A 57,671-nucleotide genomic window follows, 5' to 3' on the forward strand; every position below is an offset into this window, starting at 1 on the left:
AGTGCTGAAGCTATATGGCTCGGCCTTGAATGCAGTGAAGTTCAAGAAGGAAGAAATCCCTGCTGACTTGAAAGCCAAGGGCATCAAGAATCTTCTGCGCCCGGGCTGGATGGGCGGCGCCCGAATCGTCCTGACGACTTACGAGACACTTCGTGATCAGGAGTTTTCCTTGGCGCGCCAGCAGTGGTCGATCGTCGTGTGCGATGAAGCGCAGAAACTGAAGAACCCCGCGGCACTGGTAACTCAGGCGATTAAAGCCATTCCTGCGAGATTTCGAGTGGCGTGCACCGGTACGCCTGTCGAGAACACCCTGATAGATCTCTGGTGCCTCTTCGACTTCATTCAGCCAGGTTTTCTGGGCGGTTTGAACCAGTTCGGTCGCGAGTATCAGCGTCCAATCGAAGCCGCGTTGGAGCGTGATACGGTTGCCCTGGAGCGCCTTCGAGGGCTTATCGATCCGCAGACTTTGCGCCGTACCAAGCAGGATATTGCCAAGGATCTACCTGCCAAAATCGAAGACACAGCATGCCGTTCACTTAGCATGCATGTCTTGCAACGCAATCTGTACCTGTCCGAAATATCCGCGTACAGCCAGAAGCAGCAGATCGAAGAACAGCTTGATCAAAAGACTTCCGGCATGCTCGGGTTGCTGCACAAGCTCAAGCTCATTTGCGCCCATCCTTACAGCGTTCAGCCGGACAAGCGACTGCGCGACAACTCGCCGAAGCTGCAGTGGTTACTGCAGACGCTTGAGTCGATCAAAAAAGCTGGGAACGGTGACAAGGTTATCGTCTTTACCGAATTGCGTGATATTCAGCGGGAGTTGCAGCACTCAATCCAGGAACATTTCGGGTTTCGGGCGACCGTCATCAACGGCGATACCAGTACCAGCAGCCAGAGTGCCAATAGCAGACAAAAGCTGATTGACCAATTTCAGGAGCAACCCGGTTTCGCAGTCATCATTCTGTCGACGATCGCAGTCGGGTTTGGGGTGAACGTGCAGGCGGCCAACCACGTCATTCATTTCACTCGTTGCTGGAACCCGGCCAAGGAAGATCAAGCGACGGATAGAGCTTATCGGATTGGGCAGGAGAAGGATGTGCATGTGTACTACCCGACGGTTCGGGATGCGCAGATGCCGACCTTTGAAGCGACGCTGGATGAGTTGCTGAGTAAGCGGCGAGCGTTGGCGCGGGACATGTTGAGCGGGGCTTCGGATATTCAGGCTGCGGATTTTGATGCGTTGCTGAACGCACGCTGAGCCCGACTTGCTGGAAGCCAGTGCTGGGCGATATGTCAATAATGGGTACAGGTAAGTTCATGCTCAGGTTTGCAAATAGGCACAAACCAGCGAAGTGGCACTTGGCTGGCGGCATAGTGCTGGCAGCATGTGAGCGGATTACTTACCTGTGCACACGTCCAGTATTGGCGCCGAAAGCTAAGCGGCTTACTGTGCGCGGCATCCGAGTCTGCCGCCCACCCGATACCAACACCTTGAACTGGCTCGGTGTCGGGAAGAAGGCGCTAACGGCTTTGTTGTTGAGGGTAGTAGAGCGACATCCGGAGCCAAGTCCGGCAAAATACCCAGTTATAAAAGGCCTGTACAAGACGGCTGAGTTCTAGCCAGAACGCTTAATCGCCGCCGCACGGCACTGCCAACGAAAAGGATCACCGCATTATGGCAAAGCAGCCATCCGAAAAAGAAAGCAATAAGTCTGTTAAATCCTTCGAGCAATCCCTCTGGGATACGGCCGACAGGCTTCGTGGGAGTGTTGAATCCTCAGAATACAAGCACGTCGTGCTGTCGATGATTTTCCTTAAATTCATCAGCGACAAATTCGAGCAGCGCAAGCAGGAACTAATCAACGAAGGCCAGGGCGATTACGTGGGTATGGTGGAGTTTTACACCATGAAAAACGTGTTCTACCTACCGACCGAATCCCGTTGGGACTACATCGCCAAAAACGCAAAGCAGGATGATATTGCGGTCAAGATCGATACGGCGCTACATACTGTAGAGAAGAATAACAAATCCCTGCGTGGCGCTCTGCCGGATAACTACTTTTCCCGTCTAGGGCTTGATGTCAGTAAGCTCGCGGCGCTGATCGACTCCATCAACAACATTGATACCGTCACTGATAAAGAAAATGATGTTGTGGGTCGGGTGTATGAGTATTTCCTTGGCCACTTTGCTGCTACCGAGGGCAAGGGAGGAGGAGAGTTCTACACACCCAAATGCGTGGTCAATCTGATAGCCGAAATGATCGAACCCTATCAGGGCAAGATCTATGACCCATGCTGCGGTAGCGGCGGCATGTTTGTGCAGTCCGTAAAGTTTGTGGAAAACCACGAGGGCAACAAAAAAGACATCTCAATCTATGGCCAAGAGCAGACCAGCACTACCTACAAGCTGGCGAAAATGAACTTAGCCATTCGCGGCATTGCCACCAACCTGGGAGAAGTGCCCGCCGATACCTTTTTTAAGGATCAGCACCCGGATCTGAAAGCCGACTTCATCATGGCCAACCCGCCATTCAACTTGAAAGAGTGGCGTGGCCCGGACGAACTGACCGACGATCCACGCTGGGCCGGTTACGAGGTACCGCCTACCGGCAACGCCAACTACGCCTGGATACTGCATATGATCAGTAAGCTGTCCGAAAACGGCGTAGCGGGCTTTGTGCTGGCCAATGGTGCCATGAGTACCAACACAAAGGGTGAGGGCGAGATTCGCAAAAAAATTATCGAGAACGATCTTGTGGACTGCATGATCTCCTTACCGGGACAGCTGTTCTACACGACCCAGATTCCCGTCTGTCTATGGTTTCTCACCAAAAACAAAAAGGCCGCAGTCACCCCCGGCCATATTGAAAGCAACCACCGCAATCGCCAGGGCGAAACTTTGTTTATCAACGCCTGCAATATGGGCAGAATGATCGACCGCACCCACAAAGAACTCTCATCCGGTGACATCGCGGAAATAGCCCGCACCTACCACGCCTGGCGGGGTGAGGCGAAGGATGGCAACTACGAAGATGTGCCCGGCTTCTGCAAAGGTGCCACCTTGGACGACATCAAAGCCCATGACTATGTATTGACCCCCGGCCGCTATACAGGCGCCGCTGATGTAGAAGACGACGGCGAAGTTTTCGAAGAAAAAATGCGCGAGCTGAGCCAAACCCTTTATCAGCAGATGGCCGATTCGGAAAAGCTGGATGTGGCGATAAAGCGGAGCCTGGAGGAATTGGGTTATGGGGCGTGAGTGGAAAGAAGTTACTCTTGGGGAATTGTTCAACGTAAAACACGGGTTTGCGTTCAAAGGAGAACATTTCACGGATAAACCCACCAAAACCGTATGCGTCACCCCCGGAAATTTTTCAATAGGTGGAGGGTTTAAAAAACCAAAACCTAAATACTATGATGGGCCTGTGTCAGAAGAATACATTCTCCAGCCTGGTGACATTATTGTAACCATGACCGACCTAAGCAAACAGGCTGACACCTTAGGTTTGGCGGCGTCTATTCCAGATGATGGTATTGTTTGGCTGCATAATCAGCGAATAGGATTGCTTAAGTTTAAAACTACGCACGCTTGTCATCCCGAGTTTATTAATTATTTACTTCGAACCCACGGGTACCGGTCTTGGGTTGTTGGATCAGCTACAGGTACGACGGTTAAACACACATCGCCGAGTAGAATTCACTCTTATAGTTGCTTTATTCCCGCTTACGAAGAACAAAGAAGAATTGCAAATGTTCTCGGCGCCCTCGACGATAAAATTGAACTCAACCGCCAGATCAACACCACGTTGGAATCCATGACGCAGGCGCTGTTTAAAAGCTGGTTTGTGGATTTTGATCCTGTGATCGACAACGCTTTCGCCTCCGGCAACCGAATCCCCGACGAGTTGCAAGCCAAAGCTCAGCGTCGCGCAGCCCTAGGCGCCCTGCACCAGCCCCTACCAGCGGAGATTCGGCAGATCTTTCCCGCCAGCTTTGTATTTGATGAGGACATGGGCTGGCTGCCAGAGGGGTGGGGGAGTGAAAAGTTGGCTAAAGTTATCTCTCTGATAATCGATCATAGAGGTAAGACTCCAACTAAAATGGGCGGAAAGTGGAGTGATTCGGGGTATCCTGCTATCTCCGCAAAAAACGTAAAAGACGGAAAGATAATTCGAGAAGATGCAATTAAGTATGTCGACAAAGAGCTTTATAAAAAATGGATGAAGGAGCCTCTTAAAATTGGAGATGTGGCTTTAACATCAGAAGCCCCAATGGGTGAGCTATTTCTCTTCTCATCTTCTGTGGAGTATGTTTTAAGTCAACGGCTATTTGCTATTCGGGCAAATCCGGAATTTATATCTGGAAGCTATTTGTATTTTTGGTTAAATACGTCCGTGGCCAAGAGCGACATGAAAAATCGTTCTACGGGAACAACAGTGGTAGGTATTAGGCAGTCTGAGTTGCAAAAAGTTAAAGTTCTTACTCCAGGCTTGGAGGCGGTACTTGCCTTTGATAAGTACGCAGGGCCAATGCTGCAAAGCGTTGACAAAACCGAGCAAGAAATTTCTTCACTAATCAAGGTTCGGGACTCCCTTTTGCCCAAGCTCCTCTCCGGCCAAATCCAGGTCCCCGAATTCGAACAACAGCTCGCTGAGGTGATCTAGTAACATGACCAAGTTCACGGAAGATAAACTTGAACAGGCAATTATTGCCCTGCTAGAACATCAGGGCTATCCGCACCACTCTGGCGGCAGCCTGGAGCGCTACCCCACTGAGGCGTTGTTGAAGGACGACTTGCGAACTTTTCTGGCCAAACGATACGCCGGGGATGCCATTACAGCCGCTGAAATTGAAGTAGTGATTGGCCGCCTGGACAAGCTGCCAGCCGCCGACCTGTATGACAGCAACAAAGCCATTCATAAACTGGTGGCCGATGGCCTGCTGTTAAAGCGAGAGCCTTTAGTAGATCGCAAGCATCGCAGCCAGAAAGATCTGTATATTCAGCTGATCGACTATTCGGACCCACTGGAGCAGTGTATCCCTGGTGAGAACGAAGGGGATACAGTGATAGCGGAGCAGGTGCCCCCCTATCGCGACGATAATATCTACCGTCTAGTGAATCAGTTGGAGATCGAGGGTAAAGAGAAGCGCATCCCCGATGCCATACTTTATATCAATGGCTTGCCGCTGGTGGTGTTTGAGTTCAAGAGTGCCATCCGCGAAAACTCCACCATTTATGATGCCTGGAAGCAGCTGACTACTCGGTACGCCCGCGACATTCCTGAGCTGATGAAGTACAACGCACTGTGCATTATCAGTGATGGGGTGAATTCTCGCATGGGCTCACTGTTTGCCCCATATGACTTCTACTACACCTGGCGCAAGGTTACCGGCAACGAGGATATTAGTCAGGACGGCATCAATGCGCTGCATACGATGATTCAAGGCCTATTTGACAAGGCCCGTCTGCGGGAAGTAATCCGCCACTTTATCTATTTTCCGGATGTCTCGAAGGCCGGATCCAAGATTGTCTGCCGATACCCCCAGTTTTACGCCGCCAACAAGCTGTATCAGAACATTCTCAGGCATCGCAAGCCGGAAGGAGATGGCAAGGGTGGTACCTACTTTGGTGCTACCGGCTGTGGTAAGAGCTTTACCATGTTGTTTCTGACGCGCTTATTGATGAAAAGCGTGGAGTTTGCCAGCCCCACTATTGTGCTAGTTACCGATCGCACCGATCTAGACGACCAGCTTTCGGTTCAGTTTACTAACGCGAAAGGTTACGTCGGCGACAATACCGTGGTCAGTGTGGAAAACAGGGCGCACCTGCGCGAACTGCTGAAAGGTCGCAACAGCGGTGGTGTATTTCTAACCACCATCCACAAGTTCACCGAAGACACCGAACTGCTCACTGGACGCAGCAATGTGATCTGTATCAGTGACGAAGCCCACCGCAGCCAGGTCAATTTGGACCAGAAGGTGCGAGTAACTGAAAGTGGCGTCAAGCGCACCTTTGGCTTTGCCAAGTACCTGCATGACTCTTTGCCCAACGCTACCTATGTGGGATTTACTGGTACCCCCATTGACGCAACCTTGGATGTATTTGGTGAGGTGGTGGACAGCTACACCATGACCGAATCGGTGAAGGACGAGATTACCGTGCGCATCGTTTACGAAGGCCGGGCAGCCAAGGTAATTTTAGATAACGACAAGCTGAAGGAGATTGAGGGTTACTATGCCAAGTGCGAGGAGCAGGGGGCCAGTGACTACCAAGTAGAGGAGAGCAAAAAGGCCAGTGCCAAAATGAACGCTATTCTCGGTGACCCGGACCGCATTAAGGCCCTGTCCATCGATTTTGTGCATCATTACGAAAAGCGCATTGAAGAAGGCGCTACGATTAAAGGTAAGGCCATGTTCGTATGCAGCAGCCGCGAGATTGCCTACGACTTCTGGCAGCAGGTGGTGTCTTTGCGTCCTCAGTGGAACGAGGTGCTGATCGCTGAGGAAGGCGCCCACCTGAGCGAACAGGAAAGAAAAGAGCTCAAGCCGATGGAGCGGATCAAGATGATTATGACCCGCGGCAAGGATGACGAAAAAGAGCTCTACGAGATGCTGGGCACACAGGAGTATCGCAAAGAGCTGGACCGGCAATTCAAAAACGCCAAGTCAAATTTTAAGATCGCCATTGTTGTGGATATGTGGCTTACCGGCTTTGATGTGCCGTTTTTGGATAGTATCTATATCGACAAGCCCATACAGCGTCACAACTTGATCCAGACCATTTCGCGAGTAAACCGCAAATTCGAGGGCAAAGAGAAAGGACTGGTGGTGGACTACATTGGCATCAAAAAACAGATGAACCTTGCCCTTGCTCATTACAACAAAGCTGATCAGCAGAATATAGAGGAAATCGCCCAATCGGTGATTGTTGTGAAAGACCACCTCGACCTGCTTGGCAAGATGTTCTACAAGTTTGATACCAAGCCTTACTTCGATGGTGGCCCGCTTGAACAACTCACTTGCCTCAATATGGCTGCTGAGTTCGTGCAGATCACAGACAAGATCGAAAAACGGTTTATGGCACTGGTGAAGCGCCTTAAGGCTGCCTACGACATCTGCTGCGGATCAGAGTCTATCCACCAAACCGAACGGGATCTAATTCACTTCTATTTGGCGGTGCGCTCCATCGTTTTCAAACTGACCAAAGGTGACGCGCCGGACATCGCTCAGATGAACGCCCGAGTACGGGAAATGATCGCTGAGGCTCTCAAAGCTGATGGGGTAGAGGAAATCTTCAAATTGGGGGATGTCGACTCTGTAGCGATGGATATTTTCGATGATGACTACCTAGCCAAAATCGAAAAGATAAAACTTCCAAACACCAGGATTAAGCTACTGCAAAGGCTACTCGCCCAAGCCATTGATGACTTCAGAAAGATCAATAAAACGAAGGGGGTGGATTTTGCCAAAAAGTTCCGCAAGCTAGTCGATCACTACAATGAGCGTAAGGAAGATGACGTACTAGTAAGTAAGGTACTGGAGGATTTTTCCGATGAAATTATCGATCTGATCCAGGCCCTAAAAAAGGAGAAGGAGTCTTTCGCTGACTTGGGTATAGACCTGGCTGAGAAAGCTTTCTATGACATTCTCCAGCAACTTGCTGTCAAATACGACTTTAGCTATCCAGATGAAAAGCTGCTGGAGCTGGCTAAATCTGTGAAGGGCGTGGTGGACGACAAAGCTAAATATACCGACTGGAACCAGCGCGATGATATCAAAGCTGAACTGAAGGTGGACCTGATTCTGGTGCTAGCCAAATTTGGCTACCCACCGGTGGACAGGGATGAGGTGTACAAGGAGATTTTTGAGCAAGCTGAGAATTTCAAGAAGTACCTGAAGGCGGATTAATGCTGATAAACAGCAGGTTTACAACAAACAAAAGATACTGCTTGTTAATTTGGGACTAATCATAAACCTGTTGAGCCATATCCGCTGGCTCGACAGGTTTTCTCTACTGATTTTTTGTCACGCAGTCGATTTGCCTAGCCACAGAGGTTTTTGCCAGCGAAGCATCTAATGTTTTTAACGACCTATGCGCTTGATAGCCTCGGTTATCGACTTCTTCCTAAAAAAGTATCAGGTCGTGGTGGTGGCCTTGAACGATGTGTCGGAAGCCTTCCAGTTCTTCGACTCGCAGAATGCGCGGGGCAGGGATCTTAATACGCAGCTACTCCATATAGGGGTAGCTGGCCACTGTGTCGATGTTTACGCCCTTGAACAAGTCGCTGTCATCCTTGCTGAAGTAGCGTGCCGAAACCCCTTTCGACCCAGGCTGTGTGAAAACGCGCTAAATACGTCGAAAACTGAGAGTCGCGAGGCGAGCCTGTGGAATCAGCAGGCGAAAGCGCGAGTAGCCCTAGTGAAAAAGCCGAAAGACTTGCTTGAGTACGTGATCGTCCACGAAATGATTCACCTGCTTGAACCCACCCACAATGAACGCTTTATTGCGATCCTCGGGGAGCATTTTCCAACCTAGCGCGAGGCCCGCGCCGAGTTGAATGAGTTGCCGCTGGCGGCTGAGGTTTGAAAAGAGTGAGGCTGTTCAAACCCTCACAGAAGCGCTCTACAGCCGTCAGCGAAAGCACTTCCAATCCTTCTTATTTCTTGGATCTTTATAAACCGGAAAGACAGTCCACGTTTTTCGCAGAGCCAGTTATCTGTGGAAGTCGACCACCAAGGCCTTTGGTGATGGCGGCGACGGTATCGGCAGTAGCCGACGCTGAGTAATAGCGATCAATGCAAAAAAAAAGTGACTGAGAGGGGGGGCTGCCCTGGCATTAGCCAAGGGCTGGACTACCCCCGCTCCCGTAGACATTTTCCAGCCTCAAAGTGAGGCACTTTCAAAGGCTTCAGGACTGACGCCGCCCAGGTGACTGTGACGACGCGTTCGGTTGTAAAACGCCTCAATGTAATCGAATACGTCGGCACGGGCCATGTCCCGGGTTTTGTAGATCCTCTTGCGGATGCGTTCTTTTTTCAGGCTACTGAAAAAAGACTCAGCCACGGCATTGTCCCAGCAGTTTCCTCGGCGGCTCATACTCGGCTCAAGGTGGTTGGCCAGACAAAAACGTTTCCAGTCATCGCTACCATATTGGCTACCCTGGTCCGAATGCACGATGACTCTGGTTTTGGGTTTACGGCGCCATACCGCCATGAGCAGCGCGTCCAGCGCCAGCTCCTTGCCTAGCGTTGGCTTCATTGACCAGCCGACCACCTTGCGAGCGTAGAGATCCAGTACGACAGCCAGATATAGCCATCCCTGCCACGTTCGGATGTAAGTGATATCGGTCACCCAAGCCTTATTAGGGGCATCGACAGTGAAGGCCCGGTTAAGTCGATTGGGGGCAATGATCGATGGTCTGCCTTTGATTGCGCGCGGGGCTTTATAGCCTCTGAGCGCCTTGATTTTATTGGTGCGCATCAGTGCCGCGACACGGTGCTTGCCGCAACTTTCTCCAGCCTCGCGCAAGTCAGCAAACACCCGCCGTGCGCCATACACACCTCGACTGGCCGCATAGGAGTCGCGGATCAGCCCTAACAGCCGACCATTCTCTTTTTCGCGGTCAGAAACAGGCTTGTGTAGCCATTGATAGAACCCGGCACGAGCAACTTGCAAAACCCGGCACAGCGTAGTGATCGCGTATTGATGCCGATGCTCGTTCATAAAGCGGTATTTCACTCGGGTTCCCTGGCGAAGTACCGCGCTGCTTTTTTAATATGTCGCGCTCTTCTTCCAAGCGTCGCATTTGGGCTCGCAGCCGCAAAATCTCGCTTTTAGCTTCGAGCAACTCGCTGGCCTGTTTCTCGGTTTTGTCAGGCGTCACGGCTTGGACCCATTTGTAGAGGCTGTGGGTCGAAACGCCGGGGCGCTCGGCTGTTTCCGCAACGGAGTATCCGCGTTCAATGACTTGCCTGACGGCTTCTGCCTTGAATTACGGCGTGAATCGTTGGGTGCTCATAAACTTCCTCCTATGCTCAAAGCATAGGCTGGAGATGTCTACGATGCCGGGGGCAGTCCACATTCTCGGTTTCACCGTCCATCAACTCAGGGGCACCGCGTAATCGGCTCAATACAAAGTCCCGGTACTCGCGGTTTTTTTCGCAGTAGGCACGCACATGCCAGCGCATGCCTGTGTAGACCAGCGTATGCGGCGCGATGGTTCGCCCTTCAGGCTTGGGGCTGTTCAGTGAAACGTAGTCGATGTCCAGGCGCAGATGCTCCCGGCAAGCCTTGAGCAGGGGGCGAAGTATCTCAGCCTTGATCGAGCGATCAGGCACCTCCAACACTTTGGTATGGGCGTAGGCCAACGCCAGCCCCTCGACGTGAGGCGCTCGGGCATTGTTCTGGTAAAGGAGGTGCAGGTAAGCGCTGGCACTGTCGTCGATGAACAGAGGCTTGAACTGTTTGCTCGGCACGTAACCCTTGATCTGTCGATCATATGTAAGGTTTTTGGGCGCATGCTCGGTGATGTAGGTGTTGATGTCCTTGGATGCCTGCTGACGGCTGATGCCGAAGCTCTGCATCAAGTGCACCGTTGTCAGCCGGCCTTCCCACCATGCGACGGTTTCGATCAGTCGGTAGCGAAGGGCGAGGTCCCAACGGACCTGCTCGATGGTTTGCTTGCGTTTCATGTCGCCTCCATGTGAGTGAATACTTTACCTGTATAAGTCTACATTCTAGACGTGTCGCTTAACGCTACATATCGTGACTCTGGCAAGTTTGGAGTTGACGACATGAGGGACATGTTTATGGATGGTTGGGATTGGACGGCGTCGGTAGCGATGCTGATGCTGTTGATGATCCTGCTGATGCTTTTGGTGCAGTATCTGCAGACTAACAAAGCCTGGAGATTGCTCGAGCATTGGCATGCGACCACGAAGGAGCGCCAGCAGTGGCTGAGCTGGCACGCCGAAGAGAATCGCGAGTTGAAATCGGCGCTTCGGGCGGAGAAGGCTCATGTGGAGCAGTTGCAGCGCAAGGTGGAGATTCTGCAGGCTTTGCTGCCTTAGGTGTGAGGCACGAGGGCCTTGGTGCAAGGCCCCGTGATTTGGCTCCAATACGGTCGTCAGGAGTAGCCCAAGCTTGGTGATGGGCCAGGAGCCAGTGTCACTGGCTGGATTCTCCTGAGAGGTGGTGTAACTTCGCATGCAAATAGTTAGCAGAGACGATATTGGGCGCGGTGGCCCGACTCAACAATAAGGGGCATGACCGGTGGCGGTAGATCTGAAGGATAACGTAAATCTGAAGGCAGCCTGTGAGGCGGTATTGGCTCACAATCGTGAACTGCCCTGGTATCAGAGCTGGCTGAAAAAGCTGTCGGAGTTCCTTCTTAAAGTACAAGACGCTGATCAGGAAGAGTTTTGTAGTACCGAGTTTCAAGAGCAGTTGTGGGAAAGTGAAGTCATTACAAGAACGGGGATGGGCACGGTCAATGTGGCAAAGGTGATCGCCGATCCTAGCGTCGCCGAATACCTTTGGAGTATTCGTGCATCGCTTAAATCGGGGGGTGTTCAGCTTTATGATCAGGTACTCGCGGAAGGCTGGCGCGAGGTGAATCAACGTGTTGCTCCTCCTCTTGTGGGACGCAATCCGAGGCTTAAAAAGTATCGTCTTTTTGCAGCGTTGTGCCCGACTGAACTGACAACCATCGCTCATTACCCGAAGTTGCGTACTTTGGCGTCGCTGATTGGTGTAGGAAGCAAGGAGCGTGGGCTTTCGTTGCATCGGACTGTGCTTGAGCGCCTGGACGAGGCTTTGGGGGCGCAAGAACAAGGACTATCAATACCGACGCTGGAGCGCATGACTCTGCCTTGGCTGCTCTACATGAAATTCGTGAAGGAGCAGGAAACCGAGGTCACGGAAATCGCTGACCCCGTTACGGGCCAGGAACGCTTGAATCCTTTACCTGCTGAGCGCCGACGTCGCGGCATGCTCGCCATTGGTGGTGGTATCGCGACCATCAGGGCCATCATTGAGTTCGCCAAAGAGGGATGCAAGCGGGAAGACTTGGTAGAGCACATGCGCTCGATCAACCCAAGCCACGCGACTTCGAGTATCCGAACACAACTCAATTCACTGATTGCGGAATGGGGTGTTCTGCGGGCCCAAGGCGACGAAATCCATCTGACACCGCGAGGTGAGGGACTGCTGGATTCTGGCGAGCCTGATGAAGTTTCGGACTGGTTGCTGACCCGCGTTCTCGGGTTTGATCACATGCTCTATGCATTGCGCAGCGGCCCAATATCCGTCAGCGCATTGAATGACGCGTTGAGAAAGGTAAACCCCGGGTGGACCAGCGATCGAGCATTGACCAGTCTGACCTTTTGGCTGCGTGCCCTGCAATTGGTTGAAACCCGTGCAGACAAACTGCTGTACCTGACCGAGTTCGGTGAAACCTGGGCAGCGCAAATCCACTGGGAGCCCCAATCACTGACTCCAGACGCCGGAATCGTTTCAACCAGCGTGGCGGCATCCAGTGAACAATCTGCGCCGTTCGAGCGACCGTCGCTGGAAACCATCCAGCGTAGTTTTCCCGCGGATATCGTCTTTCCGATCAGCCTGGTTGCTCGGCTTGACGCCGGACTCTGGAGCCATCCGCGCCGTCACTTCGCCCTACTCACCGGTCTCAGCGGCGCCGGAAAGACTGTACTGGCTCGGGGATATGCGCTTGCTTTGCACGAGGGGCAGACCAATCCGGCTGAGGGCTTGCTTACAGTCCCCGTCCAGCCAGGCTGGCATGATCCCTCCTGCCTGCTGGGTTACGTCAATCCATTGAGTAACGAGAGCTACGTACGCACGGCATTTGTCGATTTCCTGATCAGGGCCAGTGCCGACTCCGAGCGTCCGTACACGGTCGTGCTCGACGAAATGAACCTGTCGCACCCGGAGCAATATTTGGCTCCATTGCTTTCAGCCATGGAGACAGGTGGCCACATTGACCTCCATGCTCAGGGCAATGACATCAGCGGCGTGCCTCCGACCATCGCGTACCCGAGTAACCTAGTGATCATTGGCACCGTGAATATGGATGAAACGACACATGGCCTGAGCGACAAGGTGCTCGACCGGGCGGCAGTGATCGAATTCTGGGACATCGATGTTGAAGCGTTCCCCGGCTGGAAGACCAGTGCTTTACCTGAGGCGCAAATTACCAAGGTCCGTGACACGCTCAAGGGGCTGGTCAAGGCCCTGCGCCCGGCACGTCAGCATTTCGGCTGGCGGACTGTCCACGATGTTATTGGCTACATCGAGCAGGCCAAGCGCGGCGGTGTGATTGACTTTGATGCGGCACTGGATCAAGCCATCTACGCCAAAGTCCTGCCCAAGCTGCGCGGGGAAGACACACCTCGGATTCAGGCGGCCTTCGCAGACAGCCGTACCTTGTTGCGGGATATGAAACTGGCGGATTCGGCAACTAAAGTCGGCGAGTTGCAGGATGATTTGCGCGCTCTGGGTTCCGCCCGGTTCTGGCGCTGAAACATGGCGATTATCCGATGCATTAATAAACAAGGCAGCACTTTCACGGTCAGCCCCGAAGCGTTGGTTTCGGGGTTCACGGAGAGCGGCACTTATTATTTCGAGATTGTCCCCGAGTCGCGTCTGTTCGTTGATGATGAGCCGTTGGAGCGCGTGCGCCATGAGGCATTTGACGCGTGGCGATGGGAGCCGGGTTTCTATGCGGGCAAAGTCATCGCTGAGTTGGTTGATACCAGCGGCAAAGTCGTAGCGAGCTACCACTTTGATGTGGCTCCCGATCAAAACAAGCTCGGCGAGGTTTCGTTTGCCGCGATGCTCGACGAGCTTCTCGCCTTCGATACACGTTTGCTGCTGGGCAACGAATACGCCCAGTTGGAGGTGGGTCATGAAGGTCGAACCAGCAACCCGCACCTGCAATATGCCCGGCTGAAACGTTATGGTCCGGCGTTGTTGTCGGCGTTTATCGAAGTCTTGCGCAAGCCGCTGACACAGTTGCACCGGGAGCGCACCTTACGGCCAACGCACCAATTGCGCCGTATTGATCGCCAGACCCTGCGACGTGCCTTGCAGGACCCGGCGGCGACGGCGTTGCTCCGTAATCCCGAACAGGCCAGTGCCGGCTCTGAGGGGCTGTACTTTGATGTGCCCACTGTGTTTGAAGACCTGGATAATCCGGCCAATCAGGCGTTAGCCGTTGTCCTTGGTAAAGCCCTGCGACGCAGTCGTTACGTCATTGCTGCCTTGCAAAAGATCATTGATGGGGAGGGCGACACGGGGGCTCGCTCCGCGTTGGCCCCTCGGCTTGGGCGGCGGATTGAGTTCCTCGAAGGCTTGTACAGTGACCTTCGCAGGATTCAACGCACTGAACCGTTCTGCTCCCTGCGTCAGCCTCGAATTTCCGCTGCCGGGCTTAACGCTATTTCCGCTCATCCCGCTTACGCTCGGGCTTATCGTCATGGTTGGTACGTGCTGCGTCCTGGCATTGACGGCAGTCGCGAGGGAGAGCGCTTGTGGATCAGTCCGACGTGGGAAATATACGAGCGTTGGTGCTACCTCCAGGTGGTGGCCATCATGAAGTCGATCTATCCCGACTTGCAGTGGCATGATCTTTGGCCCGACTCACGCATGGACGTCGTGCGCTGTGAAGGAAGGAGTTCCGACGTACAGGTCAATGTCTTGCTACAGGTACGCTGCCCAGCGTTCGATCAGCCAGCCAGCCACGGCTTCTCCAGCATTTCCGGGAAGCGCTACCCCGACATTGTGGTCACCGTGGAAAGCCCGGCGGGGAACTCGTTCATTGTGATGGACGCCAAGTACCGGGTTGAGCGCAGGTGGGTGCTGGAGGGCATGGTGTCTGCGCACTTGTACCGGGATTGCTTGCGCTGGAAGGGCCGCAAACCGGATTTATCGATATTGCTGGTGCCTCGCGCGGGAGGTGCTCCGTTGTTGGAGACGCTGACATACCAGGAAGCCCATGGTGTTGGCGTCGCGGTGTTGAGCGTTGAACACAATGGATTGCAAGCGGTGTTAAAACCCTTTGTGCCGGGCTGCACAGATTCAGAATCAGCGGCGCTTTCCGCCGATGGATCCTCCGGTCACGACACGTCTTGTCGCGCGGCTCCTACAGGCTCGCCTCATCAGCAGGACGAAGGGTTCACACCGTTCCGAACCGCTTTAGTCAGGCAACCATAAGGGACCGCAGCATGAAAAATCTGTTCGCTGTTATTGGCGTCATCGTCGTTATGAAAAAGGGCTACGAGTTCTTCCGTGAATACACTGAGATGAAACAGGAACTGGACAAACGCGCCGGTCATTCGGCCTGACGCAGTGCAGCGTCGACGACGCCATATGCTCTACAACTGGAAGGTTATCTCTATGCCTTGGCCGCCCCATCCCTTCACATTCACTTGCTCCCAATGTCACTGGCATAAAACAACGGTGCCACTCAGCGATGCCCTGCGTGAGGGGATCGACTGGTTTTCCAACTGCCCTTCATGCCGACACAGCGCATTGGATGTCCGGCCGGCTACCCGGCTGGAAATCTTCAAGGCCAGGCTGGCGCGACCGTTTCGCTAGAACAGGCAAGGTGCATTGATCCGCCAGGACCTCCTGGCGAATTACACCAGGCTCGCCTTGCCTTCCTCATGGCCATACGCTGCAGCCGCGCGCCGCAATGTGTCTCCCATCTGCTGGCGCAACTGCGACGGTTCCTGCACGACCAACGAATCACCCAAAGACAAAATCCACCAGTGCAGCTGCCAGGTATTGTTGACGGTCGCCTGCACCTGAAAACCATCCGACAGCGCCTCCAGCACCATGTCCGTGCTCAAGGGCGTTTCACGAATCATCCTTGCCTGGTGTTCGCTCACCCAGGCCTTGAGCCGGATCTTCTCCGGTTTGCCAAACTGCAAGGCGTCGGTGGCCAGGTAGGTTTGCAGTTCGAACGTCTCCAGCCCTTGGCACGGAGTTTCGAGTACCGTTACCGCGCGAAAGCGATGCACCGCGAACTGACGGACATCGGTATAGGGCGCAGCGGTGGCGATGAGATAGGTGATCAGCCCACGCTGGACAATCGCCAGGGGGTTGAGAGTCAGTTCACTGAGTTTGTCGGTGTGTGCCGAATAGTACTGACAATGGACTTGCTGTTCGCTGATCAGGGCGTGTTGCAGTGCTTCCAGCGTTTCTGCCTGGATTTCCGGCGCTCGAAGATTGAAATCCGGTCGAACGCTCGCCACTTTGTCGGGCCAGCGGGCAGCGGGGTTGCCGTCTTCGAGGCCTTTGAGTTTTTGCCGGGCATGTTCGAAACGCGGTTCCAGCACGCTCAACATGCTGCCCGGAAGGAGCGGGCGCACGGCATCTTCGACCAGCGCCAGACTTACGGCTTCAGTCAAGGTGATGCCCTGCAACTCGACGCTCACGCCCGGCTTCCAATACCAACCGAAGGGCGTTCCTCCATCGTTGCACTGCAACGGAAACACCAGGGACAGGTCACGCAGGTCGCGCTCGATGCTGCGGCGGCTGATGGAGTAGCCTGCGGTCGTCAGGCGGGTCAGCAGCTCACTCACTGTGATACCAGGGGCGCGTTTGGGAAGCTGTTGCAACAACTCCCATTGACGACTCAACGCGGTATGGGTCTTGGCTGATGGCAAGAGAAATCATCCTTGTAATATTGAAGCTGGCCTGTGGCTAGCGGATTTGCCGCGTTGTCTTCCTATCGGCGACAACCCGGCAACCTTTAGTCTGGTTAATGTATGAAACCGATTGGGCGCTGTTGCCCGGCAGATTTGAGTCGGCACTCGGCCAGCAACGCCCCCGCCAGCTCGTCGGCACTGGCGAATGGCTTGAAACGCCCTCGGCGCGCCACTGCCGCAAAGTCACCCGGGGTCAGATGCGCCTCACCTCGCAAGCGATTGGCTGCGCTGTGCTGTGGGTCTTTCAAGGCCAGCGCTTTCAAGTGTGCGGCAAACAACGCCTGGGCCTGGGCGGTGACCAGGTAACCGAAATGCACCTTCAGATCGAAGCGCCGCAAGGAAGCCTCGTCCAGGTCTCGGATCAGGTTGGTCGAAGCAATGAACAGCCCTTGATAGCTCTCCATTTGCGTGAGCATTTCATTGACCGCAGTCACCTCCCAGCTCTGCCGCGCCTTGCGCCGGTCCTGCAAAAAACTGTCGACTTCATCGAGTAGCAGCACTGCATCTTCCTGCTGCGCGCGCTCGAAGGCGCCCGCCAGATTCTGCTCCGTCATTCCGACATAGGGTGAAACCAGGTCGGAGACGCGCTTGACCATCAACGGCTTGCCCAACTCTTGCGCCAGCCATTGGCCAAAGGCAGTTTTACCGGTGCCTGGCGGACCGTAGAAGCACAGGCGTGCCTGGGGATGGACACGTAGTCCGTCAACCAGGCCGTCAAGAGCATGGTCTGCGTTGATCCATTGCGGAGAGTAGAAGGTGGGCAAGCTGCTACCGCCGTCATGTTGCAGCTTCTCGAGACCCTGTGCTTTCAACGTTCCGTCGACGATGCAACGGATCGTCGTGTCCAGCGTCTTGCTCGCGCGGTTTCCTACGCTGCGGCCTACTCGCACGGCTCGCTCCAGCACCGCCGGTGTCACCTGTTCATGGGCACTGAGATGCTCTATCAACTGATCACTCAACTTGCCCCCGCCACACTCACGGAGCATCTGCTTGCGCTGCGCCAAGGGCGGGTTGGGGATCTCGATCACTAGATCGAAGCGACGTATATGTGCAGCGTCGATAGCCTCAATGCTATTGCTCAACCAGAAACACGGCAGCGCATTCTCCTCCAGCATGCGATTGATCCAACCCTTCTGCGAGCGACTATGAGCGTCGGTGCTGGCGGTTTGAAAGATGTCTTCGATCTCATCCAGTACGAGCAGGGCCCGTTGCGAGCGCAGCACGCTATTGGCCGCGCGCAGGGAGCACAGACGCTGTTTTGCATGCACGGGGTCGCCATCGCTGTCCGTGCAGGCCACTTCATAAAGCGCGCTGCTCAGGCTCTTTGCGAGCAGTCGACTGAGCTGAGTCTTGCCGGTGCCTGGCGGACCATAAAGCAGAATGTTCACGCCTTGACGGCCCTGTGCCAAGGCTTTGGCCAAGTAGCGTTCGGCGATGTTCAGTGGCTGTTTGATGTGTCGGTAGTGCTCCAGGCTCAGGCTGCCTGGCGGACTCAGGCGGAAGGCATAAGCAAACAAATCCAGTGATGTGCCTTTGCTGAATCGCAGCAGGCCGGGAAGCTCCTGATTACTTACCGATAACATCGAACTCAGTGCTGTTGAGGCGCGGGAATTGCTCCCCACCTCCAGCAAGCCTGCCTGGATCAGGGGGCTATTACTCGCCAGGCAGGCCTCGACCTCGGGGAGTTGCAGGCCCAACAATACCGCGAGGACTTTCATGGCACGGTTGAATCCCACCATGCCCAACTGATCGGTAGCATCACAGAGCACCGGGTCGATATGCATCAGTATGCTGAAACCCAGTACCCGCAACTCTGTCTCTTCCAGTCCCAACAATGTCCCCAATGCCTCCAGATTGCTCCCCAGGCGATCCGGGTAGGGTGTATCCGGATTGCTTGCCTCGAAAGCGCGAGCGGCTCGACGCAGGGCCGACAAGGCCTGCGGTGGGCTGTACTCGTCTCGGTCTACCCATTTGGCCAGGCCAACCTCACGGGCCAGATCATCATCGTTGAACCCGTGTCGACTGATTAAATTCCGATGCCCCCCCAGGTCCAGCAGCAGTTGGAAACTCCACTTCAGCGAGAGTGCACAAGTGTCGGCAGCGCGGCGGCTGTCGTGGGCGAAGGGGGTGAGTCGGGTACCCATGCTGAATCTCCTGATGCTGTGGAGGAGGCAGGATGGGATGAGGGCTGGTCAGAATGCGTCGTGGTAACAGTGGTCAGTGAGTGTTCAGGCTCGACACAATCTGTCGTGCCTGACTCTTAGTCTGGAATCCACAAAATGGACCAGAGAGGGATGAGCAATGCTGAAGAACGTGCTGGCAACAGTGGGTCTAGTCGTGGTGCTCAAAAAGAGCTTTGATCTGTACCAGAAGTACAAGCAAATGGAACGAGAGAACGATATTTGGCGTAAGGCAGCCACTGGCGGGGATTGATTCCCTTTCCACTCAAGCCTGCACGACCGGATAGCATGCGTCCCCCCAGAGCGTGTCGGGATTTTCCAGCATCAGATGGATGATTAACGGCACCAACTTGCCAAGCAGCTTCCCGCAATCGCGCAATTGTGGTCGGTTGATACTGCTATCCCAGGTCGCACCGCCGTGCATGATCTGATTGCGCAAGGTGTAGATGCGATTGAACAGCACCGCGAGTACATCGGCAGTATCGCGTTGTGCCAGAGCGGACTGTGCTCTGCGTCGGCCGTCGGCGAAACGTTCGCTCCATTGTTGCTCGGTGATCTTGCCATTCTGGTGATCCCAGAAGCTCTGAAAAACGTATGGGTTATCCAGCAGCACACGGATGCTTCCGGAAAACTCGGACCATACCAGCGTCTCTATCTGCCGCTCGCGGTCTAGATCGCAAAGCTTGCGCAGAAAGGCACGGAAGGTTTCCTGTTCGGATAACCGATAGTTCTCGTCGATGTCAGTTGCGTAGGCGGCGTTGAAGGCAATCCACAGGAAAACGAAACGACCGTCGGGATCATCAGCTTGTTCGGCGCGTTGCAACCAGCTCAAGGACCGATGTACACGCAATGTCAGGTTGACGTGATGGTTGTCGCGTTCAAGTCGGTGACGCGCCTTGAGGGTTTGGTAATCCATGAGATTGACTCTTCAGGAGAGATGGAATGGGGTGTGTCATGGTTTGTGGCCATGCCATGACGCTGACGGTTGCACCTGTTTATGCTGAAGCCTTACCCCAAGCGGGACCTGTAGTAAGGCTTCCCGGTCAGATCAGGAAAACCACTGCTTCAGTGTTTCCTTCGCCTTGGTCACGTGTTCTGCCTTGATATGAGTAGCGGTCGCTGCCAACGCTGCGCACAACACGCCGATGTCGTCGGTGTAGCCCACGATTGGCGTGATGTCGGGGATGACGTCGATCGGAGAGATGAAATAGCCGAGCGCACCATAAATGGTGGTTTTTGCCCAGGTGGGCGTGTCTGAGTCGGTTGCGGCGTAGTACATCTTCAGTGCGGGTTCTAGTGCCGCCTCGCCAGCGGACTTCGCATAGTTTTTAACTTTGTCCCAGAACGAGTCGTCTGAGTAATCCTTTTCAAATGCGTTGTCTGACATGGGTTTCTCTCTACGGTCATTGGTTTTGACGAGGGTTGTGTGATCAAGATGGACGGTGAAGTGGCTTTCGCCAAACCCGCCTCTATACCTCTGTTTCGGGCACTTCCGCAGTCAGCCGGACGGCATCGCTGAAGTCCTCGAACAGACGTCGTGACTCCTTGAGCCAGCGCTCCAATGGTGCTGTATCCAGTTTGCTGTCGAGTTTGTCGATGGGGCCGAGCATTCGCTCATAAACATCCTTGCCACCGATTTCCAGGCTGTCGAGTCGTAGTCCGTTGATGGCGGTTTTTTGTGCACGCATCGCGCTGATATCTGCCTGAATGGCATCGTCATACATCGAGAAAACTTCGCGCAGTCGCCCATCGAGGTGTTCCCGCGCATCACCTTGTAGGTTGATCCGGGAGAAATACTCCAGAAGTGGCACGTCTCGATAAGCCACTTCGTTGCGCAGGGTGGAGCTGTACGCACTGATCCCGACAACCGCAATTCCCTCGGATTGCAGGATGTCCTGGACCTCATCCATGACGTACTCGATGTCGTCTTCGGACTTGAGGTCGGCCTTGGTCAGAACGACATAGACCGACCGCTGCTCGACGCCAATCTGTTGGATAAAGTCCAGGTCTGAGTCAGGCACCGTGCCGTTGGAGTCGAGGCCGATCAGCCAGATGATCGCGTCGGACTGCTGCGCAAACTGGATGGCAGTGCGTTTGTCACCCTGGCTGTGTTCGGCCGCCGTCGCCGGTGGGTTGTAGCCGGGCGTATCGATGAAGCAAATGTTGCTGAAGTAGTCAGGGTTCATCTGAACACCCACGCACATGAACGGCATCAGGCTCTTCAAGTCGAAACTGAACGAGTTGATGAAGGCATGGGAGATGCTTTTGTAGAAGTCCACATCCAGTTTGATATGGCCACCGTTCGCGGAGTACCCGCGAATCATCCGTTCATCAGTCGCCAGCACGTAGCTGGGGATAGCGGTGACTGGCTGCATACCGACCGCCAGGCGCACCTCGGGGTCACGGATGAAACTGTTGATGAACTCGGACTTGCCGCTGCTGAAGCCACCGACAATGCCGACGATGGTGCGCTCATGAACGTCTGGAAAGCCTACGAGCAAGGCCAGTTCCTGCTGGATCGACTGCAACATTGTGAGGGCCTTGGCTTCGGCGGCCAGGGACGATTCATTGTCTGCGAACACCATGTAATCGTTCGCCAACAACTCTCTGAAACGGGCCAGGCCAGCGCTTTCCCGAGGGCGAGCCGCGAGCAGCCGGGAGATGAGCTGGAAGCGCGTCCAGGTGTCCCCGTGGCGTTGATTCAACGCCTGAAATTCGTTTGCCAACTGAACGTGCTGTTGTTGTTCCTCTTCATGGATCTGTTGCAGTGTTTCGTGCTCCTTGATGCTGGCTTGCAGTTCCAGGCGAGTCTGTTCCAGTGTCTGCTCAAGGGCCTGGCGTTGCGACTCTACGGCATCGCGCTCCTGTTCCAGTCGGGCATGTTGCATCGACAGGTTGTCGAAGCGTTCGCGGGCCTGCTCCTGGTCGCGCTGATGCTGGTCGATGGCCTCTTCGAGCGACTGCTGCACGCCTTCGAGTATCTGCAGGGTGGTGGTCAGCTCGGCAGCGGTGCTGGCCTGGCGCTCGATCAGTTGTCCATGTTCCGCTGTCAGGGTTTCAAGGCGCTTCAGGGTGTTCTGGTGTTCTTGGCTCAGCGCTTCATGACGCTCATCTGCCGCCTTGAGCGCTTCGGCACAGGCTTGCAGTTCAAGGCGCGCTTGCCCGAGGTTTTGCTCGAGGACCTGGCGAGCGTCCTCAATGCTGTTCCGTTCCTGCACCAGTTGCGCATGCCGCGTCGACAAGGTGTCGAAGCGCAGCCGCGCGGTCTGCTGAGCGTGCATATGCTGAGTATTGGCCTGTTCCAGCGATTGCTGCACCCCTTGCAAGGCTTGCCGGGTGTCGGTCAGCTCGGCGGCGGTGCTGGCCTGGCGCTCGGTCAGTTGTCCATGGTCGGCAGTCAGTGCCTCAAGACGCGCCACTGTGCTCTGATATTCGCGGGTCAACGCATCGTGCTGATCATCCGCAGCCTGGAGTGTTTCGACCACACCGTCACGCAGCAGCTTGCGACGCCGAATGAACAATTGGCCGAGTTTATCCAGTTGGGTCATCAGCGCCGGAGGAAACAATTCAGTCTTCATGCCGCCTCCAGGTCCTTGGCCATGCGTTGCAGGCGGTCTAGGGTCAGAAGTGCATTGCCGACCTGTTCTTCCAGCTGTTCCATGCGCGCATGCATATCCTGGAAAAAAGCATTGCCGTAGGAGGATGGAAGCTTTTCAGTAACGTCACTCTTCAAATGACGGATCTGTTGTTTGGCCTGTCCCTTGAGGGCCTCCAGAAGATGTCGGGCATCGTCAAGAAACTTGCGTGCCTCCTCGCCCAGCAGATGACTTCCGGTACCTTTCAGCTTGCGCAAGTCGGAGCTGTTGAGCTCAAAGACGGGAAGCTCCAGACGTGCCACCAGGCCTTGGTTGGTCCGTATGATCAATGCAGCGTCCAGATCCTCGCCAAGATGACGTCTGGCGACCTTGGTCGACTCCTTGATGAGTTCTTCGCGGAATTGTTCGGTCAGCGATTTACTAGCGATTTTCAGGGTGCCTGCCAAGCCTTCGGCGAACTCCTCCAGCTCGTTGTGTACCTTGCGCCAGAACAACTTGAATACGGTGTAGTGACGGGTTTCAAGACCACCACCCCAAAGCCAGTTGGCAGTTTTTGCAGCGAAGCTGTCGCGGACTTCCTCCCTTTTCTCGGTTTTTTCGTCGATTGAAGATTCTACTGCCGTCTGGGCGGAGCCGTAGGCTTTCTCAAGTTTTTTGGAAAGAACATCATCTAACTGTGTGCGAAACTCAGCGACACATTTGTTCAGTACTCCATCGAGCTCAAATGTGCCCACTGCCATGATGCTGTCCAGCTTGCGCCTCTGAGCCTTCAGCTCCTCAACATCGGCATTGCGGACTTCCTGATATTTGGCCTGGGTAAAGTTCAGTAAGTCGGCCCGGAACGCTTCAAGCGCCGAGGATTTGGCGCGAATGAGTTCTTCTCGCCGATCTTCGATAATGCGGTCCTTCTGCACGCGGACATTGTCCAGCACCGCCCGCAGAGCGTCGGTATTGGCCAGCAAGTCGAGATTGCCGCGGCAGCGCTCGGCATGCTCTGGCGTGAAGAAGTCCGGGTAATTCGCTTGAAGGTTTTCCCACGCCTTCTGCTCGCCACTGTCCCATTCGTTTTGTTGGTCAAAACGTACCGAAAGGCTGTGGCACATGCCTGAGGTATGCAGGACCTTGCCGGCGCCTTTGTCAATTAAATTGTCGAAAGTCGCACCGATCTCCGGATGCTGGACCTTCAAGCGTTGCAGGGTATCGACCATGTGCACGCTGAGCGTCTGGGTGATCTTGTCCAGCGATCCCTGAAGCGTGGGTTGGCGCGTGTCGCTGCCATACAGCTGGTTATCGACCTGGCTGGCGATCAACACCAGTTCCTGGATACCCTCTTTCTGGGTGATCCGGCTCATCATCTCGATGTCCTGCTCACTGAGAAACTGGCCGGCAGGGCTGACGATAAAGACCACATCGCAATTCTTGAGCAGGGCTGTCGTGCGTTCCTCGCGAGACTGCACAGGGTCGTTCAAGCCTGGGGTGTCAATGATGCGCACGTTACGCAATGAGTCCAGCGGCAGGAAGATATCGACGCTTTTAGTCAACGGCATGTAGTTGCCGCCGACGCCGACATAGTCCAGCAACTTGTCGGCTAATGACAGAGCATCAGTTGCCTGCAGGCGGCCCAGACTGTCGAGGGATTTGAAATCTACATTGGAGCTGCGAATGCTCTGCCACTGGTCATGGGCAGCCGCCAGCGCATGTTCGCCTTGCAGGGCTCGCCGGGCAGTTTTCTCGACGTCGGCATGGAACTGCTCGTCTTCTACGTGTCGGCCACTGCGCTGACGACGCTGGCTTAGCGTTTCGTAGGCGTGAGACTTTTCTTCGCGAAGTCGTTGCTCGTAACGCAGGGCGTTTTGCTCGATATTTTCCCGGTCAGCCGCGCTGTAGAACTGAACCTCGGCACCAAAGGTGTCGCCATGGGTCAGGGTGGTCAGCGCAGCGGTCATCGGGGTGGCGGCCCTGGGCAGAATCGCATGACCGTCGAAGATCAGGGCGTTGAGCAATGAAGACTTGCCGGCCTTGACTCGACCCACGACGCCGATCTGCAGCAAACGATTCTCTTCGGCCAGTTTGCTGAAGGCCTTATTCAGGTCCTCGGTCCGGTCGATGGCATGCTTGCGTAGCCATTGAGCGATGTCTTTTTCCAGCTCCGGGTTGTACTTTTCCATCCATTGATGGAGGCGTTGGTTCAGATCCAGGACGTGCTGTGCGTTCATTGCTGCGACTCGTAGAGGGCTTGTTTGGCGAGTTGTTGCAGTTGTTCTCTGGCGTGGGTCAGCAGCGCGATCTGATGCTCGGCCGCCTCGGCATCGTGATTGCGGCTGGCGACCAGTTCATCAATGAGCTTCTGCTTTTCACCGATTTCGCGCTCGAACTCCACGCTGACTTGGGTTACCAGCACTTCCATCTGTTCGGCGAGCAGGACCGGCAGTCGATCCCGCAACTCGCGTTTAACCGAAGGAATGATTTCATTGGTCACTTTCTGGCGGAGTTGGTCACGCTGACGCCCCTCATTAAGGAAGGACAGAATCTGCGGAAGAAAGATGATGGCCAGTTCGATCAGTGGATTGACTACCGACGTAGTGACTGCCAGCACGGTGGCCAGGCCTTGATAGCTCACTTTGGGTAGCGGGTTTCCGTCCTTCCAGCCACTTTCTTGTTTCAGTCTTTCCAGTTCGTTTGTATTGCGCGTGGCCAGCGATTCGCTCCAGTTGCCCAGGGCCTCTCCGGTTTTTTGCAGGGTGCGGTTGATCCTGTCGGTGATCTGGTCCAGCCAGTTGGGATCACTGCTGAACTGGCCCATGCTCTTGCCAAGGTCACCCACGGCTTGCGCAAAGTCGGTGACAACGGAGCGACTGAGAATGTCCATCTGCTCCTTAATGGTGCGGGTCATCGAGCTTCGGACCACTTCGGATACGATCCGCGAAAAAGCTTCCTGATTACCCGACAGACCGGCGCTGACCAGCTCCGACTGTGCGTTATCAAGTTCACGGCCGACCGCGTTGAGGCAGCTGTCGACGGCGCGGTCCAGTTGCCTGTCGCGCAGGTCTTCAAGAATACCGTCGCGTTTGCGCTCGATCTGCCGAATGCCATTGGCCAGTTCGCTCAAGGCATATTCATTTTCGGCTTGGTTCTTTTTCAGCGAGGTTAGCGCAAGGTTGATCTGGTTAAGCAGTGAATGGGTCAGGTCCTTCAGTCGATCCTCAAACACCTGGCGAACGATTTGTTCGGGTTGCAGACGAGCAAGCACTTCGCCCAATTGGACATCACCGTCGAGTCCCACCTTGACCAGGGGACGCGTGTCGACAAAGTTGATCCGGATCTGCTCGTCGACCAGTTCCGCCACTTCCTGTACTTGCTCGTCCGAGCGCAAGTTGACCTTGTTCAGCAGGAAGGTGAAATCACGCTCATAGGTCTGCAGGTCATCCAGTTGACGCAACATCGACTGAGTGATGTTGCCGTCTTCCACGCTAGTTACCACGATGAAGTGCACGCCACGGGGCAGGTAATACGCGATCGCTTTGTTGTGGTTGGCCAATGAGGAGCCGAACCCCGGCATGTCAACCAGCACCAGCGAGGGTGAAGCTTTGAGTCGCGGATTATCCAGGTACAACTGAAGGTGAGTGAATTCGTTGGCGCGAGTCTTGATACCGGCAAGAGCGCTGACGTCCAGGCGTTCACTGCTGCCATCCAGGCGAATGGCCAGGAGATGCGGGTCATTGCTGTAGCGCAACTCAGTGGCCAACTCAGTTTCGGGAGTCAGGCCTATACCCAGGGCGTTTTCGCCAAGGAAAGCATTCAGCAAGCTGCTCTTGCCAGCGCTGAACGCACCAATGACGGGGACGAGCAGTTCGGTATGTTCGATATCGTTCTGCAGCCGTGTCACCTCATCGGGCTGGATCGAGGTTTCTACAATGAGCGGCAGAATGGATTTCAGATAGTTGAGGTAAGTGCTTTGGGTTTTCAACATGATCAGTACGAATCCTTACGTATATCAAAAACGTTTATGGGCATCGTTGTGGGGGAGGGGCTCCAGTCGTTTCACAACTTGAGCTCCCTCCATTCATAGCCGTTATATTTCTCCCAGACTGCGCCGTTCTCAAAGTGCAGGTACACCCGCCACTCATCCGGATTGACCTGGATTTCTCCACCAATACGGGCGCAGTTACCGAACTCTGAGCGTAGAAAGCTCTCTAGTTGCTGAAAAAACGCATCGGGCAACCTAGAACTGCCGGAGACGTAGCAAGACGATCCATTGGCGAAAAGGCTGCAGGGTTGAACACTTGACCATAGCGTTGCTGGTGCCTGGTCCGGATGTTTCTTGCTCCAGTCCAGAGCAAATCTGTGAAGTAGGACATGCCAGTTTCCGTCGGCGTACTCACCTTCAATCCCCCACATGTCGATGGCCAGGAACAAGGTGGGCTGCTTCGAGCGTTTCTGCGACGGATAGAAGGACTCATGCATGGGGATATCTCTCGCTGGTTCAGATGTAAATCAAGATGAGTAAATGTCGAACATGCCCACGACATATTGTGTCGTGCGCGACATCTGGATCGCATGAATAGCGGTGTGCAGCACTCACCGTGATGTCAGCCGAATTGTGGCCAGTCGTTCAGCGGCAGGGCGGCGGGGTACAGGAAGAGAGATGAGGCTTAGATAAATCAGAATGGCCACAGACAATCGCAACTTCCTTGTGCGTGTAGGCGTGAGTGCCTGCGAGAGAGATCTACTGCACGATATCGGCATGGGGCAGACAAGCTTTAGTTGGGACTTGTAATGTCGATCATGGAGATCCCTTCGAAGCGACATGGACGAGATTGTGGCATTTTGCTACCGTCGTTGGCGATGCGCCAGCTCAAATGCTGACTCGCTGCAAACGCAAAGGAAGCCTTTTATGAGCATGACCTGGGGACTCTCTGGTCCTGAACAATTGGACGGCGAGAGACGCACCCGCACGCTTGATATTGGCGCCGCAGTGCGTGAGTACAACGAGCGCGCTGTCCCTGGCATGGGCGGCGTGTGGTACGCCAAACAGCTGTTTTTGGCGATGCTGGGTATCGCGCTCGCGCAGAAGTTGCGCGAGCGCAAGTCGAATGTCTCGAACATTAATGCGGCCAACGCCATTGAAGCGTTGGGCTGCTACTACGCGCTCAAACAGAACAAAGGCCAGGGTGATGCCCGGGTGCGGGGTTCGGAGAAACTGCGCGGCAAGGCGAATTTCGACTTCAAGACCCTGTGCAAGCCAGGGTTCTATGTCAGCCAACCGATGCGAATGGGGACCGGCCAGGCATTGTTGGCCTTGGGGCTGGTGCGCGCGCAGGGTGAACGATTCAATGCCTTTACCTGCACAGCCTTTGGTCATGAATTCGTTAACGCCTGCTGTGGGGATGACGGAGCACTGTTAGAGGAGTTGGTGCAGTGGGCACAACGAGGCGATTCTGTAGATAGGTTGAAAGGCCCCGTTTCCGGGCTGCTCTCGCCTCTGCAAGTATTACCCGCACAGGCCCGTGCGCTGTTGTCTCGCCGTATCGATGCGGAACTCTCGCCAGCCAGCGGTGGCTTGCGACGTGCAGCCATACGTGGCTGGGTACGGGCTCGTCACGCCAAGTCGGAAGCTGTGTTCGATTGGGCCGAGCGACCCGATGAAATCGACCCCGAACACTGGAACGACTTGCATTATGGCGCTCTGTTTTTTCAAGTGCAGGATGCCGCCTACGACGTGCTGAACGCGGTGGAGCAACACATGGCGGTGTTGAGCACGCAGCGGTTCGAGTTAGGGAGTGTCCTGCCTGAACGCATCTCGACGCATATCACTCATTTGCGCGAAATGGCCCGATTGTTCCTGGATAACCCTCAGCGGCAGCGAACCGATCCTGTCGCCTCGATCTTCTGCCATGAGTGTATAGATCCTGATAGTTCGAGCCTGTTGGCCAGTCTGGTGAGCCGCGACGGTCGGGTTCTGCGCCTGCAAGGCAAGGACATTCTGCCTGGCGGTGCGTTCCAGCATCAGGTTTTGGAGGTCGATACTGGCCAAGCTGTTATCGAGGCCCAAGCCGCTCTGCCAGCCTGGATTTCCCATCGCGTAGGTCGCTTGCATCGACTGGACCTTGATCTCCAGGGCCGATTGAGCGCCTGGCTCACCCCGGCTCCAGCAGTAGCCATTGAAGAGGTAAGTCTATGAGTCATGCTCCAGCCTCTCTGGCCCAACACTTCGAAACGCCGGACGGTTTTACTGGCCACTTCGGTTGGCTGTGCGGCTTCTCGGCTGACGACAGGTTTCTCAACGATGCGCTTGAGCGTTTCAGCCACCGGCAAGCCAATCAGCGTGCCTATGCCGGGGAAACGCTATTGGCACTGATGCTGGACCCGCGCGCGATCCAGATTACCCCGATCGAAGTGCCGGGCCTTTTGCATTTACCCTGGGCGGAAGCTGAATTGCCATTCAACCTGATGCACGCCAAGGTCGCAGTGCTGGGTTACCGCAGCACTGACAAGAGCGACGCCTGGTGTTTGCGTTTGCTTGTGTCCACCGGCAACTGGACCCGGCAGACATTAGAGCAGAGCCTTGACCTGATCTGGCGCCTGGACCTGTGCAGCGACGAACTGGTAGTACCCACCGAGGCAACGCAGCAGGTCCGGACAGATATCTGCAGCGCCTGGAGTTTACTGCTGTGGCTACGTGAGCATTACGACGACCGTGCGCTGCTCGCCAACCCGCTGACAGCCAAGGCCGTGGCGGATATGGATGCGATCCTGCTCAAACAGGTCAAGCCGAAAGCTTCCGGATTGAACGCGCGTTTCTTCGATAACCGAAAAGCGTCGCTGCTCGCCCAACTGCCAGCCAGAGTCGTTTATGCCTCGGGTCGAGAAACGGCGCGTAACTACTTGGCCATGGGCTCGGGTTTTTATGAGTCTTCAATGCCCGTTGAGCATGCATCGGTCCCGTTGAGCATCATCAGGCGCTTGCGCGGTGAAGAAGGAGAGCCGCGTCTGCTGACGGCGACCAGCACTGTAGATCTGTTTGTCAACGAGGCGAGCTGCCAGGGCATTGCAACGGCAGCCGCGAACTTGACGGCTGCCAGCGTCAGCGTACGACCTGCGGCTCAGCCGGCCTACTTTCCTGACGTGCAAAAACGCACCTTGCATGCCAAGTTCATTTTCAGCGCCAGCGAGACCGGGCATTCGGAAAAAACAGCCAGCCCATGGCTGTACCTTGGCTCGGGCAATCTTACCCGGCAAGGCTTCACCCTGAAGATGGGGCGATCGACGGGCAACCTTGAGGCCGGGGTGGTATTCGCTCCGACGCCTTTGAACTGGTACCCGGCAAAATCGGGGGGAGCTGATCCCGAATCGATTGGCTATTACCTGCCGATTCAGTGGGAGCAGGAATGCGTCCCTGAGACGCTGCAGCAAGGCAAGGATCTTGAGGTGGGGAGCGAGGTGTTCAGCGCAGCGCCCGTGGCTTACTTGAAGTGGCGGGACACGGATACACCAGAGCAAGGCTGGTTGAGCGTCGATGATCGCTCGCGGGGCGATTACTCAGTGCTGGATACGTCGCGACAGCCTTGTGCATATGTTGAGGGTCAAGGCTTCGCCTGGTGCGGACCACGACCGCGGCAGGTGGTTGTCAGTTGGCAAGAGGCGGGTGCAACGCATGTCATGACGGTGCCAGTGCTGGATGGGTTTGGCCGATTGGCGGCCACCGAGCTGCCAGAAATCAGCCTGGAGGATGCGTGGATGCAACTCGACAGTTTTCCACAGTCGCCCAGTGAAGAAGAACTGCCCGACGCGTTCGACGATAGCAAGCGCTCTGCCGACAAACAGGGAACCATTGCGCCAGGAAAAGAAGCGGCGCGTTACCCGATCCGGCAAATGATGGAACTGATCGAAGGCATCGCCGCGAAACAAACTGCGCTGGAGCCTCGGGATTGGCCGGTGTGGTGTGCCCGACTGGAGCAGTCGCTCATTCAGGCCGCCGGTTGCGGGTTGTTGCAGCAGTTTCTGACACTCGAAATCAACCCCATCCATGCCTTGCGTCAACCTGCGTTCAGGCCTCGTTTTGCCGAGACAGTGGACCATCCGGAAGGGCTGCGCTACGAAAACGCACTGAGCAATATCGAGGCCCATTGGAAACTCGACACCTCACACCCCCTGGGAGTCCTGCCATGAAACGGATCGCCTTCAGTTGGGCAGCCGTTGCGGCTTCACTGCGTGAGCGGGCGATGCAACAGCAACAATTTGCAGATGACGCAGGTGAGGCGGCTGCGCATTTGAATCCAGGCCAGCGAGCTAGCCTGCATGCGTTGGCCGATCGAATTGGCGAACACGGGGTAGTGCTGGCCGACGAAGTGGGTATGGGCAAGACCCGTATCGCTGTCGAGTTGATTCGCGCAGTCAAGGACGCTGGCGGTCGAGCCGCCGTCATCGCCCCGCCAGGGCTGGGCTATCAGTGGCAGGCCGAGTTGAAACTGGGAGGCGTTACAACTCCCGCTATGTTGCGTGGTCTGCTCGGCTACTTTGAAGCCAGAAGTGCCGAAGAGGTCCTTGATAAAAAGCCATGGTTTCAGGAGCCAATCCTGGTGCTGTCCCATACCTTTGCCAACTGGCGTATGGGCGAGAATGCAACGCGCTGGCGCAGAGAGTTGGTGCCGGAAGTCTTCGCACGCTGGCGCAAGGAGGCAGGTTTCAGGTATCCAAATGGCTACCACCTGTCAGGCTCTTATGATGAAAGGGTCAAGCGAGCCGCTGCCAGTATTGTGGCGCGTATCAGCGAAGACGCCGCGCACCCCGCTTACACCTGGTTGACTGACGTCACGACCGGGCATGCCTGGCCAAACCCTGATACTTACACCAATTACCGCCGCGGTACTTCTCATCGGAATTGGCTTGAACAGGTGGTCGGGTTTGGCCTGGGCTCCTTCGACCTGCTGGTAATCGACGAAGCCCACAAAAGTCGCGGCACCGACAGCGGCCTGAGCCGGTTGCTCGGTAACCTGGTGCAGGGAACTCAGCACAGCCGTCGCTTGTGCATGACAGCGACTCCTGTGGAGCTGGATGTCGAGCAATGGCGGCAAACCTTCGAACGGCTTGGTCTCGACGAAAAAGTGCGCGATCAACTTCAGCCTGTGATCAACGACTTTGCGCAGGCCATCCGTCATCTACGCGTTCATTGGCGTTCCAGCGACACGGCCCGTCAACAATATCAGGCTGCAGCCAGTGCCTTTCAATCGACGTTGAGCCCCTATCTGCTGCGCCGGGATAAACGTGAAGACGCCGACGTTTCACGCTTCTCCCAAGAAACTCAGGGGGAAAGCTATCGCAACACCCAAAAGCCCGTCAGTGTGGATGTACGCACGCTGAAGTTACCTTGGCGACAGGCCGTGTGCGCAACCGAGGCGCTGTCCGTGGCCTCGCGACTGGACGAAAACTCAACGGCCAAACGCTTGCGATTGACCCTGGCCAATGGGCATGGCATCGCTGACCTAATGGCGCAAATTAATGAACCAGCGGAGCCGTCTGCCCTGCCGGATGACGGACAATCCAGCGCGGTCGATGACAAGCGCCAGCAACGCGTGCAGTGGTGGTTGAAGACGGCTGCGCAGGCGTTTCAGAATCCCCACCACTTGTTTGAGCACCCGGCAATCCTGGCCACCATCACGGCCATCGAAGCCGCACACGAGCAAGAAGAAAAGGTGCTGGTGTTCGGCCGTTTCACCGCACCCATGCGGGCCTTGGTCCGGCTGCTGAACGCACGTGAAATGCTACGTAGCCTTGAGGTCGGCCGTTACTGGCCGCAGAGCGTAATCCAGGCTCGCGCCGACGAGCCCGATGACCATTCGGAATGGGCAGCAGTGGAGATTGCGCACCGTCAGCTGAATTGCCGGCTGAAACTCAACTCCATCTCTGAGCTGCTGGCCAATCAATACAGCACCCACAGCACACGTCGGGAGCAGCTACGCCGGCGTCTGCTCGGCTGGCTGGATGCGGGACTGCCCAAACATGAGCAGGTACCCCGCGCGATGTTCAAACACCTTCAGGAGGCCGAGCTCAACAAGGATCTGGTGGGCACCGCCGAGAAACATCCCGTGGCGCTGTTTACCCGGGCGATCCTCGACTTCACTGGCGGGGACGTCGAACATCTGACGCCTGAGCAAGCGTGCACCGCCTTTTGCCAACTGCTGAGCGCTGCCGCCGAGCAGCACACGGACGACAATTCCCACACACCGGATACCGGCGAAATTGCGTTGCAATGGGAACTGCTACTCGCCCGTCTGCAGCCTGAGTTTGCCCACCAGGAGGGTGGTTTCGCTCGCCTGATGTACGGCGGCACTGAACAATCTACCCGCCGCTTGTTGCAACTGGCCTTCAACCGCCCGAACAGCTTTCCCCGTGTTCTCGTGGCCCAATCCACTGTCGGCCGCGAGGGCCTCAACCTGCATCAGGCATGCAAGACAGTCATCCTCATGCACCCGGAGTGGAACCCAGGGGTAGTCGAACAACAGATCGGCCGAGTCGATCGGGTGGGCAGTCATTGGAGTCGCCGGTTGGGTGAGGCGCTGCAGCGGGGGAGTCCAGCGTCAGAGCTGCCGCGCATTGATGTGCATCCGGTGATCTTTCGAGGGACTTACGACGAGCATAACTGGAAGGTCCTGTTGGAACGTTGGGATGACCTGCGTGCTCAGTTACATGGAGAAGTGATTCCTGCTCGGGAGGCGGAGGGGGACTTGGAGTATGAGGAAGTGTTGACTGAATTGAAGGACGGAGCGCCTTGCTTTTCGCCGTTGGGCAGAAGTTTTTGAATTGGCTAAGCTCTCCAGTTTTATTTAGCGCGAGTGAGATTCATTGATTGCCCAAGCGCAATAGGTTGCGAGAATTTAATTTTTACATTAACTCCAGCTACTTGTTTTGCGAAGCATATATCCTGACTTTTGCACGAGATCGTAACTAGATGAAGAAAAACCGAAGTTCAAAGCGTTTTTCCCAGAAAAGGGTGAGCTTGCCACACGTGCAAACTAAGTCGCCACCTTTGCAAGGTATGCTTAATAGGCTTGTCCCAGGGAAAAGGCAGGACGAACAAAAAACTGCACTTGAGCAGGCGTTGGAGGCGTTCGCCCTGAGCGATGATCTGGTGGATATGAATATTCCAGACTACAGCGGGTTTGCAGACTGGATAGCTAAGCTGGTAGAGGCTGATCCGGCAAGGACGCTGGTGTACAGGCGCACTTCAAGCCTAGTTGAGTCAACTTCAAACACTCTCGGCGTGCTTGAGGAGATGTATGCTCTAAAAAATAAGTATAGGCAGCTTCTTGAGGGGCGCAAGGGAGGGGAGGCTGGGGCTGAAGAACTTAATGTTCTTGGTAAACTCAAACTTCTTATGTCATTTTCGAGAGGGTCTGTCCGTGCTGTTGAGGTTTCAGAAGCTCGCAGCAAGGAAGTTCCTATAGATCTGGAAAAGGATTTGTCTTCATGCACTCAAGCGGATCTAAGGGTGCGTTTATTTGCGGCGACTGATCGTAAAGAGTGGCGAATAGCATTCAAAATAATTGGACGCCTCAAGGAGGAGTCCCATGATGAAGGGGAGCTCGCCTTTCTAGAGGCAATGGCATATTTCCACTCTGACGACTTGGAAGGTTGTATTCTCTACGCGTCCCGCGTCACAAAAGATCATATTGATTTTTCTGGTGCAAAAGCCCTGCACCTCGAGTGCTTGGCTTATCTTGGGAGGGAGAAAGAATTATTGAATCTCCTAAACTCGCTCAGGCCATCAAAGCTCTCACCCACGTTTATACTTTATCTGGGTCAGTTACTTGTCTTAAATGCACGGGATCCTTTGCAAGCGGTCGCTAATCTCAGTAAGGTTGCTGAGGACTCGTCTTGTACGGAGCGTTCAATATCCCTAGATCAAGACCCATTTTTTTTAGAGTTCAACCGTCACTCCTGCTCCTTGGCATTGAGGCTTGCCGAGTGGTTGAGTTCTTATGGAGTTTCAGAAGGGTTGAAGCCTAATGAGTTTCAGAATGCCGCAGAGCGTTTGGATACGAACTACCGCTCTGTAATTGCGTTGCAAGTCTTCGACCCGTTATTAGCTGAGGCTGTCATGGAGGCCTCGGTAGGACAAGCATTTGTCCCCATCGTGAAACGCCTGCTCAATGGGTCTCAAGAGAAGCAATCAGTTGACTACGCACAGGCACTTGAAACTCAATTGAGATTAGGCGCTATTGATATCTTCGTTGATAACGTAGTTCGCCTTCTAAAAGGCCTCGGCGATCAACCAGTGCCGAAAGCGCTTATAGGGCTGGTGCAGGCCGCCTATGTGGAAGCAGCGTCGCGTAAACTCTCAGTCGAGAACGAAATGGCTGAGGCTTTGCTTAGATCAGGTATTGATTGCAATGCATCGCTGGCCGATCAAGTTCAGCGAGGTAAGATAGTTGATGTGTTGAGTCCTATGGGGAAGTTGTCCTACATTTGGGCGGAAGCGGCGCTAGAGGAGGCCGAGAAAGCTGAAGTGTTTCACGGGGATGCGGGCATGATCGCTTTGGGCTTCTTCCGCATACTTGAGCATGAGCTTAACGATCTGCTTATCAAACCGTTTAGGAACTCTGATTCAGCGGCCGCGGAGTTGGAGGAGCTGTGGAGTCGCTTGGGTAAACTTCTAGCAACCGAAGATGCAACCCAATCCAAAGCGAGTGCTACTAAGCGAAAAAAAGCGCATATGATGTGGTCCCAAATGATTGAGCGCTTGAGGCCGGTGCTGGATGGAGGAAGAACTGGTCTGGAACTAGGTCCGTTGCATATTCTCCTGGAGAAGAGTCGCTCAACATCCGGCGAAGACCTAGAACTCAAACTGTTTTTTGCCTCCAGGCTGACTTCTCATCTAAATCACGCGGGTCAAGTTGCATTCAAAAGCGGTGCTATCGCCAAGTTTATTGAGCAGTCTGCAGTTGAACAGTTCCGCAACCCTCCAGCACATTCACGTTTCGTTTCCCTCTCAACGGCACAAGCCTGTAAGCGTCACGTAGTCCAATGTATTTCGGGGTTGGTCGAGTGGGCCATGCCACTTCGCGACCCTAAAATAGCTCCGACAATGCACTAGCTTTTTCAGATAGTTAAACGTTGATCGGGCCGGGTTTACCTACTTGGCTCCGCGTCGCCCGAAGAGAGGTCGCAGACGATCCCATAGTCCATCCTCGACTACCTGAAGCGTAAGATCTGTAATTCCAGGAAACTCCCAAATGAGCAGTTCAACGCTCAGGTCGAACTCCTCGGCCCATGCTGCGAAGCGCAAGGCGTATGTCTTCTTGGAGCAATCTGCTTTCAGGTGTTCCCGGGTACGCGACTGGACGTTCCAGGAACGGCCAACATAAAGCACTCGACCAGAGTGCATTAAATTGACGGCAGGCAGCTTTCCTACAATGACATCATTTGTTTTTGCTTCCAGCAGCGCGGCTGTCACTAGGAGGGGTTCGACCTCGCATTCGTCTTGCAACTGGTAGATGTAGAGGAAGCCTCGCTTTTTTTGCTTGCCTTCACCTTGCGCGAGCTTCGGAGCCTTCGCGCTGAGCTCTTCGATTGTGGAGGCATTTAGCGCGCCGGTAGAGAACCGAATGCAGGTCGGAAGAGGCACTACGAGCTTACGCGCGGCGTCCACCGCTTTGCGAGTCGTAGTCTCGTACGCATCGATTGCCTGATTTAGTCCTTTTTGATCCAAGATCATATCCTTTCCCCGATCTGTTCTTCCGCCAGCCAATGCTGTGCTGAGATTACTTGCCCTAAGAATTGAAAAGATCGAAGCCTGCGTGCCGCAGAAAAGACGTGCGGAGGCTAAACCTATGATATTGGTGGATTGAGTTGGAGGTCGCAAACTGCTCTGGATCTGTGCCGTCATGAATCCCGTGGGTCAAAGTTTTGGTGGTGAGATTCAGCGCCAGCTATCGCATGGACACTGCTTTTAACCGCGTACCTTCCTGGATGGCTGACACAGACAGGCTACCCATACCCGCTCGCTGAATATGTTCACTCCACCAGATCATCATGGGACGTCTTCGCTCAATGTAATCCGCACGATTGTAGGCACTACGCACCTCGTCTTTGTCCACGTGTGCAAGTGCGACCTCGATCAGCTCCGGATCCCATCCTTGTTCGTTCAGGATAGTACTAGCCATCGAGCGCATACCGTGGCTCACTAAGCGCCCTTCAAAGCCCATTCGCTTCAGGGCCATGTTTGCTGTCTGACTGTTGCAGTGAGTCCGCGGGTCTCTATCGGCGGGGAACACATACTCTCTGTGGCCGCTATAGGGTTTGATCGTCTCAAGTAGAGCCAGTGCGTGTTCGGTGAGTGGTATGACGTGAGCACGTCGCTTCTTCATCCGCTCCGCTGGGATCGTCCAGGTTTTCTTGTCGAGATCGATGTCAGCCCAGGAGGTCGTGGCGGCTTCCGCAGGACGGGTCATGGTGTGGAGCTGCCATTCGATCAGGCAGCGTGTAGTTCTTTTTATGCTCGCATTGGCGATGGCGACCATTAGCTCTGGCAGCTCTTCGGGGCGGAGGGCAGCCATGTTTTGCTTTTTCGGCTTTTTGAACACAGCCCGAATGCCGCTTAGCGGGTTGGCAAAGATCATTCCCGAGTTCACACCGTAGGTCATGATCTCGTTGAGCCGTTGGGTCAATCGCTTCACTGTCTCCAGGCTGCCTTTGGTTTCAAGAGGGCGCAGCAGTTCGATGACCGTCGGTGCATTGATCTGCGAGATAGGTGTTGTTCCTAGCGTTGGAAAAACATGCAGTATGAGTGAACGCCAGATGTCTTCGGCATAAGCCTGGGTGACGGAATCTTTTTTCAGTTCAAACCAAGCGGACGCCACGTTCTCGAATGTGTGCTCGGTTGCCTGTCTTTTTGTCTGCTCCAGCGCACTACGATGTTCTTTCGGGTCGATGCCCTGCGCGAGAAGCTCTCTGGCTTCAACCGTTTTCTTCCTGGCTTGCGCGAGCGAAAGTTCTGGGTAGGTGCCGAGGCCCATGTTGATACGGTTCTTGGTAACCGGCCGCCGATAGTTGAAGTTCCATAGCGTAGAGCCATTGATTCTCACGCGCAGCTGTAGACCATCCCCATCACTGAGGACGTAGTCCTTGTCTTTCGGTTTTACAGCTTTGAGCTGGCGATCAGAGAGGCGGGTGGCTTGGGCGCACATGAGGTATTCCATGACATCATTCGGTATTCCAAAAATTACCACTGAAGGGCTTGGAATACCATGTGGAATACCAGGTGATGTGGATTCTGTCGGACGTCTGTGGACCCCAATAGACGCTAAAGCCTTGTATTTACTAGATTTAAGGCACAAAAAAAGACGTCCATGGACGTCTTTAGATGTAAAGTTGGTGGAGCCGGGGGGATTTGAACCCCCGTCCGCCAGTACTCCGCTGTCGGTACTACATGCGTAGCCGTGTCTATTAAGTTAACCCTCAGCGACCCGACGGGCAGGGTGCTTTGGGCGAGTTGTGTAAGTTTTAGCCGCTTCGTCCACAACGTACTGCACGGCGATTCTGTTCTATATGACAATCATTTTGGGTTTACAGACATCCCCTGATGATTGCTGGACCCGAAGGTACCAGGAGGGAAGGGCTAAGGCTGCTTACGCAGCGAGAGCGTATTCCCCGTAGGTTTCGTCATTGGCAACTATAGAAAGTTGCAACAGTGGATTTACGAGTTCTGTTACCAACTCGGCATGCACCTAAAGTTTCGCGACCGGCGTCGAATCCTAAACGGCCCCGTGCTTGTAACTCGTTGTTTCTTAGTGAGTGACAAGCCTGTGCAGTGTACGCCAAACGGTCACAGAAGGCCAACCCGAAGGTTGGCCATGAGCGTCGGGGTGTTACTGATTGGCGCCTTTGTCGCTGTTCTGTAGGTCTTGCAGGGCTTTGGACGTGATCTCTATGCACCTCTTGTCATCACCTGCTGCTTGGGCGGCTTTGGCTTGAGACACGGCGGTGTCGATTTCGCCGCTTTTGCCAGTGGTGTCGGTGGCGAGCAGGGCTTTGCCGTTGTTGATTTTGTCGAGATTAATCTGACAAAGCTGGTCGGTTTTTCCGGCGGCAAACGCCGGTGAGGCCAGCATCGCAGCGGTAATGAACACGCCAGCAAGAGCGGAATGCTTCATAAGGGTATCTCCTTGCGAAAAAGGGCTCGACGTTGCTGGCGTTCAAGGGCTGCCAGCGACATCACTGATGAGCCTCGATCGCCGAGGCCTATGCAGATGACTACGTCGCCGCGCAGGGGTTCTGTTTTTGTGCAGGATTAGTGCGCCCTCGGTCGGGTTACGCGGTCCACGAGGTAGACCAGCCCGTGGTAATCGATGCCGCCATGCTGGCTCAGGCCGATCTCGCAGGTGCGGCTGGTGGAGATGCCTTCGCTGCAATATTGCACGGCGTCTTTCAGCGAGCGCAGGGAGTGGGCGTTGAGTTCCGGGGTGGTGAAGCCTTTGTCGCCGGCAAAACCACAGCAGTGGATGCCTTCCGGGATCACCACGGTTTTCGCGCAGCGGCGGGCCAGGTCGATCAGGGCCTGGCTTTCCCCGAGGTGCTGGGTGCTGCAAGTGACGTGTACGGCGATCGGTGCTTCCTGCGGTATGAAGTCGAGGCGGTCCATCAGGTGCGTGCGGATAAATCGTACCGGGTCGTACAGGTCCAGGCGTGTTTCGCCCAGGTCTTGCACCAGGCGCAGGGTGCAGGGGCTGGTGTCGCAGTAGATCGGGTCGAGGCCGCCGCGGCTGGCGTGGAGCAAGGCGCCGATCAGTTCCTGGCGCTTGTGTTCGGCCTGTTCGGCATAGCCCTTGGAGGCGAAAGGCTGGCCGCAGCACAGGTTGTCCTGGTTGTCGGGGAAGACGACTTGGTAGCCGGCTTTTTCCAGCAGGCCGCGGGTTTTGTCGTACAGCGACGTTTGCTCTTTATCGCCAGCCGCCGGGCCCATGGCGCGTGAGACGCATGCCGCGAGGTAGACCACGCGTGGCCGCTCATCGGTCACTGCCGGGCTGAAGCGAATGGCTTTTTCCGGTTGCGGCGTGGCGTTGGTCCATTGTGGGATTTGTCCCTTGGACAACTTGCTCACTGTGGCCGACAACTTGGCCAGGCGCGGCGCTCCCAACAGCATGCGTGCGCCGTTGGCGACGTGCAGGGTAAAGCGCGCGCCTTGCAGCGCGGTGGCGAAGTGGGTGGCCAACCATTCGGCGGTTTTCGTATGGTCGGCGTCGCGGGCCCGGAGTTTTTTCACCAAGTCGCCGGTGTTGATTCCCACAGGGCAGCGCTGGGCGCATAACCCGGTGGCGGCGCAGGTGTCGATGCCCTGGTAGTGGTAGGCGGTTTCCAGTTCAGTGGTGTCGATGCCGGCGCGTTTCTTCGCCTGAATATCGCGCCAGATCACGATGCGCTGGCGCGGGCTCAAGGTCAGGCCTTTCGACGGGCATACCGGCTCGCAGAAACCGCACTCGATACACTTATCCACAAGCTCGTCGGCGGCAGGCAGCGGCTTGAGGTGTTTAAGGTGGATCTGCGGATCTTCGCTGAGCACCACGTCCGGGTTGAGAATACCGTTGGGGTCGAGCAGGCGCTTGAGTTGCCACATCAGTTGATAGGCGTCGCTGCCCCATTCCAGCTCGACGAACGGCGCCATGTTGCGGCCGGTGCCATGCTCGGCTTTCAGTGAGCCGCCAAACTCTACGGCCACCAGTTGGGCGACGTCGTCCATGAACGCTTGGTAGCGTGCGACTTCTTCGCTGCTGTTGAAGCCTTGGGTGAACACAAAGTGCAGATTGCCTTCCAGAGCGTGTCCGAAAAGGATGGCTTCGTCGTAGTGGTGTTTGTCGAACAGCTCGATCAAACGGTTAACGCCGATGGCCAACTGCTCGACCGGGAACGTCACGTCTTCGATGATCACCGTAGTGCCGGTTTTGCGCACGGCGCCGACGGCGGGGAAGGTGTCTTTGCGGATCGCCCACAGGCGGGCGTTTTCCACCGGGTCTTCGGTGAAGTCGACCTGTTTTTCCACCGGAAACGCCGCCAGGGACGCCATGATCAGCGCCAGTTGCTCCTGAAGCAAAGAGGGCGATGCCGCACGGGATTCGATCAACAGTGCGCAGGCATTTTCTGATAGATGTTGTACGAAGGCGGGCATGCCGGGTTTGTCCTGCACCGAACGCATGCTGCGTCGGTCGAGCAGCTCAACCGCTGAGACCGGTTGGGTTTTCAGGACGGTCACCGCATTGCAGCAGGTCTCGACATCGGGGAATACGATCAGCGCCGAGGCTTTGTTCGGGTGGTCGATGACGGTGTCGTAAGTCACTGCGCTGATAAAGCCCAGGGTGCCTTCGGAACCCACCAGCAGGTGGCTGAGGATATCCAGCGGCTCATCGAAATCCACCAGGGCGTTGAGTGACAGGCCGGTGGTATTTTTCAGACGGTATTTGTGGCGGATTTTGGCGGCCAGTTCAGCGTTTGCCCGTGTCTCCCGCCCGAGTGTGGCCAGGCGTTCAAGCAGCGCGCCGTGCTGCTGACGAAATGCCGCGACGCTGGCGGCATCTTCGGTGTCCAGGCGGCTGCCGTCGGCCAGCACCAGGCGAATCCCGGCCAGGGTATGGTAGGTGTTTTGCGCCGTACCGCAGCACATGCCGCTGGCATTGTTGGCGACGATGCCGCCGATTTTGCAGGCGTTGATCGACGCCGGATCCGGCCCGATCTTGCGCCCGAATGGCGCCAGCCAGGCGTTGGCCTGGGCACCGATCACGCCGGGTTGCAGGCGGATCTGCGTACCTTGCCCACGAATTTCGCGGCCGTTCCAGTTGTCCCCCAGTACGATCAGTACCGAATCGCTGATGGCCTGCCCGGACAAGCTGGTGCCCGCTGCGCGGAAGGTCACCGGAACATGATCGCGCTGGGCCAGTTTCAGCAGCGCCACGACTTCGTCTTCCGACTCGACGCGAATCACCAGCTGTGGGATCAGTCGGTAAAAACTGGCGTCTGTGCCAAATGCCAAGGTGGAAAGTGGGTCGTCGAAGCGACGAATTTTCGGGATCAGCTGTGCGACGTCAGCAAGGAAAGCGGCAGGCAGACTCATTGGTCCTCCAGGATCAGCACCACCAGGTCCTTCGGACCGTGGGCGCCATAAGCCAGAACTTGTTCGATGTCAGCGGTCTTCGACGGGCCGGACACCAGCAGGGCATTGGTGGGCATGCCTTGGGCCCAGGCGAATTGCTGCTGGACCTGATAAAAGTTGTCGTAAATCTCGCTGGCCTTGAGCAGTGCAAAGTGTACCGGCGGCACCAGGCTCATCAGTCGCGGTTCTTCCCGCGTGGGCCACAGAATCAGGCTACCGGTGGCGGCGATGGCGCCGAGGGTCGTGGTCAGGCTGGCCGGTGTGTCATTAAACAGCTCGGCTTTCCATTCTTCCACAGGGCGGTCGTAGGCTTTGAGCTGCGGCAATTGCGGATGGTTCGACCAGTGCTCGGTGATGCGCCGCCCATGCTCGGTTGTCGGCGCGATGAGCAGGCTGGGCAGCTCGCGTTTTTGCAGCAGCTGCGCGAGTAAAGCTGGCCATTCGGCGCCGCGGGTCAGGTGGATCTCGGTATGCACCGCCTCCATCAGCTTGCGCAATTGTGCGATGCGCTGCTCTGGCGGGTAGGTGTAGATCTGTGTGACCAGGGCCTCATCGAAGTTGTCGGGCACTGGTGTTGTGCCCGTCAGGCTGTGGCGCAATTTGCCGAGGATATTTTGCTTGGCGCTCATCAACGCGCTCCCTGTTTGGCCAAATGCTCGCGTGCCAGGTCATGCAGCGAACGGGCGGCGGGTTTAGGCGCGCTATGGTTTTGCGTCCATGGCCCGACGTTGTTCGGTACGAGGGCGCGCAGGCGCGTGGCGGCGAATGTGAACAGGCGGTACAGCGTCGGTGAGCTGTGGAGCTTGGCCCAGGCGTTCCAGATGAACCGCTCCTGGCGCGAATACTTGCTGCCTTGGCCACGCATCACGGGGTGTGGGCTATCCGGCGCTTTTACGTTCTCTTCCCGCAGACGGCGTAGCAAGGCCGGGATCGGAATTTTTACCGGACACACTTCTCCACAAGCACCGCACAACGAAGACGCACTGGGATGGTCCGGTACTTTTGCCAGGCCGACCATATGCGGTGTGATGATTTTTCCGATAGGGCCGGGGTAGACCTCGCCGTAGGTGTGGCCACCGATTCGGGTATACACCGGGCAATGATTCATACATGCGCCGCAGCGAATGCAGTTGAGCGTCTGACGCAATTCGCTGTCGGCAAACGCCTGGCTGCGTCCGTTGTCCAGCAGCACCAGGTGGACTTCTTCGGGGCCGTCGAGCTCATCGGCCTTGCGCGGGCCGGAGATCATATTGACGTAGGTGGTGATCGGCTGGCCGAGCGCGGAGCGGGTCAGCAGCGACAGCAACGGCACCACGTCGCGCAGGTTTTCCACGACCTTCTCGATGCCGGTCACGGCGATATGCACGGGTGGCACTGTGGTCGACATACGCCCGTTGCCTTCGTTTTCCACCAGCAGCAGCGTGCCGGTTTCGGCCACGGCGAAGTTGACGCCGGAGACGCCGATATCCGCTTCGAAGAACTTTTCCCGCAGCACGCGGCGACCAATCTGAATCAACTGGTCGACATCCTTGGTGTACTCCACGCCGAGTTTTTCATGGAACAGCGACGCGACCTGGCTGGCGTTCTTGTGGATCGCCGGCATGATGATGTGGGACGGCTTCTCATGGTCGAGTTGAACAATAAACTCACCCATGTCCGACTCAAGGCATTCGATGCCTTGGGCGGCGAGTACGTGGTTCATCTCCATCTCTTCGCTGACCATGGATTTGCCTTTGATCACCTGCGTGGCTTCGCGCCGGCGGATGATCGACAGCACGATCGCATTGGCCTCTTCAACCGTTTCTGCCCAATGCACGGTCACGCCGTTTCGGGTCAGGTTGGCTTCCAGTTGTTCGAGCAGGTCGGGCAGCTTCGACAGGGCGCGGGCGCGCACCGCGTTACCGAGGGCGCGCAGGTGTTCGCGTTCGTGGGCGTCGCTGAAAGACGCCGCCCGTTTGCTCATCAGGGAATCCATCGCATTGCGAAAGTTGTTTCGCAGTTGCGCGTCGCCCAGTGCCTGGTGGGCGCGGGTGCGGAAGTCTTCCGACACCTCGACGGTGGGAATCAGCGCGGCGTTCATCGTTCACCCCCGGTGCGTTGCCAGAGAAAGCTGGCCAGGTGTTGCCCGCGTAAGGCCGCCTGTTGTTTCTCCAGGGCGCCATTGATGTTCATCAGGCAACCGCAATCAGCACTCAGTACTTGATGGGCGCCGGAGTCCTGCAAGGCTCGGGTCTTGTCGGCCACCATTGCGCCGGAAATGTCTGGCATACGCACGCTGAACGTCCCACCAAAGCCACAGCATTCGCTTTCGTGGCTGTGGTCGACGCGTTCGACATTGCGCAATTGGGCCAGCAGTTCGCGGCCGTGAAGGTGGGTGTTCATTTCCCGACGCGCGGAGCACGACGTGTGCAGGGCGACCTTGACCGGCTCCCCGCTGTCGTTGAGTTGCACCTTGCACACGAACAACAGGAACTCCGCCAACTCATAAGTCCGGGCCGCGAGGGCCTGCACTTGTTTGAGGGTGTCGGGTTCGTCCTTGAAGAGGTCGGCGTAGTGCTCACGTAACATGCCGGCACAGGAGCCGGATGGCACCACCACCGGGTAGTCACCGGCGAACAGCGCCAGTTGCGCGCGTGCCACTTGTCGGGCCTGGTCGGTATAGCCCGAGGTGTAGGCCGGTTGCCCGCAGCAGCTTTGCCCTTGGGGATAATCCACGCAGATCCCTTCGCGTTCCAGCAGGTGGATCGCGTCCATGCCGGCTTCGGGATAAAACAGATCGACCACGCAGGTGCCGAACAGGTAGACCTTCTGCGGTTTTTCGTGGGGGTATTCGCGTGGCTCGGCCAGAGGCGGCGCGACACGGGTGGCATTCGGCACGGCGTTGTAAAAAAGCTCGCTCATCAGGCGCGTTCTCCGGGTGGTCCCGGTTGTCCGTCCGTCAGGGCCGCAGCGTGTTCAGCGGCCCGGCAGAGGGGTTGTGGAGAGCTGACGCCGAAATCGCGGTTCGGCGTCGGTTATTGCGTGATTACCTGTGGTCTCAATGCACCAGCATGCCGGTGAACCAGTAGGCCTGGGCCAGTGTGATCAGCCCGACGATGGTGGCGAAAAACAGGCTGTGCTTGAGGGTGAAGCGGAACAGGTCGGATTCCTTGCCGACCAGGCCGGTAGCGGCGCAGGCCACAGCGATCGATTGCGGCGAAATCATCTTGCCGGTCACGCCGCCGCTGGTGTTTGCCGCGACCAGCAGGACGTCGTTGACACCGATCTGGTGGGCGGTGGTGGCTTGCAACGAGCTGAACAGGGCGTTGGACGAGGTGTCGGAGCCTGTCAGGAAAACCCCCAGCCAGCCGAGGAACGGCGAGAAGAACGGGAAGGCTGCGCCGGTGCCGGCCAGGACCAATGCCATGGTCGAGGACATGCCCGAGTAGTTGGTGACGAACGCGAACGCCAGCACCATGCCGATGGACAGGATCGGCCAGCGCAGTTCGTAGAAGGTCTCTTTTAAAGTGGTAAGACCAGTTTTGATGTCGATCTTCAATACCAGCATCGAGATCAGCGCGGAAAAGAAAATCGCAGTGCCGGTCGCTGAAATCGGGTCCAGTTTGAATACCGCGGGGATGGCCGTCGGGTTGGTCACGATAGGCGCAACCTTGACCACCAGTTGGTCCAGGTGCGGGATCGCAAAGTTGAACACCCAGCTGTACATCGAGCCGCCTGCGGCGAACATCGCCTTGAAGGGCTTGAGGGTCCAGATGGTCACCAGCACGGTCAGGATCAGGAACGGCGACCAGGCTTTGAAGATTCGCCCCAGGCTGTAGGGCGAAGCGACAGTGCTGCGTGGCAGGCCGAAGCCGCCGGCGCTGGCGGTGACCGTTGCGCTGGAGGTCGCACCGGCAATCTGCGCGCCGGCGGTGCGCTTGGGTTGCCAGATTTTCAGGAACAGAGTCAAGGAAACCAGGCTGGCCAGGGCCGAGGTGATGTCCGGCAGTTCCGGGCCGATGAAGTTGGAGGTGAAGTATTGGGTGATGGCAAAGCTCAAGCCTGCCACCAAGGCGGCCGGCCAGGTTTCGCGCACGCCGCGCAGGCCGTCCATCATGAACACCAGCCAGAACGGAACGAACAGCGACAGCAGTGGCAATTGGCGACCAGTCATGGCGCCGATCTTGAACGCGTCGATGCCGGTCACTTGCCCGGCGACGATGATCGGAATCCCGAGGGCACCGAAGGCGACGGGCGCGGTGTTGGCGATCAGGCACAGGCCGGCGGCGTACAGCGGGTTGAAGCCCAGGCCGACCAGCAGCGCGGCGGTAATCGCCACGGGAGCACCAAAGCCGGCGGCACCTTCCAGGAAGGCGCCGAAGCAGAAGCCGATCAGCAGGACCTGCAGGCGTTGGTCGTCGGTGATCGACAGTACCGAGCTGCGGATGATCTCGAACTGGCCGCTCTTGACCGTCAGTTTGTAGAGAAATACCGCAGCGACGATGATCCAGGCGATGGGCCACAGGCCGTAGGCAAAGCCATAGCCGGCAGCGGCCAGTGCCATGTCCACCGGCATCTGGAAGGCAAAGATCGCCACCAGGATCGACAGCGCCAGCGTGATGCTGCCGGCGACGTGGCCTTTAAGGCGAAACACGGCCAGAGCCAGGAAGAAAAATACGATTGGAATAACGGCGGCCAGTGCGGACAGGCCGAGGCTGCCGAGCGGGCTGTAGAGCTGTTGCCAGGTTTGCATATGGGGTGGCCCCTAATTGTTGTTGGTCAGGCACATTTTAGTCGGCTTGGATAATTGGTAATACCAATTTACAGCCGCTGTTGGCTAGAGTAAAAGCCTAGGCAGGGATGTGTCAATTTGCCGCCTGCGAAACTTTGGTCTTAAGCGGGAGGGCGGGCGCTCTGATCGCATCAATCGAAGATGTTCTGATGGGTGCTGCAAGCGTTGCGATAGGCCAGAATAGAGGCCCCGGCGAGTGGTCGGGATCGTGGAGAGAGAGTTATGGGGTTTGATCAGGTGCGTCAGCGCCGTTTGTCTGACGATATTGTCGAGCAGCTTGAGGGCATGATCCTTGAGGGCACGCTGAAATCGGGCGAGCGCTTGCCGGCCGAGCGCGCGTTGGCTGAAAAGTTCGGCGTTTCGCGCCCCTCGCTGCGTGAGGCGATCCAGAAACTGGCGGCCAAGGGGTTGCTGGTCAGTCGCCAGGGCGGTGGCAATTATGTGTCTGATTCGTTGGGTTCGACGTTCAGCGATCCGTTGTTGCACCTGCTGGAAAACAATCCCGAGGCGCAGCGTGATTTGCTGGAGTTTCGCCAAACCCTCGAAGCGTCCTGTGCCTATTACGCGGCATTGCGCGCTACCGAAGTCGACCGTGAGCGGCTGACGGCAGCCTTTGAAGCGCTACAGGATTGTTACGCGCGCGACGATAAGGTCAGCCGCGCAGAAGAGGGGGCCGCGGATGCGCGGTTTCACTTGGCCATTGCCGAGGCCAGCCACAATGCTGTGCTGTTGCACACCATCCGCGGGTTGTTCGACCTGCTCAAGCGGAACGTGGTGACCAACATTGGCGGCATGTACCAGCAGCGCACGGAAACCCGCGATATGCTGATCAGTCAGCACCGGGATTTGTACCTGGCAATCATCGAGGGGCGGGCCGAGCAAGCGCGGGAAGTCTCAACACGTCACCTGTTGTATGTGCAGGAGGTGTTGGAGGAGGTACGTCAGGAAGTTCAGCGCGTGGCCCGGGCGGCGCGGCGCAAGGGCATGTAGCCAGGGGCGAAGCGCCCTAGGCTACAGCGGCACAAGGATTATTCTTCCTTGCCCTTGTTGCGCACGGCGCGATGCAGTTCACGGTCGGAATCGCGCTCGCGCTCGGTGTCACGCTTGTCGTATTCCTTCTTGCCTTTGCCCAGTGCGATCTCGCACTTGACCAGATGCTTGCTCCAATACCAGGACAGGCAGACGCAGGCATAGCCTTTCTGCTGTACGGCGGCGGCGAGCTTGTCCAGTTCGCGGGCATTGAGCAGCAGCTTGCGTGTGCGTACCGGGTCGGCAATCACGTGCGTGCTCGCGGTGGTCAGCGGGGTGATATGACTGCCGAGCAGCCATGCCTCGCCATCCTTGAGTAGCACATAGCTGTCGACCAGTTGCAGCTTGCTGGCACGCAGACTTTTTACTTCCCAGCCGGCCAGGACCAGACCAGCCTCGAACCGATGTTCGATGAAGTAATCGTGTCGCGCTTTTTTATTCTGCGCGATGGTCCCTGTGGGGTGTTTCTTTTGTTTAGCCATAGGGGCGGCATTATAGGGCGTTGCGAGCGTGTCGGCTACGGTCAACCTGCGTGCTTGAGCGTGTTGGACGAATCCCGGACAATACCGGCAGTTCTTTGGTTTTTTTCTCTCGCGGATCGGGTTGTTCTTTCGCGATGTTTGCCGCTCAGCTGTGGAAATAACGCTCACATGACGACGCATATTCAACGTTCGGCCCTGCTGCCCTATCCGGCCCAGGTGCTTTATGACCTGGTCAACGACGTGGCGCGTTACCCGGAATTCCTGCCTTGGTGCTCGACCGCCGAGGTGCTGGAAGGCAGTGATGAGCACATGGTTGCCAGTGTCGGGGTGGCCAAGGGGGGGCTCAGCCAGCACTTTGTGACACGCAATGTCCTTGTGCCGGGCAAGTCCATTGAAATGAATCTGCAGGAAGGGCCGTTTACCCAATTGCATGGTGTCTGGGTGTTCAAGGCGTTGACCGAGAAAGCCTGCAAGATCAGCCTGGATCTGTCCTTCGATTATGCGGGGCCCATTGTGCGGGCGACGTTGGGGCCTTTGTTCAATCAGGCGGCCAATACCCTGGTCGACGCATTCTGTCAGCGAGCCAAGCAACTGCATGGTTGAGATTGAAGTGGTGTATGCCGGCGTGGATCGCCAGGTGTTGGTGGCGGTCGCGGTGCCAGCGGGGACGAGCCTGCGGGCTGCGGTGCAGGCGTCGGGGATTGCTACGCACTTTCCTGAGGTGAACCTTGCTGATTGCCCGTTGGGGGTATTCGGTAATGCAGTGGTCGACCCCGATACCTGCACCGTGCAGTCAGGTGATCGTATCGAGATCTACCGCCCGCTGCTGGCCGACCCCAAAGAAGTGCGGCGGCTGCGTGCGGCCAAGGCGGCGTTGGCCAAGCAACTGCGTTCATAGGCCGGCGAATCTGCAGGCAACAAAAAGCCCGGCATGCCGGGCTTTTTATCGAACGTCGCAAACTTACTGCGGGCTGGTGTCCAGAGGCTGTGGCGTCGGGACTGGAACTGTTTGTACGCGGTCGACGTCTTTCTGGATCTTGTCGAGCAATGAGCCAGGCTTGGCCGGTACTTCGGATTTCGGCTTCTCGGCTTCCTGCGCAGGCGCAGTCACGTTGGTGCCGTTATCCTTGCCCAGCAAGGCTTCATCGCGGCTTACGCCGGGCATGAAATCGCCGGACAGACTGACCAGTTGATCATTGCCATTAAAGATGACGCTGACGCGTTCCTGTTGGCGTTCACCGCCCCCAGGCTGGATGCTGTAGAGATAATCCCAGCGATCGGCGTGGAAAGTGTCAGTCAGCAGGGGGTTGCCCATAATAAACCGTACTTGCCGTCGGGTCATTCCCGGGCGTAACTGGTCTATCATGTCCTGCGTGACGACATTGCCCTGCTGGATGTCGATTTTGTAAACCCCGGGGAATGAACAACCGGCGAGTGCGAGCAGTCCCACAAAGGTGAAACTGGTTAGCAAGAGCTTGGTGTTTTGCATCGGTGGGCGACTTCCACTATCTTGGCTGGGACAACGTAAACGCCGATCATACCCGTATTAAGAGAAGCTGCGAAGCAGCATCCGCGAGAAAGCTAACCATGGTTGAAAATAGCGAACTACGCAAAGCCGGTCTTAAAGTGACTCTGCCACGCGTCAAGATTCTACAAATGCTCGATTCTGCTGAGCAGCGCCACATGAGTGCCGAGGATGTTTACAAGGCGCTGATGGAGTCCAATGAGGACGTTGGCCTAGCCACGGTTTACCGCGTGCTGACCCAGTTTGAAGCCGCGGGGCTGGTGGTTCGTCATAATTTCGACGGCGGTCACGCAGTGTTCGAATTGGCTGATGGTGGTCATCACGACCACATGGTCGACGTGGACACTGGTGAGGTTATCGAATTCACCAACCCGGAAATCGAGCGGTTGCAGAAGGCAATTGCCGAGGAGCATGGCTACGAGTTGTCGGACCACAATTTGGTTCTTTACGTACGTAAGAAAAAGTAAAAATCGACGCAGATTCGCTCTGCGGAACGATTGAAGGCGACCCCTGGGTCGCCTTCGTGCTTTCTACAAGAGAGAAAATTGCCGGTTCGGTCAGGCCTTCGCTGCCACCACCATTTTCTTCGCGTGGGCCAGGGACTCCTTGGTCAGGTCGATGCCGCCGAGCATGCGCGCGACTTCCTCCACGCGTTCCGACTTGTTCAGCTTGGACACCGCCGTGTGCGTCGCATCGCTGCCGCGTACTTTGTGTACAAACAAATGCTGATGCCCTTGGGCGGCTACTTGCGGTAAGTGGGTAACCGTCAGCACCTGGCCGCGATCCCCCAGGCGACGCAGCAGTTGGCCGACAATTTCTGCGGTCGGGCCACCAATGCCAACGTCTACCTCGTCAAAGACCAGCGTCGGAACCCGTGAGGTTTGGGCGGTGATCACCTGAATCGCCAGGCTGATCCGCGATAGTTCGCCCCCGGAGGCGACTTTTGCCAGCGCTTTGAGCGGCTGCCCTGGGTTGGCGCTGACCAGCAGTTCTACCTGTTCCAGGCCGTGGGGCTGCAGTTCGGCGCTGGTATTGCTGTGCAGTTCGATGGTGAAGCGGCCGCCGGGCATGCCGAGGCGCTGGATTTCCTGCTCGACCGCGCTGGCCAGGCTCGTGGCGGCTTGATGGCGCAGATCGCTCAGTTCGCGGGCCTTCTCTTGGTAATGGCGGGCGAAAGAAGCCAGTTCGTCGCCCAGGCGCTCAATGGACTCGTCATTCGCGTTCAGGGTTTCGATTTCATCCAGCAGCTTCTGCTGCATCGTTGCCACTTCAGTCGGCTGGATCCGATGTTTGCGCGCCAGGGTGTAGATGGTGTCCAGGCGTTCTTCTATTTCCTGCAGGCGTGCCGGGTCGGCGTCGAAGTGATCGAGGAAGCGGTTCAGTTCGCCTACGGCTTCTTCTACCTGGATTTGCGCACTGGTCAGCAAGGTCGTGGCTTCATTCAGCGAGCCGGACGCATTGTTCACGCTGGACAGCCGATTGAGGCTGACGGTCAGTGCATTGAGCACATTGCCCGAGTCGCTCTCGCTGCATTGCTCCACCACCTGGCGGCAAATACCCAGCAGGGTTTCGGCGTTGGTGAGGTTCTTGTGTTCCTGCTCAAGCTGTTCCAGCTCGCTTTCGCCGAGGCCAAGGCTTTCGAGCTCTTCGAGTTGATAGCTGAGCAATTGGTGGCGTGCGCGTTGCTCGTCGCCGGAATTGGAGAGGCGCTCCAGTTCCAGGCGGGTCTGGCGCCAACGTTGGGCGGCGAGCTGGACCTGGCGGGCGAGGTCGGTGGCGCCGGCGTATTCATCGAGCAGGCGGCGATGGGTATCGGTTTTGAGCAGGGATTGGTGTTCGTGCTGGCTGTGGATATCGATCAGCAGCTCGCCCAGGGCCTTCAAGTCACCCAGCGGGCAGGGCGTGCCGTTGATGTAGCCACGGGAGCGGCCTTCGGCGGTGATGACCCGGCGCAGGATGCACGGCCCTTCATTATTAAGGTCGCGCTCGGCAAGCCAGGCTTCGGCTTCGGGGATGTCCGCCAGATCGAAGGTCGCCAGGATGTCGGCCTTGTCTGCGCCGGGGCGTACCACGCCACTGTCGGCGCGGTCGCCCAGGGTCAGGCCGAGGGCGTCGAGCATGATCGACTTGCCGGCGCCGGTTTCGCCTGTGATTACGCTCATCCCGCGATCCAGTTCGAGATCCAGATGTTCAACGATGGCGTAGTTATGTACGGACAGGTGCACGAGCATGACGGCCGCTCCCAGGCTTTAGGTCTGGTTATTTATACAGTGTTTTGTTCCGGGCTGACAATCCTGGCGCTTAGCTCGATTTGCTTGCTTCGATGTTTTTTTTAGTGCGAAGAGGAATGAATGGGTCGGAATTGATCTGGATCAGATGAAAGACTTTTGGTGACGCCCGCACCCTTGAACCTGGAAATTGTGGCCCCATATACCGGAACAGAAGCGCGAGTTGAGTTCGCGCATGATTTTGAAAGGAGAAATCTATGGCTGACGAACAGACGCAGGATACGCAAACTCCAGACGCCAATTCGGCTGCCGGTGATGAGCTGGCGACTCGTGTGCAAGTGCTCGAAGAGCAATTGGCCGCTGCGCAGGATCAATCTTTGCGTGTTGCCGCCGATCTGCAGAACGTCCGCCGCCGTGCCGAGCAGGATGTAGAAAAGGCCCACAAGTTCGCGCTGGAAAAATTCGCCGGTGATCTGTTGCCGATCATCGACAGCCTGGAGCGCGGCCTTGAGTTGTCCAACCCGGATGACGAAAACATCCGCCCGATGCGTGAAGGTATCGAGCTGACCCTGAAAATGTTCCAGGACACCCTGAAGCGTTATCAGTTGGAGGCTGTCGATCCGCAAGGCGGCGAGCCGTTCAATGCCGAGCATCACCAGGCCATGGCGATGCAGGAAAGTCATGACCTTGAGCCAAACAGCGTGTTGAAAGTATTCCAGAAGGGATACCAGCTCAACGGTCGCCTGCTGCGTCCAGCAATGGTCGTGGTCAGCAAGGCGCCTGCACCGGTTTCACCTTCGATTGATGAGCAGGCTTGAAATACGCCGCAAGGCCCCCATTTATAAGTCAAGCGTTTAAGTGCTACCGCAGTTAGCCACCACTGCTGCGGCATCCAAATTCAAGTTTCGGGAGAGTAAATCATGGGCAAAATTATCGGTATCGACCTGGGGACCACCAACTCCTGCGTCTCCGTGCTGGAAAACGGCGTTGCAAAAGTCATCGAAAACGCCGAAGGCGCGCGTACTACGCCGTCGATCATTGCTTACGCCAACGACGGCGAAATCCTCGTCGGTCAGTCGGCCAAGCGTCAGGCGGTGACCAACCCGCACAACACCCTGTACGCGGTGAAGCGTCTGATCGGGCGTAAGTTCGAGGAAGAAGTCGTACAGAAAGACATCAAGATGGTCCCTTACAAAATCGCCAAGGCTGACAACGGTGACGCCTGGGTTGAAGTGAACGGCCAGAAAATGTCGCCGCCACAGATCTCGGCTGAAATCTTGAAAAAGATGAAGAAAACCGCCGAAGACTACCTCGGTGAAGCGGTGACTGAAGCGGTGATCACCGTTCCGGCCTACTTCAACGACAGCCAGCGCCAGGCGACCAAAGACGCCGGCCGCATCGCGGGTCTGGACGTAAAACGTATCATCAACGAACCAACCGCAGCCGCTCTGGCTTACGGCATGGACAAAGCCAAGGGCGACCACACTGTCATCGTTTATGACCTGGGTGGCGGTACCTTCGACGTGTCCGTGATCGAAATCGCGGAAGTTGACGGCGAGCACCAGTTCGAAGTGTTGGCCACCAACGGCGACACCTTCCTGGGTGGTGAAGACTTCGACATCCGTCTGATCGACTACCTCGTTGACGAGTTCAAGAAAGAAAGCGGCATGAACCTCAAGGGTGACCCGCTGGCCATGCAGCGTCTGAAAGAAGCTGCCGAGAAAGCCAAGATCGAGCTGTCTTCGGCTCAGTCGACCGACGTTAACCTGCCGTACATCACTGCAGACGCTACCGGTCCTAAGCACTTGAACGTGAAGATCTCGCGCGCCAAGCTGGAAGCGCTGGTTGAAGACCTGGTTCAGCGCACCATCGAGCCTTGCCGCATCGCGCTGAAAGACTCCGGCATCGAAGTGAGTGCGATCAACGACGTGATCCTGGTCGGCGGTCAGACCCGTATGCCACTGGTTCAGAAGTTGGTGACCGAGTTCTTCGGCAAAGAAGCACGTAAAGACGTGAACCCGGACGAAGCTGTTGCCATGGGTGCTGCCATCCAGGGTGCGGTACTGGCCGGCGACGTGAAAGACGTATTGCTGCTGGACGTCAGCCCGCTGACCCTGGGTATCGAAACCATGGGTGGCGTGATGACTGCGCTGATCGAGAAAAACACCACGATTCCTACCAAGAAATCGCAAGTGTTCTCGACGGCCGATGACAACCAGGGCGCCGTGACCATTCACGTGCTGCAAGGTGAGCGTAAGCAAGCGGCGCAGAACAAGTCCCTGGGCAAGTTCGACCTGGCCGAGATTCCACCAGCACCACGTGGCGTGCCACAAATCGAAGTGACCTTCGACATCGACGCCAACGGCATCTTGCACGTAGGCGCCAAAGACAAGGCTACTGGCAAAGAGCAGAAGATCACCATCAAGGCCAACTCTGGTCTGTCTGATGAAGAAATTCAGCAGATGATTCGTGATGCGGAAACCAATGCCGAGGCTGACAAGAAGTTCGAAGAGTTGGCTGCTGCCCGTAACCAGGGCGACGCACTGGTTCACTCGACGCGCAAAATGATCGCTGAAGCTGGCGACAAAGTGACTGCCGAAGAGAAGACCGCAATCGAAGCGGCCTTGGTTGCCCTGGAAGCCGCAGTTAAAGGCGACGACAAGGCTGCCATCGAAGCCAAGGTTGAGGAACTGTCGAAGGTCTCCGCGCCGGTTGCTCAGAAAATGTACGCCGAGCAAGGTCAGCCAGCTGACGGTGCCGCGCATCAGGCAGAGCCTGAAGCCAAGCACGATGACGTTGTCGATGCCGAGTTCGAAGAAGTCAAAGAGCAGAAGTAATCTGCTTGGCCGGTTGACCGCTATCAAGCGGTGCCTGGTAGGATGTCGCCGCGCGGGAGCTTGCTCCCGCGTTGGCGTGTCTGGGGTATGCGAATTTTTACAGCATGCGACAAGGCTCGGATGCTGGCGGTGTGATCGGGAATGCTCCTGCTTTCCGGCGACAGTCACCGCGTTTTTGGCCGGGTCCCTGGCTGAAAGCTGTTATGACCAGGATCGTTGAATTGACGTGAGTTGGGTCCGGGCCTGTATTGGGGCTCAACGAGTTCGGCAAGGCTCAGGAGGGTCTGGCTGAACGTCCTTAAGAGTGCAAAGACTTATGGCAAAGCGTGACTATTACGAAGTATTGGGTGTGGAGCGCGGTTCCAGCGAGGCGGACCTGAAGAAGGCTTACCGTCGCCTGGCGATGAAGCACCACCCGGACCGTAATCCGGATAACAAAGAATCCGAAGAAATGTTCAAAGAGGCCAACGAGGCCTACGAATGCCTGTGTGATCCCAACAAGCGTGCGGCCTACGACCAGTACGGTCACGCCGGCGTCGACCCGAGCATGGGTGGCGGCGGTGCCGGCTTCGGCGGCCAGAACTTCTCCGATATTTTCGGCGATGTGTTCAGCGACTTCTTCGGCGGTGGCCGCGGTGGTCAGCGTGGCGGTGCCCAGCGCGGCAGCGACCTGCGCTATACCCTGGAACTGAACCTGGAAGAAGCCGTGCGCGGCACCAGCGTCAATATCCGCGTGCCGACGCTGGTCAACTGCAAGCCGTGCGACGGTTCGGGGGCCAAGAAAGGCTCCTCGCCGATCACTTGCCCGACCTGCGGTGGTATCGGTCAGGTCCGCATGCAGCAGGGCTTCTTCTCGGTGCAGCAAACCTGCCCGCGGTGCCAAGGCCAAGGCAAGATCATTTCTGACCCGTGCGATTCCTGCCACGGTGAAGGGCGTGTCGAAGAGTACAAAACCCTGTCGGTCAAAGTGCCGGCGGGCGTGGATACCGGTGACCGCATTCGCCTGTCGGGCGAAGGCGAGGCGGGGGCTCAGGGTGGCCCGACGGGTGACCTGTATGTGGTGATCAATGTGCGCGAGCACTCGATCTTCCAGCGCGACGGCAAGCACCTGTTCTGCGAAGTGCCGATCAGCTTCGTCGATGCGGCCCTGGGCGGCGAGCTGGAGATTCCGACTCTGGATGGTCGGGTCAAGCTCAAGATCCCTGAGGGGACGCAGACCGGCAAGCAGTTCCGTATCCGTGGCAAAGGCGTGGCGCCGGTACGTGGTGGCGGTGCGGGCGACCTGATGTGCCGTGTCACGGTGGAAACGCCGGTCAACCTGGGCCGTCGCCAACGCGAGTTGCTCGAAGAGTTCCGCAGTTCGCTGGAGGGTGACGACTCCCACTCGCCGAAAACCACGGGCTTCTTCGATGGCGTGAAGCGCTTCTTCGGCGACTTGTAAGGAATTGAGTATGCGACGTATAGCCGTAATGGGCGCTGCCGGGCGCATGGGTAAAACCCTGATCGAAGCGGTACAGCAGCGCTCGCCGGCCTCCGGCCTGACCGCGGCGATCGTTCGCCCAGGCAGTACGCTGATCGGCGCCGATGCCGGTGAGCTGGCTTCGCTGGGGCGTATCGGCGTGTCGTTGTCCGGCAACCTGGAGCAGGTGGCGGACGAATTCGACGTGCTGATCGACTTTACGCTGCCGGACGTGATGCTGAAAAACCTGGCGTTCTGCCGCAAGGCGGGCAAGGCCATGGTGATCGGCACCACCGGCTTGAGTGCTGAGCAGAAACAGTTGCTGGTCGAGGCGGGCAAGGATATTCCCATCGTGTTTGCCGCCAACTTCAGCGTGGGCGTGAACCTGTCGCTCAAGCTGCTGGATCTGGCGGCGCGCGTGCTGGGCGATGAGGCGGATATCGAAATCATCGAGACCCATCATCGCCACAAGATCGATGCGCCGTCGGGAACCGCGTTGCGCATGGGTGAGGCTATCGCCGATGCCCTGGGTCGCGACTTGTCGAAGGTGGCGGTGTACGGGCGTGAAGGTCATACCGGCGCGCGTGCGCGTGACACCATTGGTTTTGCCACCGTTCGTGGTGGCGACGTCGTCGGTGATCACACCGTGCTGTTCGCCACTGAAGGCGAGCGCCTGGAAATCACGCACAAAGCCTCCAGCCGCATGACATTCGCCAAGGGGGCGGTGCGTGCCGCGCTGTGGCTGGATGGGCGTGCGCCGGGTCTGTATGACATGCGCGATGTGCTGGATCTGCACTAATCAGTAGCTAAAATGGGGCCTCGGGATTATCCTAAGGCCCCGTTTTTACCCGCTAAGCGACGTCCTGTCGCATTCTCCTGCCTTTAAGGCTCATTAGCGGTGGACCAAAACAGCCTTTTTCTGTAAGCTACAGCTTTAGTGTGTCCACTAAAAGCGCGCAGAATAATTCAGTGAAGAAGCGGGGTGACGTGTCCATACGTCACTCCGCTTTTTTACAACCTGCGATCGCCCTTTCAGGCTTTATTTACGGGAGGTCTTCTTGACTAAGCCAGCCATACTCGCCCTTGCTGATGGCAGCATTTTTCGCGGCGAAGCCATTGGAGCCGACGGTCAAACCGTTGGAGAGGTGGTGTTTAACACTGCCATGACCGGCTATCAGGAAATCCTTACCGATCCTTCCTACGCCCAACAGATCGTTACCCTGACTTATCCGCACATCGGCAACACCGGTACTACGCCGCAAGACGTCGAGTCCAATCGCGTCTGGTCCGCGGGCCTGGTGATTCGTGACCTGCCACTGGTTGCGAGCAACTGGCGTAGCACGATGTCGCTGTCCGATTACCTGAAAGCCAACAACGTTGTGGCGATCGCCGGTATCGATACGCGCCGCCTGACACGCATCCTGCGTGAAAAAGGCTCGCAGAACGGCTGCATCATGGTCGGTGAGAATATCTCCGAGGCTGCGGCAATTGCTGCGGCGCAAGGCTTCCCTGGCCTGAAGGGCATGGACCTGGCGAAAGTCGTCAGCACCCAGCAACAGTACGATTGGCGCTCCACTGTCTGGGACTTGAAGACCGACAGCCACGAGACCATCGACGCCGCTGATCTGCCCTACCACGTAGTGGCTTACGACTACGGCATCAAGTACAACATCCTGCGCATGCTGGTCGAGCGCG

The 57,671-nt window shown here is 56.5% G+C and carries 42 protein-coding genes, 1 other RNA gene and 1 pseudogene (2 of these 44 cut by a window edge); 22 read left to right on the forward strand and 22 right to left on the reverse strand.

Features of this window, described 5'->3' with window-relative positions:
- The 5 genes from zorD to ACP7E3_RS22025 all read left to right on the forward strand — a co-directional run.
- Window positions 1-1,261 carry the 3' portion of a type I Zorya anti-phage system protein ZorD gene (gene zorD / locus ACP7E3_RS22005; protein ID WP_426124354.1) on the forward strand. The gene continues 1,988 nt to the left of window position 1, outside the view, so only the last 1,261 of its 3,249 coding nucleotides appear in the window; its start codon lies beyond the left edge, outside the window; its stop codon occupies window positions 1,259-1,261.
- A gap of 417 nt (window positions 1,262-1,678) precedes the next feature.
- Window positions 1,679-3,262 (forward strand): N-6 DNA methylase, encoded by a 1,584-nt coding sequence (locus tag ACP7E3_RS22010; RefSeq protein WP_426124356.1) that lies wholly within the window; start codon window positions 1,679-1,681, stop codon window positions 3,260-3,262.
- Complete coding sequence (locus tag ACP7E3_RS22015; RefSeq protein ID WP_426124358.1) at window positions 3,252-4,667, forward strand: restriction endonuclease subunit S; 1,416 nt, start codon at window positions 3,252-3,254, stop codon at window positions 4,665-4,667. Before ACP7E3_RS22010 ends, ACP7E3_RS22015 begins: the two co-directional genes overlap by 11 nt.
- A 4-nt stretch (window positions 4,668-4,671) precedes the next feature.
- Window positions 4,672-7,911, forward strand: a complete 3,240-nt coding sequence (locus tag ACP7E3_RS22020; protein WP_426124360.1) for a type I restriction endonuclease subunit R — start codon at window positions 4,672-4,674, stop codon at window positions 7,909-7,911.
- A 184-nt stretch (window positions 7,912-8,095) separates the two neighbouring features.
- Window positions 8,096-8,539, forward strand: a complete 444-nt coding sequence (locus tag ACP7E3_RS22025) for a M48 family metallopeptidase (RefSeq protein ID WP_426124362.1) — start codon at window positions 8,096-8,098, stop codon at window positions 8,537-8,539.
- A gap of 348 nt (window positions 8,540-8,887) precedes the next feature.
- Here the strand turns inward: ACP7E3_RS22025 and ACP7E3_RS22030 are convergent.
- Both ACP7E3_RS22030 and ACP7E3_RS22035 read right to left on the reverse strand, forming a co-directional pair.
- Window positions 8,888-9,968 (reverse strand): IS3 family transposase gene (locus tag ACP7E3_RS22030; protein ID WP_426124423.1). Its coding sequence is split into 2 segments (ribosomal slippage): window positions 8,888-9,770 and window positions 9,769-9,968, totalling 1,083 coding nucleotides; the frame shifts between segments, so codons are not numbered across the junction.
- 115 nt (window positions 9,969-10,083) lie between these two features.
- Window positions 10,084-10,695 (reverse strand): annotated as a pseudogene (locus ACP7E3_RS22035) (helix-turn-helix transcriptional regulator); the annotation flags it as partial.
- Window positions 10,696-10,797: 102 nt separating this feature from the next.
- Between ACP7E3_RS22035 and ACP7E3_RS22040 the strand changes: the two are divergent.
- From ACP7E3_RS22040 to ACP7E3_RS22050, 3 genes are all read left to right on the forward strand, one after another.
- The gene (locus ACP7E3_RS22040; RefSeq protein WP_426124364.1) at window positions 10,798-11,073 is read left to right on the forward strand and encodes a hypothetical protein; all 276 of its coding nucleotides are present in this window, start codon (window positions 10,798-10,800) and stop codon (window positions 11,071-11,073) included.
- 202 nt (window positions 11,074-11,275) lie between these two features.
- On the forward strand, window positions 11,276-13,540 hold the full coding sequence (locus tag ACP7E3_RS22045) for an McrB family protein (protein WP_426124366.1): 2,265 nt from the start codon (window positions 11,276-11,278) through the stop codon (window positions 13,538-13,540).
- Window positions 13,541-13,543: 3 nt separating this feature from the next.
- Complete coding sequence (locus ACP7E3_RS22050) at window positions 13,544-15,232, forward strand: nuclease domain-containing protein (protein ID WP_426124368.1); 1,689 nt, start codon at window positions 13,544-13,546, stop codon at window positions 15,230-15,232.
- A 425-nt stretch (window positions 15,233-15,657) separates the two neighbouring features.
- Here the strand turns inward: ACP7E3_RS22050 and ACP7E3_RS22055 are convergent, their stop codons facing one another.
- Complete coding sequence (locus tag ACP7E3_RS22055) at window positions 15,658-16,689, reverse strand: helix-turn-helix transcriptional regulator (protein WP_058410001.1); 1,032 nt, start codon at window positions 16,687-16,689, stop codon at window positions 15,658-15,660.
- 95 nt (window positions 16,690-16,784) lie between these two features.
- Window positions 16,785-18,875, reverse strand: a complete 2,091-nt coding sequence (locus ACP7E3_RS22060) for an AAA family ATPase (RefSeq protein WP_426124371.1) — start codon at window positions 18,873-18,875, stop codon at window positions 16,785-16,787.
- Window positions 18,876-19,032: 157 nt separating this feature from the next.
- On the opposite strand from ACP7E3_RS22060, the gene ACP7E3_RS22065 reads away from it, so the two are divergent.
- Entirely contained in the window at window positions 19,033-19,164 is a 132-nt protein-coding gene (locus ACP7E3_RS22065; RefSeq protein WP_265068627.1) for a hypothetical protein, read from the forward strand.
- A gap of 12 nt (window positions 19,165-19,176) precedes the next feature.
- Here ACP7E3_RS22065 and ACP7E3_RS22070 read toward each other — a convergent pair whose 3' ends face one another.
- From ACP7E3_RS22070 to ACP7E3_RS22095, 6 genes are all read right to left on the reverse strand, one after another.
- Window positions 19,177-19,827, reverse strand: coding sequence for a HEPN domain-containing protein (locus tag ACP7E3_RS22070; RefSeq protein ID WP_080520242.1), 651 nt, complete (start codon window positions 19,825-19,827; stop codon window positions 19,177-19,179).
- Window positions 19,828-19,959: 132 nt separating this feature from the next.
- Entirely contained in the window at window positions 19,960-20,298 is a 339-nt protein-coding gene (locus ACP7E3_RS22075; RefSeq protein ID WP_130910758.1) for a YkvA family protein, read from the reverse strand.
- A gap of 82 nt (window positions 20,299-20,380) precedes the next feature.
- Window positions 20,381-22,489, reverse strand: a complete 2,109-nt coding sequence (locus ACP7E3_RS22080) for a dynamin family protein (protein ID WP_426124374.1) — start codon at window positions 22,487-22,489, stop codon at window positions 20,381-20,383.
- Complete coding sequence (locus ACP7E3_RS22085) at window positions 22,486-24,723, reverse strand: dynamin family protein (protein WP_426124376.1); 2,238 nt, start codon at window positions 24,721-24,723, stop codon at window positions 22,486-22,488. The genes ACP7E3_RS22080 and ACP7E3_RS22085 overlap by 4 nt, the downstream gene beginning before the upstream one ends.
- On the reverse strand, window positions 24,720-26,474 hold the full coding sequence (locus ACP7E3_RS22090) for a dynamin family protein (protein ID WP_426124378.1): 1,755 nt from the start codon (window positions 26,472-26,474) through the stop codon (window positions 24,720-24,722). Before ACP7E3_RS22090 ends, ACP7E3_RS22085 begins: the two co-directional genes overlap by 4 nt.
- 74 nt (window positions 26,475-26,548) lie before the next feature.
- Complete coding sequence (locus ACP7E3_RS22095; RefSeq protein WP_316917633.1) at window positions 26,549-26,971, reverse strand: hypothetical protein; 423 nt, start codon at window positions 26,969-26,971, stop codon at window positions 26,549-26,551.
- Between the two features lie 430 nt (window positions 26,972-27,401).
- On the opposite strand from ACP7E3_RS22095, the gene ACP7E3_RS22100 reads away from it, so the two are divergent.
- The 4 genes from ACP7E3_RS22100 (at window position 27,402) to ACP7E3_RS22115 (ending at window position 35,600) form a co-directional block, all read left to right on the forward strand.
- Window positions 27,402-28,688: a hypothetical protein gene (locus ACP7E3_RS22100; RefSeq protein ID WP_426124380.1), complete on the forward strand. Its 1,287-nt coding sequence runs from the start codon at window positions 27,402-27,404 to the stop codon at window positions 28,686-28,688.
- Window positions 28,685-30,676, forward strand: coding sequence for a hypothetical protein (locus tag ACP7E3_RS22105; RefSeq protein ID WP_426124382.1), 1,992 nt, complete (start codon window positions 28,685-28,687; stop codon window positions 30,674-30,676). The genes ACP7E3_RS22100 and ACP7E3_RS22105 overlap by 4 nt, the downstream gene beginning before the upstream one ends.
- The gene (locus ACP7E3_RS22110) at window positions 30,673-33,306 is read left to right on the forward strand and encodes a DEAD/DEAH box helicase (RefSeq protein WP_426124384.1); all 2,634 of its coding nucleotides are present in this window, start codon (window positions 30,673-30,675) and stop codon (window positions 33,304-33,306) included. The genes ACP7E3_RS22105 and ACP7E3_RS22110 overlap by 4 nt, the downstream gene beginning before the upstream one ends.
- Before the next feature lie 149 nt (window positions 33,307-33,455).
- Window positions 33,456-35,600 (forward strand): hypothetical protein, encoded by a 2,145-nt coding sequence (locus ACP7E3_RS22115; RefSeq protein ID WP_426124386.1) that lies wholly within the window; start codon window positions 33,456-33,458, stop codon window positions 35,598-35,600.
- Between the two features lie 39 nt (window positions 35,601-35,639).
- Here the strand turns inward: ACP7E3_RS22115 and ACP7E3_RS22120 are convergent, their stop codons facing one another.
- The 9 genes from ACP7E3_RS22120 to ACP7E3_RS22160 all read right to left on the reverse strand — a co-directional run bounded on the left by ACP7E3_RS22120 (window position 35,640) and on the right by ACP7E3_RS22160 (window position 46,377).
- On the reverse strand, window positions 35,640-36,392 hold the full coding sequence (locus ACP7E3_RS22120) for a hypothetical protein (protein WP_426124388.1): 753 nt from the start codon (window positions 36,390-36,392) through the stop codon (window positions 35,640-35,642).
- A gap of 43 nt (window positions 36,393-36,435) precedes the next feature.
- Entirely contained in the window at window positions 36,436-37,692 is a 1,257-nt protein-coding gene (locus ACP7E3_RS22125) for an integrase domain-containing protein (protein ID WP_426124425.1), read from the reverse strand.
- Between the two features lie 185 nt (window positions 37,693-37,877).
- Window positions 37,878-38,271, reverse strand: a transfer-messenger RNA (tmRNA) gene (gene ssrA / locus ACP7E3_RS22130).
- Between the two features lie 102 nt (window positions 38,272-38,373).
- On the reverse strand, window positions 38,374-38,658 hold the full coding sequence (locus tag ACP7E3_RS22135; protein WP_046382031.1) for a hypothetical protein: 285 nt from the start codon (window positions 38,656-38,658) through the stop codon (window positions 38,374-38,376).
- A 137-nt stretch (window positions 38,659-38,795) separates the two neighbouring features.
- Entirely contained in the window at window positions 38,796-41,606 is a 2,811-nt protein-coding gene (locus ACP7E3_RS22140; RefSeq protein WP_426124390.1) for an FAD-binding and (Fe-S)-binding domain-containing protein, read from the reverse strand.
- The gene (locus tag ACP7E3_RS22145; RefSeq protein WP_057005461.1) at window positions 41,603-42,274 is read right to left on the reverse strand and encodes a LutC/YkgG family protein; all 672 of its coding nucleotides are present in this window, start codon (window positions 42,272-42,274) and stop codon (window positions 41,603-41,605) included. Before ACP7E3_RS22145 ends, ACP7E3_RS22140 begins: the two co-directional genes overlap by 4 nt.
- Window positions 42,274-43,725, reverse strand: a complete 1,452-nt coding sequence (locus tag ACP7E3_RS22150) for a LutB/LldF family L-lactate oxidation iron-sulfur protein (RefSeq protein ID WP_017847399.1) — start codon at window positions 43,723-43,725, stop codon at window positions 42,274-42,276. Before ACP7E3_RS22150 ends, ACP7E3_RS22145 begins: the two co-directional genes overlap by 1 nt.
- Window positions 43,722-44,546, reverse strand: a complete 825-nt coding sequence (locus ACP7E3_RS22155) for a (Fe-S)-binding protein (protein ID WP_201021552.1) — start codon at window positions 44,544-44,546, stop codon at window positions 43,722-43,724. The genes ACP7E3_RS22150 and ACP7E3_RS22155 overlap by 4 nt, the downstream gene beginning before the upstream one ends.
- A 136-nt stretch (window positions 44,547-44,682) precedes the next feature.
- On the reverse strand, window positions 44,683-46,377 hold the full coding sequence (locus tag ACP7E3_RS22160) for a lactate permease LctP family transporter (RefSeq protein WP_126588586.1): 1,695 nt from the start codon (window positions 46,375-46,377) through the stop codon (window positions 44,683-44,685).
- Between the two features lie 261 nt (window positions 46,378-46,638).
- Here ACP7E3_RS22160 and ACP7E3_RS22165 point away from each other — a divergent pair, with 261 nt between their 5' ends.
- Window positions 46,639-47,406: an FCD domain-containing protein gene (locus ACP7E3_RS22165; protein ID WP_017847402.1), complete on the forward strand. Its 768-nt coding sequence runs from the start codon at window positions 46,639-46,641 to the stop codon at window positions 47,404-47,406.
- A gap of 38 nt (window positions 47,407-47,444) precedes the next feature.
- Here ACP7E3_RS22165 and smpB read toward each other — a convergent pair whose 3' ends face one another.
- Window positions 47,445-47,927, reverse strand: a complete 483-nt coding sequence (gene smpB / locus ACP7E3_RS22170) for an SsrA-binding protein SmpB (RefSeq protein ID WP_017847403.1) — start codon at window positions 47,925-47,927, stop codon at window positions 47,445-47,447.
- Between the two features lie 168 nt (window positions 47,928-48,095).
- Here smpB and ACP7E3_RS22175 point away from each other — a divergent pair, with 168 nt between their 5' ends.
- Together ACP7E3_RS22175 and ACP7E3_RS22180 are read left to right on the forward strand one after the other, a co-directional pair.
- Complete coding sequence (locus ACP7E3_RS22175) at window positions 48,096-48,530, forward strand: type II toxin-antitoxin system RatA family toxin (RefSeq protein ID WP_046382036.1); 435 nt, start codon at window positions 48,096-48,098, stop codon at window positions 48,528-48,530.
- Window positions 48,523-48,825: an RnfH family protein gene (locus ACP7E3_RS22180; protein ID WP_426124395.1), complete on the forward strand. Its 303-nt coding sequence runs from the start codon at window positions 48,523-48,525 to the stop codon at window positions 48,823-48,825. Before ACP7E3_RS22175 ends, ACP7E3_RS22180 begins: the two co-directional genes overlap by 8 nt.
- A 63-nt stretch (window positions 48,826-48,888) precedes the next feature.
- On the opposite strand, the gene ACP7E3_RS22185 is transcribed toward ACP7E3_RS22180, so the two are convergent.
- The gene (locus ACP7E3_RS22185; RefSeq protein WP_046382038.1) at window positions 48,889-49,416 is read right to left on the reverse strand and encodes an outer membrane protein assembly factor BamE; all 528 of its coding nucleotides are present in this window, start codon (window positions 49,414-49,416) and stop codon (window positions 48,889-48,891) included.
- 98 nt (window positions 49,417-49,514) lie between these two features.
- Here ACP7E3_RS22185 and fur point away from each other — a divergent pair, with 98 nt between their 5' ends.
- On the forward strand, window positions 49,515-49,919 hold the full coding sequence (gene fur / locus ACP7E3_RS22190) for a ferric iron uptake transcriptional regulator (RefSeq protein ID WP_046385174.1): 405 nt from the start codon (window positions 49,515-49,517) through the stop codon (window positions 49,917-49,919).
- A 90-nt stretch (window positions 49,920-50,009) separates the two neighbouring features.
- On the opposite strand, the gene recN is transcribed toward fur, so the two are convergent.
- Window positions 50,010-51,683, reverse strand: coding sequence for a DNA repair protein RecN (gene recN / locus ACP7E3_RS22195; RefSeq protein WP_046382039.1), 1,674 nt, complete (start codon window positions 51,681-51,683; stop codon window positions 50,010-50,012).
- 254 nt (window positions 51,684-51,937) lie between these two features.
- Between recN and grpE the strand changes: the two genes are divergently transcribed.
- The 5 genes from grpE to carA all read left to right on the forward strand — a co-directional run.
- Window positions 51,938-52,498 (forward strand): nucleotide exchange factor GrpE, encoded by a 561-nt coding sequence (grpE, locus tag ACP7E3_RS22200; RefSeq protein ID WP_017847409.1) that lies wholly within the window; start codon window positions 51,938-51,940, stop codon window positions 52,496-52,498.
- Between the two features lie 102 nt (window positions 52,499-52,600).
- Window positions 52,601-54,517: a molecular chaperone DnaK gene (dnaK, locus tag ACP7E3_RS22205; protein ID WP_017847410.1), complete on the forward strand. Its 1,917-nt coding sequence runs from the start codon at window positions 52,601-52,603 to the stop codon at window positions 54,515-54,517.
- A 316-nt stretch (window positions 54,518-54,833) separates the two neighbouring features.
- Window positions 54,834-55,958, forward strand: coding sequence for a molecular chaperone DnaJ (gene dnaJ / locus ACP7E3_RS22210; RefSeq protein WP_426124399.1), 1,125 nt, complete (start codon window positions 54,834-54,836; stop codon window positions 55,956-55,958).
- Window positions 55,959-55,968: 10 nt separating this feature from the next.
- On the forward strand, window positions 55,969-56,775 hold the full coding sequence (gene dapB / locus ACP7E3_RS22215; protein ID WP_026140082.1) for a 4-hydroxy-tetrahydrodipicolinate reductase: 807 nt from the start codon (window positions 55,969-55,971) through the stop codon (window positions 56,773-56,775).
- Window positions 56,776-57,034: 259 nt separating this feature from the next.
- Window positions 57,035-57,671, forward strand: the 5' portion of a protein-coding gene (gene carA / locus ACP7E3_RS22220) for a glutamine-hydrolyzing carbamoyl-phosphate synthase small subunit (protein WP_108525435.1). It continues 500 nt past the right edge of the window; only the first 637 of its 1,137 coding nucleotides appear in the window; it begins with the start codon at window positions 57,035-57,037; the stop codon falls past the right edge of the window.

It is taken from the genome of Pseudomonas sp. PSPC2-3 (genome assembly GCF_049898265.1).
GTDB classification, from domain to species: Bacteria; Pseudomonadota; Gammaproteobacteria; order Pseudomonadales; family Pseudomonadaceae; genus Aquipseudomonas; species Aquipseudomonas veronii.

Coding starts and splice junctions, on each gene's coding strand:
- fur (WP_046385174.1), top strand. CDS start 49,515: ATGGTTGAAAATAGCGAACTACGCAAAGCCGGTCTTAAAGTGACTCTG.
- ACP7E3_RS22145 (WP_057005461.1), bottom strand. CDS start 42,274: ATGAGCGCCAAGCAAAATATCCTCGGCAAATTGCGCCACAGCCTGACG.
- ACP7E3_RS22185 (WP_046382038.1), bottom strand. CDS start 49,416: ATGCAAAACACCAAGCTCTTGCTAACCAGTTTCACCTTTGTGGGACTG.
- ACP7E3_RS22095 (WP_316917633.1), bottom strand. CDS start 26,971: ATGCATGAGTCCTTCTATCCGTCGCAGAAACGCTCGAAGCAGCCCACC.
- ACP7E3_RS22120 (WP_426124388.1), bottom strand. CDS start 36,392: ATGACGGCACAGATCCAGAGCAGTTTGCGACCTCCAACTCAATCCACC.
- recN (WP_046382039.1), bottom strand. CDS start 51,683: ATGCTCGTGCACCTGTCCGTACATAACTACGCCATCGTTGAACATCTG.
- ACP7E3_RS22075 (WP_130910758.1), bottom strand. CDS start 20,298: ATGTCAGACAACGCATTTGAAAAGGATTACTCAGACGACTCGTTCTGG.
- ACP7E3_RS22080 (WP_426124374.1), bottom strand. CDS start 22,489: ATGAAGACTGAATTGTTTCCTCCGGCGCTGATGACCCAACTGGATAAA.
- ACP7E3_RS22150 (WP_017847399.1), bottom strand. CDS start 43,725: ATGAACGCCGCGCTGATTCCCACCGTCGAGGTGTCGGAAGACTTCCGC.
- ACP7E3_RS22050 (WP_426124368.1), top strand. CDS start 13,544: ATGGCGATTATCCGATGCATTAATAAACAAGGCAGCACTTTCACGGTC.
- ACP7E3_RS22065 (WP_265068627.1), top strand. CDS start 19,033: ATGCTGAAGAACGTGCTGGCAACAGTGGGTCTAGTCGTGGTGCTCAAA.
- ACP7E3_RS22160 (WP_126588586.1), bottom strand. CDS start 46,377: ATGCAAACCTGGCAACAGCTCTACAGCCCGCTCGGCAGCCTCGGCCTG.
- ACP7E3_RS22125 (WP_426124425.1), bottom strand. CDS start 37,692: ATGTGCGCCCAAGCCACCCGCCTCTCTGATCGCCAGCTCAAAGCTGTA.
- ACP7E3_RS22060 (WP_426124371.1), bottom strand. CDS start 18,875: ATGGGTACCCGACTCACCCCCTTCGCCCACGACAGCCGCCGCGCTGCC.
- ACP7E3_RS22100 (WP_426124380.1), top strand. CDS start 27,402: ATGAGCATGACCTGGGGACTCTCTGGTCCTGAACAATTGGACGGCGAG.
- ACP7E3_RS22070 (WP_080520242.1), bottom strand. CDS start 19,827: ATGGATTACCAAACCCTCAAGGCGCGTCACCGACTTGAACGCGACAAC.
- dnaJ (WP_426124399.1), top strand. CDS start 54,834: ATGGCAAAGCGTGACTATTACGAAGTATTGGGTGTGGAGCGCGGTTCC.
- ACP7E3_RS22135 (WP_046382031.1), bottom strand. CDS start 38,658: ATGAAGCATTCCGCTCTTGCTGGCGTGTTCATTACCGCTGCGATGCTG.
- ACP7E3_RS22020 (WP_426124360.1), top strand. CDS start 4,672: ATGACCAAGTTCACGGAAGATAAACTTGAACAGGCAATTATTGCCCTG.
- ACP7E3_RS22105 (WP_426124382.1), top strand. CDS start 28,685: ATGAGTCATGCTCCAGCCTCTCTGGCCCAACACTTCGAAACGCCGGAC.
- ACP7E3_RS22040 (WP_426124364.1), top strand. CDS start 10,798: ATGAGGGACATGTTTATGGATGGTTGGGATTGGACGGCGTCGGTAGCG.
- smpB (WP_017847403.1), bottom strand. CDS start 47,927: ATGGCTAAACAAAAGAAACACCCCACAGGGACCATCGCGCAGAATAAA.
- ACP7E3_RS22155 (WP_201021552.1), bottom strand. CDS start 44,546: ATGAGCGAGCTTTTTTACAACGCCGTGCCGAATGCCACCCGTGTCGCG.
- ACP7E3_RS22115 (WP_426124386.1), top strand. CDS start 33,456: ATGAAGAAAAACCGAAGTTCAAAGCGTTTTTCCCAGAAAAGGGTGAGC.
- ACP7E3_RS22140 (WP_426124390.1), bottom strand. CDS start 41,606: ATGAGTCTGCCTGCCGCTTTCCTTGCTGACGTCGCACAGCTGATCCCG.
- dapB (WP_026140082.1), top strand. CDS start 55,969: ATGCGACGTATAGCCGTAATGGGCGCTGCCGGGCGCATGGGTAAAACC.
- ACP7E3_RS22175 (WP_046382036.1), top strand. CDS start 48,096: ATGACGACGCATATTCAACGTTCGGCCCTGCTGCCCTATCCGGCCCAG.
- ACP7E3_RS22110 (WP_426124384.1), top strand. CDS start 30,673: ATGAAACGGATCGCCTTCAGTTGGGCAGCCGTTGCGGCTTCACTGCGT.
- ACP7E3_RS22025 (WP_426124362.1), top strand. CDS start 8,096: ATGCGCTTGATAGCCTCGGTTATCGACTTCTTCCTAAAAAAGTATCAG.
- dnaK (WP_017847410.1), top strand. CDS start 52,601: ATGGGCAAAATTATCGGTATCGACCTGGGGACCACCAACTCCTGCGTC.
- ACP7E3_RS22180 (WP_426124395.1), top strand. CDS start 48,523: ATGGTTGAGATTGAAGTGGTGTATGCCGGCGTGGATCGCCAGGTGTTG.
- ACP7E3_RS22015 (WP_426124358.1), top strand. CDS start 3,252: ATGGGGCGTGAGTGGAAAGAAGTTACTCTTGGGGAATTGTTCAACGTA.
- ACP7E3_RS22010 (WP_426124356.1), top strand. CDS start 1,679: ATGGCAAAGCAGCCATCCGAAAAAGAAAGCAATAAGTCTGTTAAATCC.
- ACP7E3_RS22165 (WP_017847402.1), top strand. CDS start 46,639: ATGGGGTTTGATCAGGTGCGTCAGCGCCGTTTGTCTGACGATATTGTC.
- ACP7E3_RS22085 (WP_426124376.1), bottom strand. CDS start 24,723: ATGAACGCACAGCACGTCCTGGATCTGAACCAACGCCTCCATCAATGG.
- grpE (WP_017847409.1), top strand. CDS start 51,938: ATGGCTGACGAACAGACGCAGGATACGCAAACTCCAGACGCCAATTCG.